The organism is Paenibacillus sp. FSL P2-0173, from assembly GCF_038008045.1.
In the GTDB taxonomy this organism is placed as follows: Bacteria; Bacillota; Bacilli; order Paenibacillales; family Paenibacillaceae; genus Paenibacillus; species Paenibacillus polymyxa_B.
This window is the reverse complement of the sequence record NZ_JBBOYK010000001.1, coordinates 1,207,527-1,265,197: the sequence shown is the minus strand read 5'-3', so window position 1 is coordinate 1,265,197 and position 57,671 is coordinate 1,207,527. Positions and strand designations below refer to the sequence as shown.

Annotated in this window: 51 protein-coding genes and 1 other annotated feature (2 of these 52 cut by a window edge); of the genes, 49 read left to right on the top strand and 2 right to left on the bottom strand. The window is 46.8% G+C overall.

Annotated elements, in window-relative coordinates; all coding sequences use genetic code 11:
- The 3 genes from typA to MKX30_RS05550 form a co-directional block, all read left to right on the top strand.
- Positions 1-422 carry the final stretch of a translational GTPase TypA gene (typA, locus tag MKX30_RS05560; RefSeq protein ID WP_013311112.1) on the top strand. It extends 1,420 nt beyond the left edge of the window, so 422 of the gene's 1,842 nt are visible here — the last part of the coding sequence; its start codon lies beyond the left edge, outside the window; its stop codon occupies positions 420-422.
- Positions 423-547: 125 nt separating this feature from the next.
- Positions 548-1,609, top strand: a complete 1,062-nt coding sequence (locus MKX30_RS05555) for an LCP family protein (protein WP_023989463.1) — start codon at positions 548-550, stop codon at positions 1,607-1,609.
- Between the two features lie 299 nt (positions 1,610-1,908).
- Positions 1,909-3,240: a PhoH family protein gene (locus MKX30_RS05550; protein WP_339200521.1), complete on the top strand. Its 1,332-nt coding sequence runs from the start codon at positions 1,909-1,911 to the stop codon at positions 3,238-3,240.
- 100 nt (positions 3,241-3,340) lie between these two features.
- Here MKX30_RS05550 and MKX30_RS05545 read toward each other — a convergent pair whose 3' ends face one another.
- Positions 3,341-4,426: a hypothetical protein gene (locus MKX30_RS05545; protein ID WP_068942352.1), complete on the bottom strand. Its 1,086-nt coding sequence runs from the start codon at positions 4,424-4,426 to the stop codon at positions 3,341-3,343.
- 297 nt (positions 4,427-4,723) lie between these two features.
- On the opposite strand from MKX30_RS05545, the gene MKX30_RS05540 reads away from it, so the two are divergent.
- From MKX30_RS05540 to MKX30_RS05360, 37 genes are all read left to right on the top strand, one after another.
- Positions 4,724-5,374 (top strand): RsfA family transcriptional regulator, encoded by a 651-nt coding sequence (locus MKX30_RS05540; RefSeq protein ID WP_013311108.1) that lies wholly within the window; start codon positions 4,724-4,726, stop codon positions 5,372-5,374.
- 126 nt (positions 5,375-5,500) lie between these two features.
- Entirely contained in the window at positions 5,501-6,460 is a 960-nt protein-coding gene (locus MKX30_RS05535) for a ketopantoate reductase family protein (protein ID WP_023989460.1), read from the top strand.
- Positions 6,461-6,464: 4 nt separating this feature from the next.
- Positions 6,465-6,854, top strand: a complete 390-nt coding sequence (locus MKX30_RS05530; protein WP_013311106.1) for a DUF3397 domain-containing protein — start codon at positions 6,465-6,467, stop codon at positions 6,852-6,854.
- 153 nt (positions 6,855-7,007) lie between these two features.
- Positions 7,008-8,708, top strand: coding sequence for a peptide ABC transporter substrate-binding protein (locus MKX30_RS05525; protein WP_023989459.1), 1,701 nt, complete (start codon positions 7,008-7,010; stop codon positions 8,706-8,708).
- Between the two features lie 197 nt (positions 8,709-8,905).
- Complete coding sequence (locus MKX30_RS05520; RefSeq protein WP_023989458.1) at positions 8,906-9,838, top strand: ABC transporter permease; 933 nt, start codon at positions 8,906-8,908, stop codon at positions 9,836-9,838.
- A gap of 4 nt (positions 9,839-9,842) precedes the next feature.
- A complete protein-coding gene (locus tag MKX30_RS05515; protein WP_013311103.1) occupies positions 9,843-10,793 on the top strand; it encodes an ABC transporter permease in 951 nt (316 codons plus the stop codon).
- A gap of 11 nt (positions 10,794-10,804) precedes the next feature.
- Complete coding sequence (locus tag MKX30_RS05510; RefSeq protein ID WP_013311102.1) at positions 10,805-11,743, top strand: ABC transporter ATP-binding protein; 939 nt, start codon at positions 10,805-10,807, stop codon at positions 11,741-11,743.
- Between the two features lie 122 nt (positions 11,744-11,865).
- Positions 11,866-13,497 carry a bacillithiol biosynthesis cysteine-adding enzyme BshC gene (gene bshC, locus MKX30_RS05505; RefSeq protein WP_341062566.1) on the top strand — a complete coding sequence of 544 codons (1,632 nt, stop codon included), beginning with the start codon at positions 11,866-11,868 and terminating at the stop codon, positions 13,495-13,497.
- 64 nt (positions 13,498-13,561) lie between these two features.
- Positions 13,562-14,827 carry an adenosylhomocysteinase gene (locus tag MKX30_RS05500; RefSeq protein WP_013311100.1) on the top strand — a complete coding sequence of 422 codons (1,266 nt, stop codon included), beginning with the start codon at positions 13,562-13,564 and terminating at the stop codon, positions 14,825-14,827.
- 332 nt (positions 14,828-15,159) lie between these two features.
- A complete protein-coding gene (gene mraZ / locus MKX30_RS05495; RefSeq protein WP_013311099.1) occupies positions 15,160-15,597 on the top strand; it encodes a division/cell wall cluster transcriptional repressor MraZ in 438 nt (145 codons plus the stop codon).
- Positions 15,598-15,614: 17 nt separating this feature from the next.
- Positions 15,615-16,565: a 16S rRNA (cytosine(1402)-N(4))-methyltransferase RsmH gene (rsmH, locus tag MKX30_RS05490; protein ID WP_023989455.1), complete on the top strand. Its 951-nt coding sequence runs from the start codon at positions 15,615-15,617 to the stop codon at positions 16,563-16,565.
- A gap of 24 nt (positions 16,566-16,589) precedes the next feature.
- Positions 16,590-16,970 (top strand): hypothetical protein, encoded by a 381-nt coding sequence (locus MKX30_RS05485; RefSeq protein ID WP_028540475.1) that lies wholly within the window; start codon positions 16,590-16,592, stop codon positions 16,968-16,970.
- A 60-nt stretch (positions 16,971-17,030) separates the two neighbouring features.
- Complete coding sequence (locus tag MKX30_RS05480; RefSeq protein WP_069080391.1) at positions 17,031-19,385, top strand: penicillin-binding transpeptidase domain-containing protein; 2,355 nt, start codon at positions 17,031-17,033, stop codon at positions 19,383-19,385.
- An 81-nt stretch (positions 19,386-19,466) separates the two neighbouring features.
- Complete coding sequence (locus MKX30_RS05475) at positions 19,467-21,383, top strand: stage V sporulation protein D (protein ID WP_028540477.1); 1,917 nt, start codon at positions 19,467-19,469, stop codon at positions 21,381-21,383.
- Between the two features lie 55 nt (positions 21,384-21,438).
- Positions 21,439-22,926, top strand: a complete 1,488-nt coding sequence (locus tag MKX30_RS05470; RefSeq protein ID WP_341062565.1) for a UDP-N-acetylmuramoyl-L-alanyl-D-glutamate--2,6-diaminopimelate ligase — start codon at positions 21,439-21,441, stop codon at positions 22,924-22,926.
- Complete coding sequence (locus tag MKX30_RS05465; protein ID WP_339202352.1) at positions 22,926-24,329, top strand: UDP-N-acetylmuramoyl-tripeptide--D-alanyl-D-alanine ligase; 1,404 nt, start codon at positions 22,926-22,928, stop codon at positions 24,327-24,329. The genes MKX30_RS05470 and MKX30_RS05465 overlap by 1 nt, the downstream gene beginning before the upstream one ends.
- A 22-nt stretch (positions 24,330-24,351) precedes the next feature.
- Positions 24,352-25,320, top strand: coding sequence for a phospho-N-acetylmuramoyl-pentapeptide-transferase (gene mraY / locus MKX30_RS05460; protein WP_013311092.1), 969 nt, complete (start codon positions 24,352-24,354; stop codon positions 25,318-25,320).
- A gap of 4 nt (positions 25,321-25,324) precedes the next feature.
- Positions 25,325-26,746 carry a UDP-N-acetylmuramoyl-L-alanine--D-glutamate ligase gene (gene murD / locus MKX30_RS05455; protein ID WP_028540480.1) on the top strand — a complete coding sequence of 474 codons (1,422 nt, stop codon included), beginning with the start codon at positions 25,325-25,327 and terminating at the stop codon, positions 26,744-26,746.
- Between the two features lie 49 nt (positions 26,747-26,795).
- Complete coding sequence (gene spoVE, locus MKX30_RS05450) at positions 26,796-27,893, top strand: stage V sporulation protein E (RefSeq protein ID WP_068942342.1); 1,098 nt, start codon at positions 26,796-26,798, stop codon at positions 27,891-27,893.
- 6 nt (positions 27,894-27,899) lie between these two features.
- Entirely contained in the window at positions 27,900-29,009 is a 1,110-nt protein-coding gene (gene murG, locus MKX30_RS05445; protein WP_069080394.1) for an undecaprenyldiphospho-muramoylpentapeptide beta-N-acetylglucosaminyltransferase, read from the top strand.
- Between the two features lie 146 nt (positions 29,010-29,155).
- Entirely contained in the window at positions 29,156-30,061 is a 906-nt protein-coding gene (gene murB / locus MKX30_RS05440) for a UDP-N-acetylmuramate dehydrogenase (protein ID WP_069080395.1), read from the top strand.
- Positions 30,051-31,361 carry a UDP-N-acetylglucosamine 1-carboxyvinyltransferase gene (murA, locus tag MKX30_RS05435; protein ID WP_179085382.1) on the top strand — a complete coding sequence of 437 codons (1,311 nt, stop codon included), beginning with the start codon at positions 30,051-30,053 and terminating at the stop codon, positions 31,359-31,361. The genes murB and murA overlap by 11 nt, the downstream gene beginning before the upstream one ends.
- Positions 31,362-31,417: 56 nt before the next feature.
- Positions 31,418-32,182, top strand: a complete 765-nt coding sequence (locus tag MKX30_RS05430; protein ID WP_023989444.1) for a cell division protein FtsQ/DivIB — start codon at positions 31,418-31,420, stop codon at positions 32,180-32,182.
- Between the two features lie 199 nt (positions 32,183-32,381).
- Positions 32,382-33,653, top strand: a complete 1,272-nt coding sequence (gene ftsA / locus MKX30_RS05425; protein WP_013311085.1) for a cell division protein FtsA — start codon at positions 32,382-32,384, stop codon at positions 33,651-33,653.
- 67 nt (positions 33,654-33,720) lie between these two features.
- Entirely contained in the window at positions 33,721-34,845 is a 1,125-nt protein-coding gene (gene ftsZ / locus MKX30_RS05420; protein WP_013311084.1) for a cell division protein FtsZ, read from the top strand.
- A gap of 188 nt (positions 34,846-35,033) precedes the next feature.
- Positions 35,034-36,020 (top strand): sigma-E processing peptidase SpoIIGA, encoded by a 987-nt coding sequence (spoIIGA, locus tag MKX30_RS05415; RefSeq protein WP_023989442.1) that lies wholly within the window; start codon positions 35,034-35,036, stop codon positions 36,018-36,020.
- Positions 36,021-36,125: 105 nt separating this feature from the next.
- Entirely contained in the window at positions 36,126-36,866 is a 741-nt protein-coding gene (gene sigE, locus MKX30_RS05410; RefSeq protein ID WP_175405300.1) for an RNA polymerase sporulation sigma factor SigE, read from the top strand.
- Between the two features lie 96 nt (positions 36,867-36,962).
- Positions 36,963-37,745, top strand: a complete 783-nt coding sequence (sigG, locus tag MKX30_RS05405) for an RNA polymerase sporulation sigma factor SigG (protein WP_007431182.1) — start codon at positions 36,963-36,965, stop codon at positions 37,743-37,745.
- A gap of 111 nt (positions 37,746-37,856) precedes the next feature.
- Positions 37,857-38,201 (top strand): YlmC/YmxH family sporulation protein, encoded by a 345-nt coding sequence (locus MKX30_RS05400; protein WP_023989440.1) that lies wholly within the window; start codon positions 37,857-37,859, stop codon positions 38,199-38,201.
- A gap of 82 nt (positions 38,202-38,283) precedes the next feature.
- Positions 38,284-39,168 (top strand): peptidoglycan editing factor PgeF, encoded by an 885-nt coding sequence (gene pgeF, locus MKX30_RS05395; protein ID WP_341062562.1) that lies wholly within the window; start codon positions 38,284-38,286, stop codon positions 39,166-39,168.
- A gap of 8 nt (positions 39,169-39,176) precedes the next feature.
- Complete coding sequence (locus MKX30_RS05390; RefSeq protein WP_025718637.1) at positions 39,177-39,878, top strand: YggS family pyridoxal phosphate-dependent enzyme; 702 nt, start codon at positions 39,177-39,179, stop codon at positions 39,876-39,878.
- Positions 39,869-40,321 carry a cell division protein SepF gene (locus MKX30_RS05385; protein ID WP_023989437.1) on the top strand — a complete coding sequence of 151 codons (453 nt, stop codon included), beginning with the start codon at positions 39,869-39,871 and terminating at the stop codon, positions 40,319-40,321. The genes MKX30_RS05390 and MKX30_RS05385 overlap by 10 nt, the downstream gene beginning before the upstream one ends.
- A 7-nt stretch (positions 40,322-40,328) precedes the next feature.
- A complete protein-coding gene (locus MKX30_RS05380) occupies positions 40,329-40,586 on the top strand; it encodes a YggT family protein (protein ID WP_023989436.1) in 258 nt (85 codons plus the stop codon).
- 8 nt (positions 40,587-40,594) lie between these two features.
- Positions 40,595-41,377, top strand: a complete 783-nt coding sequence (locus MKX30_RS05375) for a YlmH family RNA-binding protein (RefSeq protein WP_028540488.1) — start codon at positions 40,595-40,597, stop codon at positions 41,375-41,377.
- Positions 41,378-41,549: 172 nt separating this feature from the next.
- Positions 41,550-42,059 (top strand): DivIVA domain-containing protein, encoded by a 510-nt coding sequence (locus MKX30_RS05370; RefSeq protein ID WP_023989434.1) that lies wholly within the window; start codon positions 41,550-41,552, stop codon positions 42,057-42,059.
- A 168-nt stretch (positions 42,060-42,227) separates the two neighbouring features.
- Positions 42,228-42,512: a binding site (T-box leader), on the top strand.
- A gap of 80 nt (positions 42,513-42,592) precedes the next feature.
- Complete coding sequence (ileS, locus tag MKX30_RS05365; protein WP_341062561.1) at positions 42,593-45,682, top strand: isoleucine--tRNA ligase; 3,090 nt, start codon at positions 42,593-42,595, stop codon at positions 45,680-45,682.
- A 140-nt stretch (positions 45,683-45,822) separates the two neighbouring features.
- Entirely contained in the window at positions 45,823-46,215 is a 393-nt protein-coding gene (locus tag MKX30_RS05360; RefSeq protein WP_230486204.1) for a DUF5665 domain-containing protein, read from the top strand.
- A gap of 22 nt (positions 46,216-46,237) precedes the next feature.
- Here MKX30_RS05360 and MKX30_RS05355 read toward each other — a convergent pair whose 3' ends face one another.
- Entirely contained in the window at positions 46,238-46,972 is a 735-nt protein-coding gene (locus tag MKX30_RS05355; protein WP_053325763.1) for a TraR/DksA C4-type zinc finger protein, read from the bottom strand.
- A 236-nt stretch (positions 46,973-47,208) separates the two neighbouring features.
- Between MKX30_RS05355 and lspA the strand changes: the two genes are divergently transcribed.
- The 9 genes from lspA to pyrE all read left to right on the top strand — a co-directional run.
- Complete coding sequence (gene lspA, locus MKX30_RS05350) at positions 47,209-47,700, top strand: signal peptidase II (RefSeq protein ID WP_023989430.1); 492 nt, start codon at positions 47,209-47,211, stop codon at positions 47,698-47,700.
- Position 47,701: 1 nt separating this feature from the next.
- Positions 47,702-48,673 (top strand): RluA family pseudouridine synthase, encoded by a 972-nt coding sequence (locus MKX30_RS05345; protein ID WP_341062559.1) that lies wholly within the window; start codon positions 47,702-47,704, stop codon positions 48,671-48,673.
- Positions 48,674-49,177: 504 nt separating this feature from the next.
- Positions 49,178-49,744, top strand: coding sequence for a bifunctional pyr operon transcriptional regulator/uracil phosphoribosyltransferase PyrR (gene pyrR, locus MKX30_RS05340; protein WP_023989428.1), 567 nt, complete (start codon positions 49,178-49,180; stop codon positions 49,742-49,744).
- Positions 49,741-50,655 (top strand): aspartate carbamoyltransferase catalytic subunit, encoded by a 915-nt coding sequence (locus MKX30_RS05335; RefSeq protein ID WP_023989427.1) that lies wholly within the window; start codon positions 49,741-49,743, stop codon positions 50,653-50,655. The genes pyrR and MKX30_RS05335 overlap by 4 nt, the downstream gene beginning before the upstream one ends.
- Before the next feature lie 59 nt (positions 50,656-50,714).
- Positions 50,715-52,037: a dihydroorotase gene (locus tag MKX30_RS05330; RefSeq protein ID WP_028540490.1), complete on the top strand. Its 1,323-nt coding sequence runs from the start codon at positions 50,715-50,717 to the stop codon at positions 52,035-52,037.
- A gap of 61 nt (positions 52,038-52,098) precedes the next feature.
- A complete protein-coding gene (gene carA, locus MKX30_RS05325; RefSeq protein WP_076158552.1) occupies positions 52,099-53,235 on the top strand; it encodes a glutamine-hydrolyzing carbamoyl-phosphate synthase small subunit in 1,137 nt (378 codons plus the stop codon).
- Between the two features lies 1 nt (position 53,236).
- A complete protein-coding gene (gene carB / locus MKX30_RS05320; protein ID WP_023989424.1) occupies positions 53,237-56,452 on the top strand; it encodes a carbamoyl-phosphate synthase large subunit in 3,216 nt (1,071 codons plus the stop codon).
- Positions 56,453-56,519: 67 nt separating this feature from the next.
- Positions 56,520-57,314 carry an orotidine-5'-phosphate decarboxylase gene (pyrF, locus tag MKX30_RS05315; RefSeq protein ID WP_081047489.1) on the top strand — a complete coding sequence of 265 codons (795 nt, stop codon included), beginning with the start codon at positions 56,520-56,522 and terminating at the stop codon, positions 57,312-57,314.
- A protein-coding gene (gene pyrE / locus MKX30_RS05310; RefSeq protein ID WP_279834780.1) for an orotate phosphoribosyltransferase crosses the window boundary here: on the top strand, positions 57,311-57,671 show its 5' portion. It continues 281 nt past the right edge of the window; the window shows 361 of its 642 coding nt (coding positions 1-361); it begins with the start codon at positions 57,311-57,313; its stop codon lies off the right edge, out of view. Before pyrF ends, pyrE begins: the two co-directional genes overlap by 4 nt.

The window sequence follows — 57,671 nt, the reverse complement described above, 5'->3', positions numbered from 1 at the left end:
ATGGACCATTTGTTGGCGGTCAAGTAGGTGGACGTCATCAGGGTGTTCTCGTGTCAACGGAAAACGGCAGTTCTACATTTTATGGTATGCTGGGCGTAGAAGATCGCGGTATTTTGTTCCTGGAGCCAGGTACTGAAATCTATGAGGGCATGATCGTTGGGGAGCACACACGTGATAACGACATCGTCGTTAACATTTGTAAAGAAAAACAATTGACAAACGTTCGTTCAGCAACAAAAGACGATACAGTTAAACTGAAAACACCTGTTATCTTCTCTCTGGAGCAGGCGCTCGAATATCTGAATGATGATGAGTATTGCGAAATTACACCTAATGCCATCCGTTTGCGTAAAAAGATCTTGAACAAAGGTGAACGCGAGCGTGCGGAGAAACAACGTAAAACAGCACAAGCAAATACGTAATTGATTGGATTGGTCTTTGGCCACAGCGGCGACGCCCGGGAACGGGATGCGCCGCTGTATGTGTTTTAGGATTGTAAACTTGGAGAAAGCGATATTTCTCAAAACGCAGGAAAAGGTGTTGAAGCATGAGTAATCTTTCGAACGGATTGCCTCCCCGGACACAAAGCGGGAAAAAATCCGCCAAACCGAAAAAAACGAAAAAGAAAAAAAGCTTTTTCAGATCGTTTATGAAGTTTGTCTTGTTTTTGCTCATTATAGGTATTTTGGCAGTAGGTGGTTATACCTACTATATTTACAATCAGGTAGAGGAAGTTTTGGATACGGGGATCAACAAGGAAGTACCCAAAACACAATTGGCTGAAGCTAAGCCTTTGACTATCTTATTGCTGGGAACCGATTACCGCCCTGATCATCCGACTTATTTGTCAGACGTTATTATGGTAGCTACATTAAACCCCAATACCAAATCGTCTACCATCGTGTCTTTACCGCGCGATACGCGTCTAGAAATGGATGGATATAAACCACGCAAGTTGAATGAGTATTATCCGGTGTTTAAGGCTAGAGAGAAAGAATCTGGTGAAGTTGCTGAAGAACAAATGAAGAAGATGATCGGCAAATATTTAAACATTGATATCGATTATGTGACGGTTATTAACTTCCAGGGCTTTAGAGATGTAGTAGATAATTTGGGTGGCGTAGATGTGACGGTTGATAAAAACATGTGTTATCGTGACCGTGCAGATGGTACCGATATTAACCTGACAGCCGGAGCCAAGCATTTGAACGGTGATCAGGCTCTTGATTTTGTTCGCTACCGCAAATCGAATTGTCGTCCAAGAACAGCTGAATCTGACGATTTTGATCGCAATCGTCGACAAAATCAGGTGCTTCATTCCCTAATTGACCAAATGCAATCCTTTAACGCTTTGACCAAGTTTAGCGCAATTATTAAATCGGTTGATAAGAATATGATGACAGATATCGAGTCACAGCAAATGAAAAATATCGTACAAACCTATTGGAATATTTCCAAGCAAAATGTGAAATACAATCCGGTGGCAGGAACGTGGCGTAGCCCGTATGTGTACATTGATGAGCAACAGCTCGATTTGGCCAAACAAGCGCTACAAGAGGAATTAGCTAAAAAAGCAAGCGACACTACTGCAGCTTCTTCCAATTCCTGAGTATGTATCTTTCTCCTCTCTTATGTTATACTCGCAGCGAGTAAAGCTCTTATATAACATAAGGGGGTTGAGGTATGTCTAAAGTTATAGTGAACCAAGTCTAGGTCCAGTGAGCAATCACTGGGCCTTTTGTGTCTAATTTTAAAAATGTACAGGCTCAGAGCTATCTTCACTACAACTTTTCGTTGCTTTATCTGCTTTGGGGTTCTTTTTTCAGGGAATCAGCAAGTATTGGGTACCCGGTGAATAGGTATAGGTATGAAACACGAGATTGTCCACGCCGCTTTGGAGGGGATTTAATGAAGAAAATTTTTGTGCTGGATACGAATGTGCTGCTGCATGATCCGAAAGCCATTTTTACCTTCAAAGAACATGAAGTTGTCATTCCAGCTGTTGTTCTGGAAGAAATCGACTCCAAAAAACGCAACGCGGATGAGATTGGACGGAATGCCCGCAATGTATCGCGATTGTTGGACGGGTTAAGAGAAGTAGGTCATCTGCACAGTGGCGTTGCACTTCCCCAAGGTGGGAGGCTTAAGGTTGAGTTAAACCACCGAAGTTTTTTGAAAGTTCAGGAGATGTTCGGGGAGGTTTCGAACGATAACCGGATTTTGGCGGTCGCCTTGAATTATCATCTGGAAGAGCAGGAGCAGCCTGAACCACGTTCGGTCGTTTTGGTCAGTAAAGACGTGCTGGTCAGGATCAAGGCAGATGTACTGGGACTGCTGACCGAAGACTACCTCTCCGATAGAACAGGCGATCTAAGTGAGCTATATCCCGGATACTCGGCAATACAGGTGCACCCGTCCATCATAGATGAATTTTACTCTAACCGTTTTTTACCAATCAAGCCACTGGAACTACCTTATACGCTGTATCCGCATGAATTTGTTATTCTGAAAGATGAAATGGGAACTGGAAAATCAGCTTTGCTGAAAGTGAATCAGGAGGCAGAGCGATTAGAGCCGCTGTACTTAAGTAACGAATCGGTGTGGGGAATCAGCGCGCGTAATGCTCAACAGCGGATGGCATTGGAGCTTTTGCTTAATGACGATATCCCCCTCGTGACCATTACAGGAAAAGCGGGTACGGGCAAAACGCTGCTGGCGCTGGCGGCAGGTTTACTTAAGGTAGAGGATGAACATCGCTTCAAGAAACTGCTGATTGCTCGGCCTGTTGTTCCTATGGGTAAGGATATTGGTTATTTACCGGGAGAAAAGGATGAAAAGCTTCGCCCGTGGATGCAACCCATCTACGACAATCTAGAGTATCTGTTTGATGCCAAAAAATCAGGTGATATCGACAAAATTTTGATGGGCTTGGGCAGTATTCAGGTGGAGGCACTTACTTATATTCGCGGGCGTTCGATACCTGGGCAATTTATTATAGTCGATGAGGCGCAAAACTTATCCCGACATGAGATCAAAACGATTGTGTCCCGGGTGGGTGAGGGGAGCAAGATCATTTTGATGGGAGATCCAGAGCAGATTGATCACCCTTATCTGGATGCAGCCAGTAACGGTCTAACCTATGTGGTGGAGCGGTTTAAGCAAGAAGGGATTAGCGGGCATATTATGTTGGAAAAAGGAGAACGCTCCAAGCTCGCGCAGTTGGCAGCCGATCTACTATAAAATCCCTACCGTTATTACAATAATAGAGACCTCGGGAATCTCCCGGGGTCTCTTGTTTTATACACGTAAAAATTCAGAACAATGAAAGGTGAGCAAAATTTTACTTAAAGTTTAATTCGAGCTTAACTTCAAGCATTCCTGCTAAAGTGCGTACTTCTGTGGCTTTGACATATGAAATAAGCTGCTGTGGGTAGAAACCCAGATCAAAATCCTTTTCCAGCTTGTTGCGGGTCGTATCAGGTAGCTCCAGACCATTAAATACCAATCGATCCACATGAAATAAAATTGCATTTTTCGGCTCATTCTCTAGCGTGTAGTGACCTTCTACCCTTAATTTCATCGTTCCCTGCTGACCTTCTACCACAATTCGATCCTGCGCAAATGTAAAGTTGAAGTGATTAAACAATTCATTTTCTGACTTTAAAAAACGGTTAAAGTCCTCTTCACGAATGCTTATCGTAATGACTTTTCCATTTGTAACCATGGCACCTTGTTGTTGTTGAATGAATTGTGGTAAATTCTGCATAGCTTGAGCTAATGCTTTAAAGTGCTTATTTACCTCGTAGACACCTACATTCTCCCAATAAGCTGTCATTTCGCCAATTAGCTTGCGTAGGGTATCCGGGTCATTACTGGCGTTAACGCCGTCATTTACACGCGACTGAAGCAGAGCAATGCGTTTACGTTGTGCCAGTAAGTTTGTTTTGACAGTCTCCAGTTCCATTGAGGCTTGGGTGACTTGTTGTTCTGTTTTTCGCATAGATTGATAATTGGATTCATATTCTTGAAGCACATCCTGATCGTGATTAATCAATAATAAGTAGTAATCGTACAGAGAGAGAAGTTGCCTTATACTTTTCGCCCCTAGCACCACACTCAACAGTTTGTCCCTTTCCCCCATATAATAAGATCGCAGCACAGAACCTGCACGCTTCCGTTGTATGGTCATTTGCTCTTGCTGAACGGTGAGATTACTTCGCAGTTCCTGCTGACGCTGCAAAAGGGTATGCTGCTCCTGACTGATTCGCTCAATTTCATGGTCTATCTCTACAATCGACAGGCTATCTTGTAAAATCTGACTTTCTTCATGGGAGGGAGCGGCCAGGGTAGGACGTACATATATGAAAGTTAGCAACATAATGGTGGTCAGCAGGGTGCTGATTGTGATTTTTATTCGTTTGTTCATTTGGTTTCCCCTTTTATGTATTCCCGAAAAAAACTAATGGTAATGTATATGATCCTTTCTGTTTCTTTAACCATTCATTTTATTGTACAGCAGTCTGAGCATGCTTGAAACCCGAAACTGTTTACGTTCACGTATGAGTTCTTGCAGAAATGGAAATACAATTTAGTATCAAATAGATTCTATGAACTCTACGAGAGGCATAGGAATGAATAAACAGCTTTTATACCCTATTCAAATACCGGCAAGATCGGTTCATGAAGACGGTTATTTCAGGATGTTGTTAGGAGGGCTAGAGGCATGACTGCAATAAGACAAGATGCATGGAGTGTGGAAGATGACTTGATATTGGCGGAGGTGACATTGCGGCATATCCGTGAAGGTGGAACGCAGCTCGCTGCGTTTGAGGAGGTTGGACAAAAAATAGGAAGAACCTCTGCAGCATGTGGGTTTCGTTGGAATAGCTGCGTGCGCAAACGTTACGATGAAGCGATTAGTATTGCCAAAGCACAGCGCCAGAAGCGCAGTTATATCCGTAAGCAGAACCCGGTGGGTGTATCACAGGTTGCGGCTTTTGCCTCGCTTGATACAGTCGAAGGTGGATACAGAACGGATGGTGCGAGTGAGGATACATTATCTATTGATGCAGTAATTCGCTTCTTGCGCCAATGGAAGGGATCCGTCCAGGAAACGAATCGGCAGATTAAGATGCTGGAGAAAGATTTACGGGAAAAGGAAGAAGAATTGAATCAGCTTCGCTCCATTAATGACCGGCTGTCCAAAGAAGTGAATGATGTACAAACCGACTATCGTGTTGTGAATGATGATTATAAAGCTCTGATTCAGATTATGGACCGAGCTCGGCGCTTGGCTTTAATCACTGAAGATGAGGAAGAGCTTAAATCCAGATTCAAAATGGACGCCAATGGGAATCTGGAGCGCATTGAGTAACAAGATTACTTCTGCAATATTGAAATAAAACGTCAACTAGCGCTTTGCCGTAGTTGGCGTTTTTTGTATTTCTTTAGAGTGCATATGATATAGTAGAAAAAAAGATGGAAGCGAGACGATACAAAGGTGATTGATATTATTGGAGCGGGTTCGCTGGGATTGTTGTTTGCCGGGAGGTTGTCTGCTTCGGGTACAAAAGTAAGGCTGTGGACGCGTACACTTGAGCAGGCACGCGTCATTGCTCGTGAAGGGATTACTGTGTTTGATAAGGAGGGACAGACGGCAGTACATGTTTCCGGGGATAAATTGAAGGTAGCGCCATTGGCAGATTGGCAACGGTTAAATTCACAGGCTCCAGCACGATGGATAATGCTTATGACCAAACAGGGGGCGATTGAGGAAGTATTAGAACAGATCCAGCCTGCAGCTCAAATGGATAGAGATACAGGAATTGTTTGCTTGCAGAATGGAATCGGCCATATAGAACGCATTAGACAGGCTTGGCCTGAAGCTGTGGTATACCCTGCTGTGACGACTGAAGGAGCCAAGAGGCAGGGAGTAGCATCTATTGTACATGCAGGATCGGGTGTTACTGAAATTGGTAGTTCGGAGGAAGGGGAGGAGGCGAAGAACAATAATTTTAATCAATGTGTGCTAAATCGGCTGCTTGCAGCAGGATTTGACGTTTGCTTGTCGAAAGAAATCGAGAACGGTATGTATCGCAAGTTGTTGATCAATGCTGTGATCAATCCGCTGACAGCGGTATGGCGAGTTCGTAATGGCGAGCTGCTTTCGGACCCTATTCGAATACATATGATGCGCAGGCTGTACGATGAAGGCATTCAAGTGTATGAAGCTCATGGTATCCACTGGGAAAACGCATGGTGGGAGCAAATTATGAATGTATGCCGGGCAACGGCAGAAAATCACTCGTCCATGCTAGCTGATGTACTTGCACAGTCCATGACGGAAGTTGCTTCAATTAACGGACAACTGGTGCAGATGGCAGATCGGGCTGGAGTTACTGCACCAACTCATGAGGTATTGTGGCAATTAATTGAAGGCATGCGGCTAAAAGAGGGGTGATCAGTTGAGTCTTATACAAGGTACTATTATCACTTTCAGTATTCTTCCCTTTTTTCCGTTTTTGATCGTGTTTGCGGTTTGTCGCTACATTCTTAAAATGGAAAAAAAGAAATCGTTACTTACTTCTATGGATATTACCACGTTTTTTCTGATATTTTCCGTCGCAGCACTCTTTAACGTCATTTTTACATCTCGATTCGGTTTTTATTTGATTCTACTGCTCCTATTACTGGCCTTGGGTTTAATTGGAGGAGCTCAAAATCGAATAAAAGGGAAGGTTGATGGTAAAAGATTATGTAGAGCGGTCTGGAGATTAACTTTTATAGCGATGACATTGGCGTATATTTTGTTGACTGTTGTTGGTATATTTAAGAATATATTCAACATCATGTGATATAAGGTGACATGAAAAGGTGAAAAAATATGAATTAATCATGTTTTTTTGAAAAAAAAGCTCAATTTGAAGAAATGTAATGTAGATTTTTTTGACCGCTGGTTGTATAATCTATAAACATATACCACTTTAGAACTAGGGGGAAAACGCTAGATGAAAAGGAAAAGCTTTTTAGTCCTTTTGACACTCATTCTTGCAGTTGGTGCACTGCTCGCAGGTTGTGGCTCCAGCAAGAACGATAATGGTAAGGGCGCACAAGAAAACACCTCGACTACGCCGGCTCCGGCCGACAAGCAAATTTTGCGCATTAACCTTGCTTCCGAGCCGCCAACCTTCGATCCGGCACAAGCTCAGGATAGTCAAACTAACACGGTTCTGAAAACTTTGTATGAAGGTCTCGTACGTATGGGTCCTGACGGCAAAGAAATCCCTGGCGTAGCTGAATCTTGGAAAATTTCCGATGACGGCAAAACCTATACGTTCAAGCTTCGTGATACTGCAAAATGGAGTAATGGCGACCCAGTCAAAGCAAGCGATTTCGTATTTGCTTGGCAACGTGTATTGGATCCTTCCACGGCTCCTGCACCTCCATATGCTTACCAATTGTACTATATCAAAAATGCTGAGGGTTACAACCTGAGCACTTCGAAATCTTTTAAAGGCACTAAAGTTACAGACTTTAAAGATGTAGGTGTTAAAGCTGTTGACGACCATACATTGCAAGTAGAGCTGGAGCACCCAACTCCTTACTTCTTGGGATTGACTTCTTTCTACACTTTTTACCCTGTAAATCCTTCCGTTAAAGGTAATGATAAGTGGGCTGTTAAGAAAGATAGCATGATCACTAACGGACCTTACACATTAACGACTTGGGACAGCGGTCAAAAGATCGAAGTAACCAAAAGTGAAAACTATTGGGGTAAAGATGATATCAAGCTGAATAAAATTACGATGTCCCTTGTAAATAGCGGTGCAACAGAGCTGGCTTCTTATAGAAGTGGACAACTCGATTACGCAGGTATGCCAAACGGTGAAATTCCTACCGACCAAATTCCGGCTGTGAAAAAAGAACTGCCTAACGAATTTAAGGCAAAAGGGATTGCAAGTACGTACTACTATCTGTTTAATGTAACTGAAAAACCATTTAACAATGTTAAAATCCGTAAAGCGTTTGCGATGGCTATTGAACGCCAACCAATCGTTGAAAGAGTAACATTGGGCGGTCAAATTCCTGCATACGGCTTTGTACCTCCAGGTATCAAAGGAGTATCTCAAGAATTCCGTACTGAGAATAAAGATGATTACTTCAAAGAAGACTTCACTGAAGCGAAAAAATTGCTTCAAGAAGGTATGAAGGAAGAAGGCGTAACTACACTTCCTCCGGTAACATTGCTGTATAACTCCAGCGAGAGTCACCAAAAGATTGCTTTGGCAGTTGCTGATATGTGGAAGAAAAACCTTGGTGTTGACATCAAAACTCAAAACCAAGAGTGGGGCGTATTTATCCAAACACGTAACAAGCTGAATTTCCAAATCGCTCGTGGTGGATGGTCTGCTGACTATAATGATCCAATGACATTCCTGGATATGTGGACAACAGGCAATGGCAACAACAATGCAGGTTATGCTAACCCAGCATATGATGCTTTGATTGAAGCAGCTAAGAAAGAAACTGATCCAGCAAAACGCATGGAAGATTTTGCGAAAGCGGAGAAAATTCTGGTTCAAGACGATATGGTAATGCTTCCGATCTACTACTACTCAAATGTTTCTTTAACGAAACCGAATGTAAAAGACATTGGGCTTGACTTTAGTGGAGCAGTTGATTTCACAAGAGCGTATATTACACAGTAACTGAAGCTCGATTCTGAAGTTTGATAGTTACTTCGGGATATATATGTGGATAGAACCATATATATCCCGTTTTTTTTGTGTGTCATGGTCTTTTCCATCATCATGTAACCATGCAAATAAGTAGATTGGACAGTCCAATTCTATTTCGATAAAATCGAATGGTGTCGAAAAAAATTTATGGGGGGTGTAAACGGGCAATGACGCGTTATTTGATCAGTAAATTTTTCTATATGCTGCTATCTTTGTTCATTCTGATCTCTGCGACGTTTTTTCTCATGAAAGCAATTCCGGGTAACCCCTTCATGAGTGAAAAAGCGACTTCTCCTGAGATTCAAGCCCGGTTAATGGAACAATATGGGCTGGATAAGCCTGTATATGTCCAATATTTTAAATACTTAGGTGATATTGCTTCAGGTGATTTTGGTATTTCTATGAAAAAGCTGAATCAAAGTGTAACTGACATTATCGGACAAACTTTTACGGTTTCCCTCAAACTAGGTTTTGTTGCCATAATCGTGTCGATAATTGTCGGTCTCTTGCTAGGTATGCTGGCAGCTTTGTATCATCGTAGGCTAATAGATAACGTTGCAATGGTATTAGCTATCATGGGGATTGCGGTTCCCAGCTTCGTTCTAGCATCGTTGATTCAATTTTTCTTCGCTCAACAGTTAGGTTGGTTTAATGTTATGGGCTTTGACGGTCCGATGGACTACGTTCTGCCTGTTGCAGCTTTATCTGCTTCCCCAATTGCGTTTATCGCTCGACTAACGCGTTCCAGCATGCTGGAAGTGCTTCATGCGGATTACATTAAGACTGCCAAAGCTAAAGGCTTGAAATCCATTACAATTATGTTCAAACACGTTGTACGTAATGCTATTTTGCCGGTTGTTACCTATGTGGGACCCATGACGGCCAATATTATTACGGGTTCAGTTGTTATTGAACGTATCTTCGGGATTGGCGGTATTGGTAAGGTATTCGTAGATAGTATTACAACCCGCGATTATACCATGATTATGGGAGTTACTATTTTTTACGGTATTTTGCTGATGGTGGCGCGTTTTATTACAGATATTGCATATGGATTTATTGATCCGCGGATTAAGCTTACTGGCGGGAAGGAGGGATAACTTTATGTCTGTTAAAGATAATGCTGTGAACTTGGATAAGCTTCAGGTAAAACCGGAAGATTTCCAGAAGGTCGGGGCGGATGAAAAGCAGTCTGAAGTTATTCAGCGCGAAAGCTTGTCCGCTTGGCGAGATGCTTGGGAACGACTTCGTAAAAATAAACTGGCAATGACGAGCTTGAGTGTGTTGGTTCTCATTGTGCTTGCTTCAATTGTTGGGCCGATGCTGTCCCCATACGATGACCGCACCAATGATTTGTTGAGCACCAATCTTCCTCCTTCGGCGGAACATTGGTTCGGAACAGATGATCTGGGACGTGATATGTTTGTACGTACTTGGATGGGCGCTCGGATTTCCTTGATTATTGGTTTGGCTGCTGCAATGATTGACTTGATGATTGGAGTTATTTATGGTGGAATTATGGGTTACTTTGGTGGCCGCGTTGATGAAATCATGAATAAATTTTCTGAAATCTTGTACTCCATTCCTTACTTGCTTGTTACGATCCTGTTGCTGGTTGTACTGGAGCCAAGTATCACTACAATTATTATTGCGCTCTGTGTAACGGGGTGGATTAACATGTCGTGGATTGTACGTGGTGAGATGTTACAACTTAAAAACCGAGAATTCGTACTTGCTTCCCGTTCAATGGGTGCTGGTGCAGGTCGTTTGCTGTTCCGTCACTTGTTGCCTAATGCGGTAGGACCAATCATTGTCACACTGACTTTGACAGTTCCAAGTGCTATTTTCTCTGAGGCATTCCTGAGCTTCCTTGGATTAGGGGTACAGGCTCCTCAGGCGTCGCTGGGTTCAATGATTGAATCGGCTCTGACCGGGTGGATGTATTACCCGTGGCGGATGCTTTTCCCAGCAGGTTTGATCAGTTTGATTATGCTTGCGTTCAACCTTTTTGGCGACGGCTTGCGTGATGCGCTTGATCCGAAGTTGAAGAAATAGGAGGTGAGATCATGGTGAGTAGCAACAATTTAATTGAGGTTGAAGGTCTTAAAAAGTATTTTAATGTTGGCAAAAACCGTGTGCTCAAAGCGGTGGACAACCTGAATTTCTATATTCGCGAGGGTGAAACGCTGGGTATGGTTGGCGAATCCGGCTGTGGTAAGTCTACAGCGGGTCGTACGATTTTGCGCTTGTATGAACCTACAGCAGGTAGCGTGCGTTTTAACGGTACGGATATTTACAAATTATCACCAAGTAAAATGAAAGCAATGCGCCGTGATATGCAGATGATCTTTCAAGATCCGTATGCATCATTGAACCCGCGTTTTACCGTTTCTGATATTATTGGTGAGGCACTGGATATTCACAACATGGCGGGTAGCCGTGCAGAACGTAAGAAACGGATTGAAGAGTTACTTGATCTGGTTGGTTTGAACCCTGACCATGCAACACGCTATCCGCATGAGTTTTCTGGTGGTCAACGTCAACGGATCGGCATTGCACGCGCACTAGCGGTTAATCCTAAATTCATCATTTGTGATGAGCCGATTTCAGCTCTTGACGTATCTATTCAGGCTCAGGTTGTCAACCTGTTAAAAGAGCTTCAAGAACGTTTGGGTCTGACATACCTGTTCATTGCGCATGATCTGTCGATGGTCAAGCACATCAGTGATCGGGTAGCTGTAATGTATATGGGTAGAATGGTCGAGCTTGCAGAAAGTGCTGAATTGTATGCAAATCCGATCCATCCTTATACGAAAATGCTTTTGTCGGCGATCCCACTTCCTGATCCAGAAGTAGAAGCCAACAAAAAACGGATTATTATGCCAGGCGACCAAGCAGGCCCGATTCATGATGCATCTGGCAGCAAGACAGGGGCTTATAACCTGGAAAATGCCACGCTCATCGAAGTGTCTAAAGGACATTTTGTAGCTGAGCCTTACGCCTGATCTTGTTTTATGCACCAACCGCCGAGTTATTCGGCGGTTTTTTTTGTAGGAAGCTTTGACGTGGACATGGGCTTTCGGTACAATCAAGCAGTAAGGTTTTGGTGGAGACAGGAGGCAGACCCATGAAGATAATTCCGGAAACGCTTCGCGGAGGGTCGGCTTTGGCAGAAGATTATATACAGGGTACAGGACGCGCAAGCGACTTGTATGAATATAATGTGCTGCACGCCGATGCTTATGCCCAACGGGCGAAGTGGCTGGATAAGACGGGGCATCTGCGATTAAACCGTAAGGATATCGTAGCATGTCTTCGTATATACAATGAGAAATACAATTCGTATGAGGCGGTTCGTGCTTCATTGGACCGTCTGGAAAGTCCAGATGCCTTAGTAGTAGCTGGCGGGCAGCAAAGCGGATTGTTCACAGGTCCGATGCTGGTCATTTACAAAGCTGCTACTCTAATTAAGGCGGCGAGAGAAGCTGAGGAACGGCTTGGACGTCCGGTTATTCCCGTCTTCTGGATTGCTGGCGAAGATCATGACTGGGACGAGGTCAATCATACATACGTAATGGCAAATGACCCACAAGCCGTCAAAATCAAGCTGAATAAGCAACCTGAACGCCGTTCTTCGGTTAGTGCCATTAAAGTTGAGGCTGTTGAGTGGAAGCAAGCGATAGCGGATATAGAGCAAAGCTTGCCAGATTCAGAACATAAGGCTGAAATAATGCGCATGATTGAGAACGGGCTAACGGATTCATATGGACTGAGTGAAGCCTTTGCCAAGTTGCTGGGCCTTTTGTTCGGCACCTATGGATTAGTACTCTTGGATTCAGCAGATCCTTCGCTACGCAAGCTGGAAGCATCCGTTTTTAAGCAACTGGTTCAGCACAATGATGAGTTGGAGCAGGCTTACCGGACGACTGCTGCGCGGATCGTAGATTATGGATATCATTTACAAGCGGATGTGCATGAAGGTGGCGCGAATCTCTTTTATATCCATGAAGATGAACGCTTGCTGCTTTTCAAAAAAGCTGGACTATTCACGGATCGACACGGTCTGGTGGTGTTTACTGTGGATGAACTGCTTGAAGAGATAGATAGACATCCCGAACGTTTTAGTAACAATGTGCTAACTCGTCCTCTAATGCAGGATTCACTGTTTCCGGTGTTGGCATCTGTGCTGGGTCTAGGAGAGATTGCTTACTGGGCGATTACACGGGATGCTTTCGGGGTGTTGGAGATGCAGATGCCGATACTGCTGCCACGAATGTCTTTTACGTTGGTAGAGCCAGGCGTGGAGAAGCATATGCTTAAGTATGAATTGAGTTTTGGTCAAGTTAGAGACGGACTTGAGGAACGGAAAAAGCAATGGATCGCCACTCAAGATCAGCTTGGAATGCAGGATCAGTTTTCCGGGGCTAAGGAAGCTTTTGTCCGCATGTACGAACCGCTTGTGCAGCAGACAGGTTTGATTGAAAAAGGTTTGCTACCGCTCGGAGAAACCAACCGCGATAAGATTCTGGCACAGATCGCCTATCTGGAGGCAAAAGTTCAGGAAGCGTTGCTTCGGCAAAATGAAACAGCACTTCGCCAGTGGGATCGTATTGAGTGGTCGCTTTTTCCATTTGGACAGCCGCAGGAGCGGGCGTATACGATCTATCATTTTCTGAACCGTCATGGTCTCAGCCTGATTGATATGATTATGAGTGTACCATTGGATCTGACGGGTACGCATCGCGCTATTTATGTATGATTTATTATTTTATATAGGATTTATCATGGTTCAAATTTAACCAATATGAAGGAGGAAACAAAGTATGACTTCCCATTCTCTGCAAAATAGCATAGTTCACGATCTTAAATTGGCCCCTGAAGGTCATTTGAAAATTGATTGGGTAGAAGCCCATATGCCAGTATTGAACCGTATACGTCAACAATTCGAGCAAGAGCAGCCTTTTGCTGGTCTGAAGGTAACCATCTGTCTACATCTGGAGGCCAAAACGGCTTATCTGGCTAAAGTGGTACAAGCAGGTGGAGCGCAGGTAACTATTACGGGGAGTAATCCATTGTCCACACAAGATGATGTTTGCGCCGCATTAGTTGAAGATGGCGTTACAGTATTAGCTAAATACAATCCGGACCCGGAAGAATTCAAAAATTTGCAAATCAAGGCACTGGAAACAAAGCCGGATCTCATTATAGATGATGGTGGTGACTTGGTTACTCTGTTGCAATCCGAACGGCCTGATCTGATTTCTACGATCCGTGGGGGAGCAGAGGAGACAACTACTGGCATTATTCGTTTGAAGGCTTTGGAAAAAGAAGGGCAACTTCACTTTCCGATGGTGGCTGTTAATGATGCTTACTGCAAATATTTGTTTGATAACCGCTATGGTACAGGACAGTCAGCTTTCGACGGCATTATTCGTACGACTAATCTGGTTGTAGCCGGAAGTACAGTGGTTGTGGTAGGTTATGGCTGGTGTGGCAAAGGGGTTGCAATGCGTGCGAAAGGGCTGGGAGCCAACGTTGTTGTAACCGAAGTTGATCCAATCAAGGCAGTAGAAGCCCATATGGATGGGTTCCATGTGTTGCCGATGGTAGAAGCTGCCAAACTGGGCGACTTCTTTATTACAGTAACTGGAAACAAGGCTGTAATTACAGGAGAACACTTTGATGTGATGAAGGATGGAGCTGTGCTGTGTAACGCAGGGCATTTTGATGTGGAGGTTAGTAAGCCTGAGCTTGCTAAACGTTCCGAATCCATTCGTACGGTGCGTCGCAATATCGAGGAATATCGCTTTAAAGATGGACGTAAAATGTATTTGCTGGCAGAAGGACGCCTCGTGAATCTGGCTGCTGCTGATGGTCATCCTGCGGAAATTATGGATACGACATTTGCGCTTCAGGCGCTTGGCTTGAAATATGTGAATGATCGTTACAATGAGCTAGGCAAAGCTGTTATTAATGTACCTTATGAAATTGATGAACAGGTAGCTCGATTCAAACTTGATAGTCTGGGAATCCAAATTGACACGTTAACTGAAGACCAAAAGATCTATTTGGACAGCTGGAACGCGTAATCGGATTATTTAATCACGATTTTCGCTGCAAAAGTGTTGCGTTTTTAATGCAAGTGTTTGTTTAGGTTGGCATAATGGACAGAGAGTAAGCCCTTTATTCCGTGTTGTTTCGAAACCTGATGCATATTGTCGGGGGCCGGCTTCATGGGGTAAGGGGCTTTTTTGCATCTTGTGACGCAGGGCTACAATAACAGACATAAGGGTATGGATCCGGCTTCTATCACTTTTTGGTAATGAAAAAGAGGTCTTTGATTTTTTAAAGCGAATCTATTATGCTTAGGTGGTGGAAAGTGGGCCAAAGTGGGAGAATGGGGTAAGGGGTGACGAAACCAATGTTTATGGGGGAGTTCCAACATAGCATTGATGAGAAGGGTCGGCTTACTGTACCGGCCAAGTTTCGTGAACTTCTCGGTGCCTCGTTCGTGGTTACCCGCGGGCTGGACCAATGCCTCTTCGTGTATCCCATGGATGAGTGGGCTGTCATGGAGAAAAAACTTAAAGCACTGCCTCTGATGAAGGCCGATGCGCGGGCGTTTACCCGTTTTTTTTTCTCGGGGGCGACTGAATGCGAATTGGACAAACAGGGCAGGGTAAATTTACCGGGGAATTTGTGCGAATACGCCAAGCTTACTAAAGAGTGCGTCGTATTGGGAGTGTCCACCCGTGTAGAGATTTGGAGCAAGCATACTTGGGAGCAATATTTCAACCAATCAGAAGAAGCATTTAACGACATTGCTGAGAAATTGGTTGATTTCAACTTTGAATTGTAATTTAGGAGGTCAGCCGTTTGTTTCACCACATTACCGTACTCAAAGAAGAAGCAACACAGGCACTAAACATCAGGCAGGACGGGATTTATGTGGACTGCACGTTGGGAGGGGCAGGACACAGTTCCGTCATTGCATCACAGCTTGGCCCTGAGGGAAGGCTCATTGCCTTTGATCAGGACGACTGGGCATTGAACAATGCGCGAGAGAAGCTGTCAGCCTATGAAGGAAAGATTTCCTTAGTGAAATCCAACTTCCGCCACTTGCAGGACAAGCTGACCGAGCTGGGATTGCCCGAAAAAGACGGCGTCCCGCAAGTCCAGGGTATTTTGTTCGATCTGGGTGTATCCTCGCCCCAGTTCGATGAGGGGGAACGGGGATTTAGCTACAATCATGATGCACCGCTTGATATGCGGATGGATCAGAGTAGCTCGCTTACGGCTTACGAAATTGTCAATGAATGGTCGGAAGCAGAGATTGCGCGTATTTTGTTTCATTACGGAGAAGAGAAGTTTTCACGGCGGATCGCAAAGATCATGATTGAACGTCGATTGAACAAGCCTATTCACACAACAGGGGAACTTGTCGATATTATCAAAGAAGGAATTCCGGCTGCGGCACGCAGAACCGGGGGACATCCGGCTAAACGCAGTTTCCAGGCTTTGCGGATTGCTGTGAATGATGAGTTGGGTGCACTGGAAGATACTTTGCATCAGGCAATAAGATGTCTGGCTCCAGGAGGCAGAATTTCGGTCATTACATTCCATTCTCTGGAGGATCGGATATGCAAGCATATTTTCAAGGAGTATTTGGCGAAAAGTATCTATCCATCTGATTTGCCTATTTTGGAGGACAAAATGATAGGCGATCTGAAGCTGGTGAACCGTAAGCCGATTGTGGCGTCAGAGCAGGAATTGGAGCTTAATCCACGGTCCCGGTCAGCGAAGCTGAGAGTTGCCGAAAAATTGTAAATTTAATGGAGAAGGAGAGGCGACATGGCTTATACACGCGGTAATTTGGCTGTAAAAGAAAGAGCCCGTCAGGAACAGGTTCAGCAACAACGGTATCGTGAGACCACCAAAGTCGTTACACGCCGCAGAGAGCTGCCGATTCGAGAAAAGCTGCTGTATCTATTGACACTTGTAGCGTGCATTGTCATTGCTGGTATGTTGATTAGCAGGTACGCTCACATTTATCAAATCAATTATTCGATTAATACGGCAAGCAAGGACATTTCCAAATTACAGACCAATATCGCCCAACTGAAGATTCAAAAGGAGCGTCTGGAAAATCAGATCGTGCCGACTGCAAAGGAACAGGGATATATCGAACCAACAAGAGAGCCCATTCGTGTGGAAAAGCAGGCTGCCAAATAGTTAAGGGCATAGCATCAAGCTATGCTCTGACGTACATTTTTTTGCAGAGAGGTTTGAGCTATGGTCAAAAGAATAAAGCTTCGCACACTGCTAATAGGGGGATGTATTACCCTCTTTTTTCTTGTTCTGCTACTTAAGGTATTTTGGATTCAAGTTGTGAGTGGGGAGTACTGGCATAACCTGGTAGTTAATCAAGTAGAAAGAGATCAGGTGATTCAACCCAAGCGTGGAACCATTACGGACCGTAAAGGAAACGTATTGGCTACGGATGCACCGGCTTATACGGTAGTTGTCAATCCTAGCATCATTCAGGAGTATGATTTGGAGAATGAGGTTGTAGCTAAGCTGCACCAGTTACTCAAAACGCCTGAGGATGAGCTGAGAGGACATCTTTCTGCAAAGGATAAAAAGGGGAACTACTTAAAAAATCGCGAGATTCGTAATGGGGGCTGGAAGGTAGATCCTGAGGTCAAGGCACAAGTGGATACGTTCAAAGAGTATTTGAAGGATAAGTATGAAGTAATTGGAGCTGTGGACACCGTTCAAGAATCCAAACGCTATTATCCGGAAAATAAGCTGGCTTCCCATGTTCTTGGCTATCAAAGAAAAGATGGCACAGCAGGTATGGGGTTGGAAGCTTATTATAATAAAGAGCTCTCGGGGACGGCTGGAAAGCTTCTGTATCAGCGGGATCGGAAGGGAGTTCCTCTTCAAGGATCGGAAAGTGTCTATGAGCCGGCACAAAATGGTAAAAATTTAAAGCTGACGATTGACGATACGATTCAGTATTATATAGAGGATGCCATGCAGGAAGCTATTGCAAAATACAACCCGAAAACGATGACTGTAGTAGCTGCTGATCCCCAAACGATGGATGTTCTCGGTATGGCGACTTACCCGAATTTTAATCCCAATACATATGGGAGTACACCCTTGGAATATTTCCGTAATAATGCTACTCAATCTATCTACGAGCCTGGCTCCACGTTTAAGATTGTCACCTTGGCAGCTGCGGTTCAAGAAAAGGTGTTCAATCCAAATGAATCCTACCAATCTGGTATGATTCGGGTCGGAGGCTGGGATATTCGTGACGTAAGCCGTAACTGGGGAACGTTAACCTATCTTCAGGGGGTCAAGCGTTCAAGTAACGTCGGTTTCGTCCATCTGGGATTGGATAAGTTGGGTGGCGAAAGGCTGAAGAAATATATTAATAACTTTGGATTCGGCGTGAAAACAGGCATTGATCTTCCGAGTGAGTCTACCGGAGCTATTACTTTCCATACCCAGTACAAATCCGAGGTGGCAACGGCTTCGTATGGACACGGACGTGTTCAGGTAACGCCAATCCAGCAGGTAGCTGCAATCTCGGCAATTGCTAACGGGGGGAAGCTGATGCAACCTCATCTGGTGAAAGAAATCATGAACCCAGATACAGGCGAAGTTCAGACGATTCAACCGAAGGAAGTCCGCCAAGTGATTACTCGGGAATCGGCAGTCCAGACAAGCAGCTATCTGGAGCAGGTCGTATCTGACCAAGAAATTGGTACGGGACGCCTTGCTTATATTGACGGATATCGTGTAGCTGGTAAAACAGGTACAGCGACGAAGGTCGTCGGAAAAGTATATGACCATTCGAAGGATGTCGTGTCCTTTATAGGTTTTGCACCAGTAAATGATCCGAAAATAGCTGTTTTGGTTGTTATGGATGAACCTAACAAATCAGTAGGCGGCGGTACAGCAGCAGCGCCTGTATTTAAAAAAATCGTATCTCAATCGTTGCAATATATGGGGGTTCCAAAAACAGGAACTAAAACGAATAAATCAGGTGGCGCTGTTGTAAAAACAGTGAATTTGCCAACGGTACCAACATTAACTGGTCAGGTGAAGAAAGATGCGCAAAATGCATTGCTCAAACAGGGAATTGCCTATGAAACGGTAGGCAAAGGCTCCAAAATTGTTCGCCAATATCCTGAAGCAGGCGTCAAAATGAAACCCGGACAACGCATTTACTTGCTGACTGAGGATAGTGCCAACATGACTATTCCTGATTTTACAGGTGTTTCGTTGCGTGACACACTTCAAGTTCTGACCCTTATGAAGGTTGGTGTGCAGGTAAGCGGCGAAGGTTATGTTGTCTCTCAAAAGGCGCAAATGGTAAATGGAAAGCGGATCGTCAGCGTGACGCTTCAGCCGGCCAAAGAAACGGTGACCGGAGTGAAACCGGAGGAAACACAGGACTCGACCAATGGAGTTGCAGCTAACCAGACCGGCAGCGCAACAAAAACGGAGGCCGATACTAAAACCGAATCCAGTACTACTGCTGATGCTGGAACAGACGCGGGAGCTCCTAAGGGAGGAATATCTGCTGTTGCAGATGAGAAAAGTGCTGCTGCGATTAAAGGCGAGGATAACTGATAGCTTGTTCTAATGTCCGTTCTTTTGAATATTCATGAGGTAAGACATGTCATGAGTATTTGAGGAACGGAGGGAGCGCGTTTGAAAAAATCTAACGTGACCATGCGGCGGAGGCTGGTATGGGGGCTAATGGGATTATTTGTACTGTTTGCGGCCTTGTCGATCCGGCTCGCCTATGTTCAATTGGGTAAAGGAGGCGAGCTCTCGGCCAAGGCTGAGGATTCGTGGCGCCGCAATATTCCATTTGCCGCCAAGCGCGGCGAAATTTTGGATCGGCAGGGTACGGCGCTGACCTACAATGTCAGTTCGCCGACAGTCATGGCGATACCAGTGCAAATTAAGAAGCCGGAAGAAACGGCACGCAGGCTGGCGCCCTTGCTGGATATGAGTGAGGATAAAGTGCTCAAGCTGATTACCAAACGAACAGCAAGCCAAAAACTTCAGCCCGGCGGACGAAAAATTACGATGGAGAAAGCGCAGCAAATTCGTGATTTGAAGCTGCCGGGTATCGTTGTTGCTGAAGACAACAAACGTTATTATCCTTATGGTGATCTAGCGGCTCATATTCTTGGGTTTACAGGAATTGATAATCAAGGGCTGACAGGCGTAGAGAAGCAGCAAAACAGTAAGCTTCGGGGAATCGACGGAAGCATTGCGTATTTATCAGATGCAGGTGGTCGTCTGATGCCTGGTTCTTCTGAAAAATACATTGAACCGAAGGATGGACTGAATTTACAATTAACCATTGATAAGTCTGTGCAGTCCATTATGGAACGGGAGCTTGACCAAGCCATGGTCAAATTTCAGGCGAAGTCCGCGTTGTCTATTGCTATGAACCCCAAGACGGGTGAAATATTAGGCATGGCTGGACGACCAAGCTATGAGCCAGCACTATACAAGCAATATGCGCCTGAAATCTATAATCGAAATCTGCCTATCTGGATGACATATGAACCTGGGTCTACTTTCAAAATTATTACACTGGCGGCTGCCTTGGAAGAAAAGAAGGTCAATCTCAAAAATGACCGTTTTTTTGATCCGGGATATATTGAAGTCGGTGGAGCACGCCTGCGTTGCTGGAAGAAAGGCGGACATGGAAGCCAAACGTTCCTTCAAGTGGTGGAGAATTCTTGCAACCCCGGTTTTGTAACATTGGGGCAGCGGTTAGGTAAAGAAGCACTTTTCAAGTACATTCGGAATTTCGGCTTCGGCAGCAAAACGGGAATCGACATGATTGGTGAGGGCAACGGCATTTTGTTCAAGCTACCTCAGGTCGGTCCTGTAGAACTGGCGACAACCGCTTTTGGTCAAGGGGTGTCTGTCACTCCGATCCAGCAGGTAACGGCAGTATCAGCGGCAATCAATGGCGGTAATCTTTATAAGCCTCACATTACAAAAGGTTGGGTTCAGCCGGGAACCGGAAAAGTGCTGGAAAAAGTAGAACCAGAACTAGTACGTAGGGTCATTTCAGAGGAGACCTCCCGACAGGTAAGAGAAGCGCTGGAGAGCGTCGTTGCTAAAGGTACAGGTCGTCCTGCTTTCATTGAAGGCTACCGGGTGGGAGGTAAAACGGGGACAGCACAAAAGGTCATTAACGGACGTTATTCTTCCTCGGAGCATATTGTATCCTTTATTGGTTTTGCGCCGGCGGATGATCCGCAAATCGTCGTCTATACCGCTGTCGATAACCCGAAGGGCATTCAATTCGGCGGGGTGGTTGCTGCGCCAATCGTGCAAAATATTTTAAAGGACGCGCTGATTGCCTTGAAAATACCGCCTCGCACCAATCAAATTGCCAAAGAGTACAAGTATGGAGAAAATCCGATCGAAACGGTACCTGATCTGGTAGGTGCTACTGCAGCTGATTTGTACGAAGATATGAATATGAACTTTATGCTCGTGAAATCTGGGTCAGGCAAGACGGTCGTGAGTCAGGCGCCGAAGCCGGGCTCCAGATTGGAGCGAGGATCAACGATCCGTATTTACATGGGGGATTGATAGGTTCATTTTATACCATACTATGAATAACGAGAGAGCAATGGAGGAATGAAAGATGCAGCTTCAACAATTGGCTTCACTGCTGGCCGTCTCCCGTGTGGTGGGTGACGGTACAGTGGATTGCCGAGGAATCGGGGCGGATTCACGTCGAGTGCAACCGGGAGATTTATTTCTGTGTTTGCCAGGTTTTACAGTGGACGGACATGACTATGCTGAGCAGGCAATTGCGTCCGGGGCGGTAGCTTTGGTCGTTGAACGTGAACTGGATGTACCTGTTCCGCAGCTTGTAGTTAAGGATGCACGACATGCCATGGCGGTTTTGGCAGATTATATGTTTGATTCACCGAGCCGACGCATGCGCATGATCGGAATAACCGGAACCAACGGTAAAACAACGATAACTTATCTGATTGAAAAGATCATGAAGGATGCGGGGGTGAACACCGGACTGATTGGTACGATTCAAATGCGTTACGGTGGTCAGTCTTACCCAATGTCTGGCACTACGCCCGAAGCGGTGGAACTGCAACGTTATCTTGGAAATATGGCAGAGCAGGGGGTTCAATGCTGTGTCATGGAAGTATCCTCACATGCGTTGGAGCAGGGCCGCGTCAAAGGAACTGATTTTCGCACCGCTATATTTACAAACCTGACGCAGGACCACCTGGACTACCACAACACAATGGAGGAGTACCGTGCTGCAAAAGGACTTTTATTCTCTAGGTTGGGAAATGCTTTCTCGCGGGATGCATCAGATAGCAAATATGCTGTTCTGAATGCAGACGATCCGGCTTCTTCCTATTTGCAGACTCAAACTGCGGCCCAAGTGATTACATACGGCGTGGAAAAGGAGTCTGATGTGCAGGCATCTCGTATCACTATAGGTTCCAAGGGAACCTCCTTCCATGTGTCTACTTTTAAAGGAGATACCGATATTGAGCTTCGAATGGTTGGCAAGTTCAATGTGTACAACGCACTGGCGGCCATTACCGCTGCTTTGCTGGAAGGAATCTCGCTGGTGGATATCAAGCGCAGTCTAGAGTCTATCGCAGGCGTAGATGGGCGGGTAGAGCCTGTAGATGCGGGTCAGCCCTTTGCTGTTATTGTAGATTATGCCCATACACCGGACGGATTGGAAAATGTCCTTCGCACCGTAAAGGAATTTGCGGTTGGTAAAGTATGGTGTGTATTTGGATGCGGCGGCGACCGAGATCGTACGAAACGCCCATTGATGGGGAAAATTGCTGCGCGTTACAGCGATCACTCATTTATTACTTCCGACAATCCGCGAACAGAGGACCCGAAAGTGATTTTGAAAGACATCGAACAAGGGTTGATCGACGAAGGTGTACCCGCAGAACGATACGAATTGATCGTGGATCGCAGAACTGCAATTCATAAAGCTGTTGAAATGGCAAGCCCTGACGATGTAGTATTGATTGCGGGAAAAGGTCATGAGACTTACCAATTGATCGGAAAAACGGTGCATGAATTCGATGACCGCATCGTAGCCAAAGAAGCGATAAGGGGTTTATCCAAGTGATGAAAAGAACAATCGGTCAGATTGCATCTATGTGTGGAGGAATACTTCACGGAGAAGCGGACACCGAACAGATGGTCGAAGGCGTTTTTACAGATTCTCGCAGGGCGCAGAGCCAAGGGTTGTTTGTTCCACTCGTGGGTGAACGGTTTGATGGGCATAATTATGTGCAGCAGATCGTAAGCGAGGCAGGTGCAGCTGCATTTTTATGGCAAAAGGATCATGGAGCACCTCCGGCTGAGAACGCTATTGAGGTAGAGGATACGTTAGAAGCCCTTCAGCATCTAGCAGCTGCATACTTACGCGAAACCGGCGTTTCTGTCGTTGGGATCACGGGAAGCAACGGCAAGACGACAACGAAAGACATCGTAAACGCTCTGCTGGGCACGACTTTTAAAGTACACAAAACCGAAGGGAATTATAACAATCATATCGGTTTGCCTTTAACGGTACTGTCCATGCCGCAGGATACAGATATTCTCATTCTGGAGATGGGCATGAGTGGACGTGGAGAGATTCGTCTGCTGGCTAATATTGCCCAACCAGATGTAGCTATCATAACGAACATAGGCGAATCGCACTTGCTGCAGCTTGGTTCTCGTACGGAAATCGCTCGTGCAAAGTTGGAGATCACAAGTGGCCTTAAGGCTGGTGGTTTGCTGATCTACAACGGAGATGAACCACTGCTTTCACAAGTGTTGGCGGAGTCTGAAACGGTCAAGCCTGAAGGTTTAAAATTGTTTACGTTCGGGCTAGTTGCAGGCAACGATGACTATCCAACTGAAATCACTTCCGATGGAGAAGGCAGCTTATTTATAACAGCCCAATCTGGAAAAGAGGCTTTCCGGCTTCCCTTGCTTGGACAGCACAATGTTGTAAATGGTTTGGCAGCACTGGCGGTAGCGCGTCATTTCAATGTCGATGCAGACCATATACGTAAAGGGTTGTCGTCTTTAAAGCTGACGGGCATGCGCATTGAGGTCGTGAACTGTCCTAATGGATTTACCGTGCTAAACGACGCTTATAATGCCAGTCCGGCTTCAATGAAGGCTGCAATTCAGACGTTGTCTGCGTATAAAACGGACGGACGTAAAATCGCCGTGCTTGGTGACATGCTGGAGCTGGGACCTGAGGAAAGGCAATTCCATGAGGAAATTGGAATTTTCGCGGCAAAGCATGACGTAGAAGTACTGTTTACCTACGGTGCGTTAGGCACTTCGATTGCGCAGGGTGCGCAAGGGTTGATGCCAACTGCTAACGTGCACGCTTATACAGATAAGCAAGAGCTGATCCAGTATTTGCTGGTTCATCTACACGCCAATGATATTGTGCTGGTTAAGGCATCCAGAGGGATGCGACTAGAAGAAATTGTGGATGCGCTGAAAAACGGTCCGCTACAGAACTGATGTTGACGAGAGGGAGACTCCCATGGATATTCAATTATTACTGCTGACGATCGTCGTATCGTTTATATTGGCGGTCATTGCCGCTCCACTGCTCATTCCGCTGCTGCGGCGAATGAAATTCGGCCAGCAGGTCCGGGATGACGGGCCACAAAGCCATCTTAAAAAAATAGGTACGCCTACAATGGGCGGTATCGTGATTCTGGTGGCTTTTACGCTGACCTTTCTTAAGTTTTCAGCTATCAAAAATACGGACTTTTACGTTCTGCTGGTTGCTACGCTGGGTTTTGGGCTGATCGGCTTTTTGGACGACTATATCAAGATTGTATTCAAACGCTCGTTAGGTCTGACGGCGCGTCAAAAGCTGTTTGGGCAATTATTGTTTGGCGCGATCATGTGCTGGCTTCTGCTTAGTAATGATCATAGTACTGCGATCGGCATCCCTGGAACGTCATGGTCTTTTGATTGGGGCGGCTGGTTTTATTATCCGTTCATCATTATCATGATGCTGGCGATTAGCAATGCTGTCAATTTCACGGATGGGCTGGACGGGCTGCTGTCCGGTACAAGTGCCATTGCCTTTGCTGCTTATGCCATTGTCGCGATTCAGGCGACCTCGCTTCCGGCAGCAGTATGCTCAGCGGCTATGATTGGCGCTGTACTCGGATTTCTCGTGTATAATGCTCATCCTGCCAAGGTGTTTATGGGTGACACAGGCTCGCTGGGAATCGGCGGCGCCATAGGTGCCATTGCCATCGTTACGAAAAGCGAAATTTTGTTCCTCATTATCGGTGGTGTATTCGTAATTGAAATGCTGTCCGTGGTCTTGCAAGTAGCTTCTTTTAAAACACGTGGCAAGCGTATTTTCAAAATGAGCCCGATTCATCATCATTTCGAGCTGTCCGGCTGGTCCGAATGGCGCGTAGTTATTACATTCTGGGCTGTAGGACTGTTGTTGGCAGGACTCGGACTTTATCTCAACAAGGGGTTGTAGACAAATGAACCATCCAGACGCATACAGAGATCAGGAAGTCGTCATTATCGGGCTGGCCAAAAGCGGCGTGCAAGTTGCCAAGGTGCTGCACCAGGCCGGAGCCAAGCTGACAGTAAATGATAAAAAAGATAGGGAACAATGTCCCGAAGCTTCTGAATTAGAGGCTTTGGGAATTTCCGTTTTATGCGGGGGTCACCCAGAGGGGCTAATTCATCCTGGAGTGAAGCTGGTTGTCAAAAATCCAGGGATTCCTTATACGGCTCCTCCCGTACAGAAAGCTGTCGAGCTCGGCATTGAGGTCGTGACCGAGGTTGAGGTCGCCTACCATCTATGTAAAGCTCCGATCATCGGAATTACTGGCTCCAACGGAAAGACGACCACGACCACTTGGGTAGGCAAGCTGTTGGAGGCATCCGGCATGAATCCAATCGTGGCTGGTAATATCGGTACGCCCTTATGTGAGGCGGCTGTGGACGCCAAGTCGGACGAGTGGATGGTTGTGGAGCTGAGCAGCTTTCAGTTAAAAGGAACAAAGGATTTCAAGCCCGCTGTGGCCTGCCTGCTCAATGTAGCTGAGACCCATTTGGACTACCACGGAGGCATGGAGGACTACGTTGCATCCAAGGCGCGTCTATTTGCCAATCAAACGGCGGCGGATACTGCGGTGGTGAACTGGGATGACCCCGTCTGCCGGGAGCTCGTACCCTATATAAAAGCGAAGCTGCTTCCGTTCTCTATGACAGAACGTTTGCAGGAAGGGTTGTTTGCTGACCCGCCATACATACCGGATGTGACGGACGATATTGAACGTAGCATCGTATACCGCGATGGAAATGGTGTGCTGCATCCCATTATAGGCGTAGCTGAGATTGGACTTCCGGGTCGTTTTAACGTAGAAAATGCTCTTGCTGCTTGCGCAATCGCCATTGCTGCAGGCGCAGAACCAGCGAATTTGGCGGAACCATTAAGTACTTTTCGCGGCGTCGAACATCGGCTTGAATATGTTTTAGAACACGCTGGTGTAGCTTATTACAATAATTCCAAAGCAACCAATTCGAAAGCAACAATGATGGCCTTATCTTCCTTTAAGCAACCCATTGTACTCATTGCCGGAGGATTGGATCGCGGTTCTGATTATACAGAGCTCGTACCTTCCTTGCAGGAAGGTGTGAAAGCCGTTGTGCTCTTGGGTGAGACACGGCATAAGTTGGCTGAGCGCGCCCAGCAGGCCGGAATAGAGCATGTCAAGGTCGTCGATAATGGGGAGGATGCCGCCGCTACGCTCGTGGAGGCTGTGAACAAGGCTGCTGAATTTGCTGAGACGGGAGATGTAGTATTACTCTCACCCGCCTGTGCAAGCTGGGATATGTTCCGATCCTATGAAGAGCGTGGACGTATTTTTAAAGAGGCGGCGCATAAATTGTAAGTAGGGGGGTTGGATAAGCCCCTACTTTTTTGCAAGGGGTGGCCTCCTGATGAAGCAATCTCGTCCAGCGCCGGATCTATGGCTTTTCGTTTGTATTTTAAGCTTATTAGCCATCGGCATGGTTATGGTATACAGTGCGGGCGCCGTCCTCGCTTTTCACGAGTACGGGGACTCCTACTATTTTGTAAAGCGGCAATTGCTGTTTGCAGGGCTCGGTCTTGTAGCGATGTACTTTACTGCCAGAACGGACTACCGGATCTGGCAGAAATATGCCAAGGTTGTGTTGTTGATCTGTCTAGCGTTGCTGGTTGCCGTATTAATTCCCGGCATTGGTGTAGTAAGAGGCGGGGCACGAAGCTGGCTCGGTATTAGCTCTTTCGGCATTCAGCCTTCCGAGTTTATGAAGCTGGGTATGATTCTTTTTCTCGCTCGTTGGCTCAGTCGTCCTGACTATGATATTAGCTCTTTTACGCGCGGCCTGTTGCCCCCGCTTGGACTCATGGGACTGGCTTTTGGGCTTATTATGCTCCAGCCCGATTTGGGCACTGGCACGGTAATGATGGGAGCGTCCATGCTCATCGTATTTACGGCAGGCGCGCGTATGAAGCATCTCGGTCTGCTGGCTTTGTCGGGAGCAGCAGGGTTTGCTGCACTGATTGCAGCTGCACCTTATCGGCTCCAGCGCATCACCGCTTTTCTGGACCCTTGGTCCGATCCGCTTGGCGCAGGTTATCAAATTATTCAATCGCTATATGCGATTGGTCCTGGCGGCCTAGCGGGCTTGGGGCTTGGCATGAGTCGACAAAAATATAGCTACGTTCCTGAGCCGCAGACTGATTTTATTTTTTCCATTTTGGCGGAGGAACTTGGCTTTATCGGTGGAATGGCGGTGCTGGGGCTCTTTTTGGTTCTCGTGTGGAGAGGAATGCGTGTTGCTATAACCATTCCGGATACCTATGGTAGTTTGCTTGCGGTGGGTATTGTCGCAATGGTTGCCGTACAGGTCGTCATTAATATTGGGGTCGTTATCGGTTTAATGCCGGTGACAGGAATAACACTGCCCTTAATCAGCTATGGAGGTTCTTCTCTGACCTTAATGCTAACTGCTCTGGGCATTTTACTAAATTTATCACGTTATGCGAGGTGAACGTTTATGCGCGTCGTGTTGAGCGGCGGCGGCACCGGAGGGCATATTTATCCGGCGCTGGCCGTAGCCAGACAGTGCGAAGAGATTGATCCGGACGCTGAATTTTTATACATTGGCGGTCAACGAGGACTCGAAAGCAAGTTGGTTCCTCAGGAAAAAATTCCATTTGAGGCTATTGATATCACAGGATTTCGTCGCAGCTTGTCTGTGGAAAATATAAAAACGATCATGCGCTTTTTCAAAGGGGTTCGCAGATCCAAAGCATTATTAAAGAAATTTAAGCCAGATGTCGTTATTGGCACGGGGGGATATGTATGCGGTCCCGTCGTTTATGCAGCTTCCAAGTTGGGAATTCCCAGCATTATTCATGAGCAAAATGCAATTCCAGGGCTGACTAATACATTTCTGAGTCGCTATGTGGATACAGTGGCTGTTAGCTTTGAAGGCTCAGAAGGAGCTTTCCCCAAAGCTAAAAATGTACTGTACACCGGGAACCCGCGTGCTACAACAGTTCGTTTGGCTAACCGGGATCGGGGATTTGCTACTATTGGGGTTCCGATGAACAGCTCGGTCGTCCTTGTGGTCGGTGGCAGCAGGGGAGCGAAGGCCATTAATGACGCCATGATTGCAATGGCTCCGCAACTTTCGCAACTGAAAGACGTCCATTTTGTATATGTAACCGGTGAATCTTATTATGAGCAAACGCTGGATAGCATACGGAATCAGATCGGCTCATTGCCCAATCATCTACACGTGCTTCCCTATATTCACAATATGCCAGAGGTGCTGGCTTGTACCTCATTAATTGTTAATCGCGCAGGTGCGTCCTTCTTGGCAGAGATCACATCGTTGGGCATTCCGTCCATTCTGATCCCATCACCTAATGTGACGAATAACCATCAGGAGGCTAATGCTCGTACACTTGAAAAGGCAGGCGCATCCGTCATGATTGTAGAAAAGGAACTGAGTGGCCCGGCCCTGTTTCAATCTATAGCGGGAATTATGAAGGATGAGGCATGGCGGAGTCGTATGGCAGAGTCGGCGTCTGCGCTTGGCAAGCCTGACTCAGCAGATATTTTAGTAAAAGAAATGGAACGTCTTGCCCATAAAAGGTAGTCTGCAGCGCAGAATTGGGCGGTTGTCACACACCGGATGGTATTTACATAGGATACCCTATAGATTGTGACCATCACTCAGGCTGCCGGTTGTCAGGTGAGAGCCTTATAACCATGCGGGGCAAGCAACAAGGAGGTTTCAGTACAATGCAGCAATGGATGCCATTATTAGCGGAGCATGATATCGGAAAAGTGCTGGAGCATGAGCCGCTGTCCAAATATACGACATGGAGGATTGGAGGCCCTGCGGATGCACTTGTTATCCCGGATACCAAAGAGCAGCTGGCAAGAGTATTGAAGCTGGCTAGCGAGCACGGAATTCCCTGGATGCAGTTGGGTCGGGGCTCCAACATGCTCATCTCTGACAAAGGGATACGGGGACTTGTGATCAAGCTGGGGCCAGGATTTGATTATGTTCATTTTGAAGATGAACAGATCGTTGCTGGAGGAGGCGTTTCACTGGTCAAACTGTGCGTTATGGCCAGCAAGCAGGGCCTGTCCGGCCTTGAATTTGCTGGTGGTATCCCAGGATCAGTCGGTGGGGCTGTCTACATGAACGCCGGTGCCCATGGGTCTGATGTGTCACAAATATTCCAGTCCGCTGAGATTGTGCTGGATACAGGGGAATTGGTTGTGTACGATGCCGAGAATATGCATTTCAGCTATCGTCACTCCGTGTTGCATGAGCAACGCGGAATGGTGACAGAGGCAGTGTTTCGGATGAAGCGGGGCGACCGCGAGGAAATTTCAGCAGCACTTGCGGCTTTTAAAGACCGCCGCCGGCTGACCCAGCCGTTACAGTTAGCTTGTGCAGGAAGCGTATTCCGTAATCCTCCAGGAGACTATGCTGCTCGTCTTATTGAGAGCGCAGGTCTCAAGGGCTTGAAGGCGGGAGGCGCAGAGGTATCTGTACAGCATGCCAATTTCATTGTAAATACCGGTCAAGCGACAGCAGAGGACGTGCTTACCCTAATGAAGCATATTCAAAGTACAATATCATCTCAAACCGGCATCAAGCTAGTTCCGGAGGTTTTCGTAGTGGGTGAGCGGTAAACTCGGAGGTGATACATTGGACAAATTGGTGATTGAGGGAGGCCGTCCCCTGTCAGGCACCATACGTATCCATGGGGCAAAAAATGCGGCACTACCTATTCTTGCAGCGAGCTTACTAGCACAAGGTAAGGTAGAAATTCGGAATGTGCCCCATCTTTTAGACATTAAGGTCATGCTGCACATCCTTGAAAGACTCGGCTGTACATGCCGACATGAAGAGGAAACGGTATACGTGGATACGTCGTCCGTCCGAACGTTCCAAATTCCAGAAGATTTGATGAAGCAAATGCGCTCATCTATCTTTCTGATGGGACCGCTGCTCGCCAGATATGGAGAAGTTTCCATTTACCAGCCCGGAGGCTGCGCCATAGGCGAGCGCAAAATTGATCTTCACCTAGAGGGCTTAAAAGCTCTTGGCGCAGAGATAGAGGAAAAAGACGAGCAAATTACATTTCGAGCCCACAAGCTAATCGGCTCGGACATCCACATGGATTTCCCGAGTGTAGGTGCAACGGAAAATATTATGATGGCCGCTGCGTTGGCTGAAGGACGAACAACGATCACCAATGCAGCGAGGGAACCGGAAATTCAGGATCTACAAAACTTCTTGAATGCCATGGGAGCCCACATTATCGGTGCTGGAACCGACACGATTACAATTACGGGGGTCAGTCGCCTCAATCCGTGTACGTATGAGGTCATTCCTGACCGCATAGTAGCTGGAACGGTTATGATTGCAGCTGCAGCTACACGAGGAAGTGTGTCGCTGACCCACTGCAATCCATCCCATTTGTCTGCTCTGATTCACGTCCTCAGGCGGGCTGGTGTTCAAATCGGCATCTTGAATGATATAATGACCGTAAGTTGTATGAGTCGTCCCAAAGCAGTGGAGAGGATCGTTACCTCCCCTTACCCGTCTTTTCCGACGGATTTGCAATCTCAGGTCATGGTTCTGCTTTCCTTGGCGGACGGATTCAGTGTCATGAAAGAGACCGTCTTCGAAAGCCGATTCAAACATGTAGATGAACTAAATGTAATGGGTGCTGATATTACGGTTGATGCAAATGCTGCTTTTATAAGAGGAGTTTCTCGTCTGTACGGGGCTACGGTAGAGGCTACCGATCTGCGGGCAGGGGCTGCGCTGGTCATAGCGGGTCTAGCGGCTCAAGGACGTACCATTGTCGAGCAGGTTCATCATATTGACAGAGGGTATGACCGAATCGAACGTCTTTTCCAGGGACTGGGTGCCCGAATGAGCCGTCAGTCTCCGGTGCCGGAGCAGCTGGATTTCGTAAATTAATGCCTGTAATGTCCCTCCGTTAACGGGGGGACAAAAGGCTTTTGTGGAGAGAAGCTATGCCAAATGCTCAAATACCTGTTCTTAAAAAGAACAGAACGAAAAAAAGTACAAGCCGGAAGATTGCTATTCTTCTCATTTTGTTGTTTATCGTACTGCTCGCTGTTCTCTTTTTCCGTTCTTCGTTGAGTCGGGTTTCTGAAATTCGTTTTGATGGTAATGTATTTTCGACCCGAGATCAGCTTCTTAATCGAAGCGGTCTGGCTGTTGGAGATCAGTATTTCGGAGTCAGTTCATCCGACATCTCTGAGAAACTGCGGGAAATTCAATCGATACAGCAAGTCACAGTGGACAAGCAGTTTCCGGGGATTATTGCTATTCACATTAAAGAGTTTGCTACGGTCGCTTACGAGTTGCAGAGTGACGGGAGCCTTCGTGCTATTCTAGCGAACGGGACAAGCGTGGGCGTGGGGAGTAGCGGAATAGCCGTTGAGAAGCCTATTTTGACCAAATGGAAATCTGATGATCCGTACAAAGCGAAGCTGTGTGATGCTTTATCACGCATTCCGGGGGAATGGACAGCCGATATTTCGGAAATTATTCCCGCGCCGATTCCTTCTTTTCCGGACCGCATCAAAATGTACACACGTTCCCAGTTTGAGGTTATTACAACCGTTTCTCTACTGAATTCTAAAATCAGCTATTTGAACCAGGTGCTAGAAACAGAAGATCCAGGTTTGATCACCATGTTGGAGGCGGATTCCTACGTTCCGTTCAAACCGGATACGAGTGAAGAGGGCCAAGAAAAAGATACTACTCAGTGATGTGAAAAAATGCTAGAATTGATTTTATGGGTAATAGACTTGCCTCCTTCTTTTTTCTTCAAATTTTTATGTGACTGCAACCATAAATTGGCTTCTAAAAAATTTGTAGAAAAAAGAGGGAAAGCATGGAGTTTGTTGAATATGTACAGAGTGTGTTTAAAGAACGAAATTCATTTTGGAGTCAGGAGGTGCCACAGACTTGAGCAACAATGACATCATTGTTAGTTTGGACATCGGTACATCCAAAGTTCGGGCTATTATTGGGGAAATGAATAATGGAACCTTTAATATTATTGGAGTTGGATCTGCCGACTCGGAAGGGATTCGCAAAGGTGCAATTGTAGACATTGATCAAACCGTGCAATCAATCCGTAACGCCGTGGATCACGCAGAACGCATGGTTGGTATTCAAATAACAGAAGTGTATGTGGGGATTTCAGGCAATCATATTGGCCTGCAAAATAGTCATGGCGTAGTAGCCGTGTCCAACGAGGACCGTGAAATCGGTGAGGAGGACATTGAGCGTGTACTGAAGGCAGCTGAGGTTATTGCCGTACCACCGGAGAGAGAAATTATTGACGTGGTAGCCAAGCAGTATGTCGTGGATGGCCTTGAAGGCATTCAGGACCCTCGCGGTATGATTGGAGTTCGTCTCGAAGTAGAGGCTACGATTGTTACTGGAGGCAAGACCCCGATACATAATCTGTTGCGCTGCGTTGAGAAAGCCGGCTTGAGGATTAAAGATCTGGTCTTGCTGCCTCTTGGAGCCGGACAATTGTCTCTTTCGAAGGATGAAAAGGTGATGGGTTCGGTGCTGGTGGATATTGGTGCAGGTTCTACGAATGTTGCCATTTTCCAGGAAGGAACGATTGTTGCCACATCTACACTTCCGATTGGTGGAGAATTTGTAACCAATGATATTGCCTACGGACTGAGAACCCTTACCGATCAAGCCGAAAAAGTAAAGCTTAAGTACGGCTGCGCATGGTATGATGATGCGGCAGCCGATGTCGTCTTTAAAGTGACGCGTATCGGCAGTAACGTGGATAAGGAGTTCAACCAGCAGGATTTGGCTGCTATTATTGAGCCGAGAGTGCAGGAAATTTTTCAACTCATTCAGGCGGAAGTTAAGCGCTTGGGTTACACAGAGCTTCCGGGAGGTTATATACTTACCGGAGGCACCGTCTCCATGCCTGGTGTACTTCAGGTGGCACAAAGCGAACTGGCCGCTTCCGTAAGGATCGCCGTACCTGATTTTATCGGTGTAAGGGATCCGGGTTACACGAGCGGAGTTGGAATCTTGCATAATGCTATTCGTTACTATCGCGGAAGATCGACTAGCGTTAGCAACAGTGGCGGAAGTACCAAGAAGCCGACTAACCGAACCAAAAGCAGTAGTCCCGCTGCGGAAGGCGAGCAAAAGCAGGGGTTGATTGAACGCTTAAAAAATATGTTCAGTGAATTTATATAACGTTCATTGCTAATTATGCCAATCATGGACGGGCCATCCATGCACATTGAGGGGGAGATGGAATAGTATGTTGGAATTTGATTTTGAAATGGAGAGCTTGGCTCAAATTAAAGTGATCGGCGTCGGAGGCGGCGGCAGCAATGCGGTTAACCGAATGATCGAAAATGGTGTTCAGGGTGTGGAGTTCATCACAGTCAATACAGATGCCCAGGCACTTCATTTAGCGAAGTCTGAGCATAAGCTTCAAATTGGGGATAAGCTGACCCGCGGTCTGGGTGCCGGCGCTAACCCGGATGTGGGTAAAAAAGCGGCTGAAGAATCGCGTGAGCTCATTATGAATACGCTCAAAGGTGCGGATATGGTATTCGTAACGGCGGGAATGGGTGGCGGTACTGGAACCGGAGCGGCTCCTGTCATTGCTGAAATTGCCAAGGAATGCGGCGCGCTGACTGTAGGCGTGGTAACCCGACCATTCACGTTTGAAGGGCGTAAGCGTTCCAATCAAGCTGAACTTGGTATTGAGGGATTAAAAGAAAAAGTAGACACTTTGATAGTAATCCCGAATGACCGTTTGCTTGAAATTGTGGACAAGAAAACCCCAATGTTGGAAGCATTCCGTGAAGCAGACAATGTTCTGCGTCAGGCGGTACAAGGTATTTCAGATTTGATCGCTGTACCGGGTCTAATCAACCTCGACTTTGCTGACGTTAAGACGATCATGACGGAGCGTGGCTCCGCTTTGATGGGGATTGGTGAAGCAACTGGTGAAAATCGTGCGGCTGAAGCAGCACGCAAGGCTATCATGAGCCCGTTGTTGGAGACATCCATTGAAGGTGCTCGTGGTGTGATTATGAACATCACTGGTGGCAACAACCTGTCTCTGTATGAGGTTAATGAGGCAGCTGAAATTGTAACATCGGCTTCCGATCCGGAAGTAAACATGATTTTCGGTGCTATCATTGACGAAGAGTTGAAAGAAGAGATCAAGGTTACCGTCATTGCCACTGGCTTTGAAGGCAAGCCAAGTCAACCGGCACCGGGACGTAAACCGGCAGCCAACCCGGCTACTTCCGAATCGGCGGAAAAAGGCTCTCCTAACTTGCGTCCATTTGGTAACACTCAAAGCAGTGACCAATTAGACATTCCTACATTCTTACGTAACCGTTCGCGCAATAATAATAACGATAACTAGTTTTAATTCAGACTGCCCGCATTCTCCTTGGAGATGCGGGCTTCTTTCTGTTTTCCGCATCCTGCAGTTCAGGCGCTTCTCCTCTTTCCGACAAAATTAGTCGGTCACCGTCCCCACCGTTAGACAGACTTTGAACAGCATGACTACTATACTTAAGCCTATCCTGCAAACGCTGGGCGGGTGAAGCCTTGGTTGTTTATATCGACTTGATTTTTTTGGCCAATTTGTTCATTGATGCTGTGCTGCTGATGGTCACCGCCTGGATGAGAAAAATTCGTCCGGTGTGGTGGAGGTTGATGGCTTCAGCTGGAATCGGCGCAATGTACGTGGTCATGATGTTTGTGCCGGAACTGTCCTTTTTATTTACGTTCCTGATCAAACTGGCATTATCGGTCATAATGCTGCTGGTGGCTTTTGGATTTGGCAGCATGCAAAAGTATCTTCGTACAATGGGTGCTTTTTACATGATCAATTTTGTAGCTGCAGGTGGCATTTTGGGGATGCATTATTTTCTCCAAAATACGGGGGAATTGTTTAATGGTATCTGGTACACCGCTTCGGGAGGAATGTCTTTTGAACTGAAAATCGCATTCTGGTTTATTTTATGCGCATTTGGCGGAGTGATGCTTTTCTTTCGTATTGTGCAGTCCTCAAAGCAGCGCACAGAAAGGATGAGTGGGTTTCTGGGACAAGTGCAGGTGTGGATTGGGCAGGATCATATTGAGTGTACAGGCTTGTTGGATACAGGTAACCAGCTCTATGATCCTTTGACCCGAACCCCGGTGATGGTCATGGAGGCGGCCTTGTGGGAATCGTATTTGCCCGCCTCCTGGCTTCGAAAATGTTCTGAGGGTAATGCTGACCAACTGGTGATGGAACTGGGGGACGAATCGTTTAGCTGGCAGGATCGTGTTCGTCTCGTCCCCTATCGTGGAATTAACCGCAGTCATTCCTTTATGCTCGCCCTCAAACCAGACCGAGTAGAGGTGGTGATGAATGGGGCTCATTTTGTACATCATCGAGTGTTGATTGGCTTGGATGGGGGAACATTGTCAGCAGAGGGTAAGTATCGTGCCATCATCCACCCGGATGTAACGGCACAAGAAGAGGGCAGTGCTGATACCAACCAGAAACGAGATGCACATTTTAGTGAGCATTTTACGGAATCAGGATGACGAGCATAAACACAAAATGATGTTTGAAGGCGACGAGAAATATCCAATGGTGAAATGGGCGGAGCACAGCTGGAATTGCACTATTTTCAAAAGGGGGAGAATGATATGTGGGAACAGATGAAATTGAAGATGAAAATTAGGCTAGCGTTGCAATTGCAATATTATCGTATTTTATTTTTATTTGGGCTGAAAAGTGAAGAAATTTATTATATTGGCGGCAGCGAGGCGCTCCCCCCACCGCTGACGAGAGACGAAGAAGAATATTTGCTGGGGAAACTTTCTTCTGGAGATGCAGCAGTACGGTCGATGCTAATCGAAAGAAATTTGCGGTTAGTCGTATATATTGCCCGTAAATTTGAGAATACGGGAATCAACATTGAGGATCTCGTATCCATTGGTGCTATTGGACTAATCAAAGCGGTTAACACTTTTGATCCAGAGAAGAAAATCAAACTTGCGACATATGCGTCTCGATGCATTGAGAATGAGATTTTGATGTATTTGCGTCGCAATAGTAAAACGAGAACGGAAGTTTCTTTTGATGAGCCTCTGAATATTGATTGGGACGGTAATGAATTATTGCTTTCCGATGTGATGGGGACGGAAAATGATACCATTTACCGTAATATTGAGGAGCAGGTGGACCGAAAATTATTGCATAAGGCACTGGATAAGTTGACGGATCGAGAGCGTTTGATTATGGAGCTGCGCTTCGGCTTACAAGACGGAGAAGAGAAGACACAGAAGGATGTTGCTGACCTGTTGGGTATCTCGCAATCGTATATTTCGCGTCTGGAAAAGCGAATTATAAAGCGCTTACGAAAAGAATTTAATAAAATGGTATAATGCATGGGTATATCCGGAAGCGATGGAAACGGCGAATAAAAAAATGCCCTCAGGAGATAATGTACATTAATGTTGCTCCTTGGGAGGTAAGACACGATGACCCGAAATAAAGTGGAAATTTGCGGTGTGGATACCGCCAAACTGCCGGTATTAACCAATGCAGAAATGCGCGAGTTGTTCACATCACTTCAGCAAAATAATGAACGATCAGCCAGAGAAAAATTGGTCAACGGCAATCTCCGACTCGTCCTGAGTGTGATTCAACGATTTAACAATCGGGGAGAGTTTGTGGACGATTTGTTCCAGGTAGGATGTATCGGCCTAATGAAGGCGATTGATAATTTTGACCTTTCGCAAAACGTAAAGTTCTCCACTTATGCGGTGCCGATGATTATCGGAGAGATCCGCCGTTATTTGCGGGATAACAATCCGATCCGTGTATCTCGTTCGTTACGGGATATTGCATATAAGGCGCTTCAGGTGCGGGACAGTCTGACGAATCTGAACTCGCGAGAACCAACGATTTTTGAAATTTCAGAGGCACTGAATGTGCCCAAAGAAGACGTTGTGTTCGCGTTGGATGCGATTCAGGATCCGGTTTCGCTGTTCGAGCCGATATATCACGACGGGGGCGACCCAATCTATGTGATGGATCAGATCAGTGATGACAGAAATAAAGACGTCTCATGGATTGAGGAAATCGCTCTGCGGGAAGCGATGCATCGCCTGGGCCAGCGTGAAAAGATGATATTGTCTATGCGTTTTTATGAAGGAAAGACGCAAATGGAGGTTGCCGACGAAATCGGTATCTCTCAAGCCCAGGTTTCAAGATTAGAGAAGTCGGCTATACAGCAAATGCAAAAACATGTAAAGTCCTAATGAAATGAATGCTTGAATGATTCAGCGATAAAAACGATCCTACCGGATCGTTTTTGCGTTTACAGGACATTTTTTGGGCTCTTCCGCTCATATAGTGAAATAAAGGATGTGATGCGTGTGAGTGCACCGGAAACGTCAGTAAGAGCAATGAAAATTTCCGAGTTTCAAACCAAGGATGTCATTAACATTGTAGATGGAAGACGTCTGGGACAAATCAGTGATTTGGAGATTGACGTGCGGCAGGGGAAAATTGAAGCCATTGTGGTTCCAGGCAGCAGTCGTTTTATGGGCTGGTTTGGAGGCGGAAGCGAGTTGGTCATTCCGTGGCGCAACATTGTGAAAATTGGTTCGGATGTTGTGCTTGTACGACTGGAAGGATTGCATGAGCCGCCGGGTGAAGGGGAGGAAAAGTTGTATATCGAACGTCAAGAGCGGAGTGACCGACGGGGCTTCTGAACTTGCAGATCTACGTATTTTAGTGTGTTGTGAAGACACGGCGGCGGCTTTTTGGTACACTGGGCAGTAGAGGTGAGAATGAATGGAACCATTTGTAGTGAACACCGAGGCTACGGGGGCTGCGCTTATGAAAGATGGCGGACGTCCCGTACCGGAGTTGTTATATATTCAATCTTGGGAGCGGCAGGTTCAGGGATTAACAGCGGGTTTTACAGGTCGTCATGGCGGTGTCAGTGAGGTGCCCTACGCTAGTCTGAACTGTGCGTTCCATGTAGGGGATGACCCCGAGCAAGTTATTCGTAACCGTCGGCTCATTGCTGAGCAGCTTGGCTTTGCTGCTGAAGCGTGGACGTGCGGTGAACAGGTTCATGGTCATCATGTTGCCGTGGTCAAGGCTGCTGATCGCGGGCGAGGCTTTATGGATCGTGCATCCGCTTTTCAGGACACAGATGGACTTTTGACGAATGTACCTGGCATTTTGCTGACGTCCTTTTATGCAGACTGTGTACCATTATATTTTTGTGATCCAGTGCGCCGTGTGATTGGGTTGGCGCATGCAGGCTGGAAGGGAACCGTTGCGGAAATCGCATTGAAAGTGGTACAGACCATGCAAAACGAATATGGATCTCAGCCGTCTGATATACTAGCAGCTATTGGTCCTTCCATTGGTTCTGAATCCTATGAGGTGGATGAGCACGTGATGAGCCAAATTCGGGTTTTGGAGTATGATTGCCCGGGTAATGATAAATGGGAAGGTTCTGTTTACTTCCCCTTAACCAACGGAAAAACACTACTTGACTTGAAACAATGCAATCGACACATTATGATGAAAGCAGGAATATTGCCGAGCCATATCGAATGTACTACCTTATGCACGAGTAGCCGTAGCGATTTGTTTTTTTCATATCGCAAAGAAGGCGGCGTCACAGGAAGAATGGCGAGTTGGATTGGTCTGGAAGAGAGGTGAGTCCTCCCGTGTCTTTGGAGGAACGAATTAAAGAAGTGAATGCCCGTGTAGAAGCGGCATGTGCCCGAAGCGGACGTTCGCGTGATGAAGTTAATGTGATCGCTGTCACGAAATATGTTTCGGCGGCGACAATGACATCGGTATTGGATAGCGACTTAGAGCATGTGGGCGAAAATCGCTGGCAGGATGCTGCGGATAAATGGAGCAAGTTGGGTGACCGGGGAACGTGGCATTTTATTGGTCATCTCCAAACGAATAAGGTTAAAGATGTGATTGGAAAATTTAAATTTATACATTCGCTTGACCGCTTATCGCTCGCTCAGGAATTGGACAAGAAGGCAGCCGCTCTGGGACTGCGAGTTAAAGCTTTTGTGCAAGTCAATATTTCTGGGGAAATATCCAAATATGGCTTGTCCTCTGAGGCGGTTGTCCCCTTTTTGGAACAAATTCGCGAGTTGGAGCATGTGGACGTGATTGGCTTGATGACGATGGCTCCTCATGAGGAAGACCCGGAAAAAACTCGGCCTGTGTTTCGGGGATTACGTGAATTACGGGATAGGTTAAATGGACAAGCCTTGACCAGAGAACCCATCGTTCACTTGTCTATGGGGATGTCCAATGATTTTGAAGTGGCGGTTGAAGAGGGAGCGACCTGGCTGCGGCTTGGTTCCGTACTGGTCGGACGAGAGGAGGATTTCCATTGGGCGTAATGAATAAGTTCATGAACTTTCTGGGGCTTCAGGAAGAAGAGGAAGTTATAGAGCGAGAGGTTATGAATACGCCGGAAGATCAAGAAATTGAAACCCCAAGCTTTGATAAACGTAAGAACCAGAAGAGCACTAATGTTGTCAGCATCCATTCACAGAAAAATGTGAAAGTTGTCCTGTATGAGCCGCGTTCTTATGATGAAGCACAGGAAATTGCCGACCATATCCGTTCCCATCGCACTGTCGTAGTTAATTTGCAACGAATTCGCAAGGATCAGGCGCTGCGCATTATTGATTTTTTGAGTGGTACTGTGTATGCACTGGGTGGTGGTATTTCCAAGGTCGGGAACAATATTTTTCTGTGTACACCAGATACGGTTGAGATTCAAGGCTCTATTACGGAAATACTGGCTGACACTGAACAAGAACTTAACAGAATGAGGTGAACTTTTCTTGATCGAGGTAATTTACTGGCTATTTCAGATTTATTCGTACATGATCATTGCATATGTTCTGCTGTCATGGCTTCCTAATGCCAGAGAGAGTGTAATTGGTGATTTACTTGCCAAGTTTGTGGAGCCGTATTTGTCTCCTTTTCGCAGGTTTATACCGCCAATCTTCGGGATGATTGATATTTCACCCATCGTTGCGCTGATTGCTCTGCGTTTTGCGTCATACGGTTTGATTTCTTTGATTGGTAATTTCGTCTAGGAGGAGTTATGCGAACTGAGATTTATGAGCATTTTCACCCGGATGAACGGGATTATGTGGATCGCGCTTCCGAATGGATCAGTCATGCGGGAGCTTATCATGAGCAGAAGCTGACTGATTTTTTGGACCCGCGCCAACAGTACATATTGGAGACACTTGCTTCGAAGGAAGACAAGGTCACGATTAGGGTAGATGGCGGATATATGGCTTCAGAACGAAAGCGGGCGCTTATTGCGCCCGATTATTCGTATTTGGACGGTGAGGAGATGGGGATTCAGGTCCTTTCCATCACATCTGACGATCATAAAATAGGTACCCTTGAGCACGGTGATTATCTAGGTGCCCTACTGGGACTTGGAATCAAACGTGGGAAAATCGGGGACATTCATGTACTTGATGATGGGTGCCATGTATTGGTAGCTTCAGAGATTGTCGATTTTATGACGATGCATTTGCAGCAGGTACATCGTGTCCATGTATGGACAGAACTGTTGCCTGTAGCGAGTCTGCGAACGAAGGAAGTTGCATTAGAGGCGCTAGATCTGACTGTCGCTTCTTTGCGACTGGACGGTATTGCCAGCGATGTGTACAAGCTAAGCCGCAGTAAAATATTAACACCGATTCGGGCGGGACGGTGCCGGGTAAATTGGAAGGTGGAGGAGAATCCATCCACTCCACTTAAAGCTGGGGACGTTATTTCCATGCAGGGTTTTGGGCGTTTCAAAGTGCTTGAAACAGACGGGATGACAAAAAAGGGAAGATTCCGTGTCAAAATTGGTAAGTTTGTATAGCTGTAGGCAGGAATCACGAGCTTTCTGTCGAAAGAATTAAGCTATAGCGAAGAACTGGAACGATTTTGCTCTGTACAGTATTCACAAAACGGGGTATGATGACCGATAGATGATAGTGAGCGTCGTGACGCGGAAAATGTATTTTTTGTCAATCTTATAGGAGGTGGACGGCATGCCATTAACGCCATTGGATATACATAACAAGGAATTTGCCCGCCGGCTTCGCGGTTATGATGAGGATCAGGTTAATGAATTTTTGGATCAGGTGATCAAAGATTACGAGGGCGTTATTCGTGAAAATAAAGAACTGAGCACCGAGTTGTTGAACGTACAGGAGAAGCTCGATCATTTCGCGACGATTGAGGATACGCTGAGTAAGACGATTATCGTGGCGCAGGAAGCGGCTGATGAAGTTCGTAACAACGCCAAGAAAGAATCCCAACTGATTGTGAAGGAAGCGGAAAAAAATGCGGACCGTATTGTGAACGAAGCATTGTCTAAATCCCGCAAGATCGCGTTGGAGGTTGAAGAACTGAAGAAGCAGGCATCAATTTACCGAGCACGGTTTCGTACACTGGTGGAAGCACAGCTTGACTTGTTAAGCCAAGACGGCTGGGAAGCCCTTGAAAACCGGGAACGCGAAGTACTGGAGCGCGAGCGTGAGATGAAAGAAATTTACTAATTTCATTTCTGACAAGCTTTTATTAGGCTTTGTTAGGGTTGACTTTTATCTTTAAACAGGCTATAACTGTAAATACTATACTGAATTCAATGATTATCCGTCCGTCGGCTGATGGTTGTTATTCAAGGCAACGATGTTGCTGATTTAATATTCGATGAATTTAACATGTTTAATTCGTTGATGGGAACGAGTACGTCATGATTTGTCCCTCAGAGAGTTGGCCTTCCGGTGCAAGCCAACGTTCAGAACATGACCGAAGATCCTCCCGGAGAAGTGAGCTGAAGCGCTTAAGATTTTTTATGGCGTGTGTAAGCAATCACCGTTTGCCATGCGTTATAATGGCGCCCTGCTGTAGTTGAGTGGGGCTCAGAGAGCCGTGATGAGACTGTATTTTTAGAATGGTCTGTTTTTACGGAATCAGGGTGGTAACGCGAGCACAGTCTCGTCCCTTTACAGGGATGGGGCTTTTTTTTGTTGCTTTTTTTAGGAAATGCTAGGGAAATCAATGATGAGCAGAGAGGGAGTATGACAGTATGAACAGAGTGGATGTTAAAGAAAAAGCACGGTCCCGTGACCTGCGCATCCTGAGCAAATGGAAACAAGAGGACACATTCCGTAAATCCATCACAAATCGTGAAGGAAAGCCAAATTTTGTATTTTATGAGGGCCCACCAACAGCTAACGGTAAACCGCATATCGGTCACGTGCTGGGACGTGTAATTAAGGATTTTGTTGGCCGCTATCAGACAATGAAGGGATACCGCGTCGTACGTAAGGCAGGCTGGGACACGCATGGCTTGCCGGTAGAATTGGGTGTACAAAAGCAACTGGGAATCTCCCACAAACCTGAAATTGAAGAATATGGCGTTGAAAAGTTTATTAAAAAATGTAAGGCAAGCGTGTTTGAGTACGAGGAACAATGGCGTGATCTAACCGAAGCGATCGGATACTGGACTGACCTCGATAACCCGTACATTACATTGGATAATAACTATATCGAGAGCGTATGGAACATTTTGGCGACAATTCATGAAAAAGATCTGCTGTATCGTGGTCATCGTGTGAGTCCGTATTGCCCGGATTGTCAGACGACGCTAAGTTCTCATGAAGTAGCGCAGGGCTACAAAGATGTGAAGGATCTGAGTGCCACGGCGAAATTCAAGTTGCATAGCAGTGGTGAATATGTACTGGCTTGGACGACAACACCTTGGACCTTGCCGAGTCACGTGGCGCTCGCCGTCAACCCTGAACTGGAATATGCACGTGTGAAGCAGGAAGACGGTGTATACATCGTTGCTAAAAATCTGGTTGAGGACGTAATTAAAGGCGATCATGAAGTGATTGGCACACTATCCGGTTCAGAACTGGTTGGCCAAACGTATACCCCGCCATTTACGTATTTTCAGGTTGAGAAGGGTAATCAGATTCTGGGTGCGAAGTTCGTAACAGACTCCAGTGGTACAGGTATCGTTCATATGGCTCCAGCGCATGGTGAGGATGATTACCGGGTATGTCGTGAAAATGGTGTTGAATTCATCAACGTAGTGGATCTCCAAGGTAACTATGTAGAGGAAATCACTGATTTTGCAGGCCGTTTTGTGAAAGACTGTGATGTAGATATTGTTAAAATGCTGTCCGAAAAAGGCTTGCTGTACAGCAAGGAAAAATACGAGCATAGCTATCCGTTCTGCTGGCGCTGCGATACTCCATTATTGTACTATGCTATGGACAGCTGGTTTATCAAAACAACTGCGATCAAGGATCAACTGATTGCCAACAACAGCGAAGTCGAATGGTACCCGGGGCATATACGTGAAGGACGTTTTGGCAAGTTTTTGGAGGAACTGGTGGATTGGAACATCAGTCGCGATCGCTATTGGGGTACACCGCTAAACATCTGGGTTTGTGAAGAAACTGGAGAACAGTTCGCTCCACATAGTATTGCTGAATTGAGGGAACGTGCGATTGGCGATGTACCAGCGGACATCGAGCTGCACAAACCATATGTAGATGATATTAAGGTTCGTAGCCAATGCGGTAAATACGAAATGACTCGTACACCGGAAGTAATCGACGTATGGTTCGATAGTGGCTCCATGCCGTTTGCACAGCATCATTATCCTTTTGAAAATAATGAAACGTTCAAGCAGCAATTTCCGGCAGATATGATCTGTGAAGGGATTGACCAGACTCGTGGCTGGTTCTATAGCTTGCTTGCGGTTTCGACTATGCTGACTGGCAAAGCTCCTTATAAAGCTGTCATGGCGACAGGCCATGTACTGGATGAGCAGGGGCAGAAAATGTCTAAATCCAAGGGTAATGTTATTGATCCGTGGGAAGTGATTGACGAGTACGGTACAGATGCTTTCCGCTGGGCATTGCTGTCTGATAGTGCACCATGGAATAGCAAACGTTTTTCCAAAGGCATTGTAGGTGAGGCTAAATCGAAGCTGGTGGATACGCTTGTAAATACACACGCTTTTCTGACCTTGTATGCGGATATCGACGGATTTGATCCGGCACAGCATCCGTTCAAACCATCGGCTCATAAGTTGGATCGTTGGATTTTGTCCCGTCTGAACAGCCTCATTTTGGTAGTGGACAAAGCGCTGGCTGTAAATGACTTCCTGAACTCATCTAAAGCAATTGAATCGTTTGTTGATGAGCTGAGCAACTGGTATATCCGTCGTTCACGCGACCGATTCTGGGGCAATGGTCTTACAGAAGATAAGCTGGATGCATACCGTACACTGACTGAGGTGCTGTTAACGACTGCCAAACTGCTTGCGCCGTTTACACCACTGCTTGCAGAGGATATTTGCCTCAACCTAAGCAACGGGGAAAGTGTTCATCTGGATGATTATCCGACTGCCAATGAGTCCTTGATCGATTTGGAACTGGAACGAGATATGGAAACGGCACGCCGTGTCGTTGAATTGGCGCGTAACGTCCGCAACGAAACGGGTTTGAAAACGCGTCAACCGTTGTCCGAGTTGATTCTGTCCATGGATCAGGACTTTGAACTGAGTGGCTATGAGGAAATCATCAAAGATGAGATTAACGTGAAGCATATTCATGTTGAGACGGACGATAGCGGCTTTGTAGATTTTACACTGAAACTGAATTTGAAAGTAGCAGGCAAGAAATACGGCAAAAATGTCGGTTTCCTACAAAACTTTTTCAAAGGAATGTCTGCTGAGGATACTCGTTCTGTTGTAGAAAAAGGAGTGTTAAACGTCGCTTCTCCAGAAGGTGAAGAGCTGCAAGTTACGGCCGAAGAACTGCTGGTGGAGAAAAAAGCGAAAGAAGGCTTCGCTTCTGCTTCCGGTTATGGCTTAACGGTAGCGTTGAACACAGACATTACGCCAGAGCTGGAGCAAGAGGGTTGGGTACGTGAAGTGGTTCGTGCGGTACAGGATTATCGTAAAAAACTGGATCTGCCGATTGAAAAGTATGTGGCGTTGACGTTGGATGTAGATAACGAGCTGCGTCAGGCCATCGAAAGCTTCGATTCTGTGTTGCGTGAGAACGTATTGGTTACTACTGTGACATTTGGTCAAGCCGAACCGGTAGAACATGTGGATGTGAACGGTAAAACCATCGGCGTTCATATTGGAGAATAATTACAAGCCCCCTGTCCCATAATACAATAACAGGCAGCATATAAAAACGAGCCTAAGCATCGGAAACGGTTTTTCTCCGTTACGTGCTTCGGCTCGTTTGCTGCGTTCAGGGCAGCCATGGGAAAAGGGGGATTGTGCATATGACGGCACGATCAAGGCGTAGACAGGGGAGAAGTCTCCGAGGGATGAACGGAGAGGGAGCTGCCGTAGCCGCAGATAAAAGCAAAACAGGTAATCAGGCAGAGCAATTAAGTCGTGTTGAAAAGCTGATACGTGCTGTGTCAGAGCAGATGGAACGGACACGTATTGCAGATTATGCTTTGCTGCTGAATAAGCCTTGGCGATTACTCTGGCTAAATCTAATATCAGGCGTTTCCCGGGGAATCGGCATCGCGCTAGGTTTTACTTTTTTTGCCGCTACCATTATTTATGTGCTGCAAGTGCTCGGAGCGTTGAATTTGCCGATTATCGGTGATTATATCGCTGATATTGTACGGATTGTACAACGACAATTGGAGCTTACTACCTATTAGGCAACGATCTCCACTTTGATGTTCACGATTCGTCTTCGTGCGTATCCGGCTCCAGTAGACCTTCGCCCTCGCCATCTTCGATATAACGCTGATAAATGGAACTACGAATAACGGAAACATTTTGTCCATAAATGTCAGTAGCAACAAAGCTTTCGTATGGTTCTACGAAGCCCATATTATCGTCGCCTGCTTCAATTTCCATATCATCATAACTGTGGATGTCTCCACTTTCGGCCATGGCTGGTGTGTTAGAGGTACCCCAATTTTCGACGATCTGCCAAGCATCTTCACCGTCGAAGCCGTTTTGATCATCACGCTCATCCAGACTCGTTCTGCCGAACGAGGGAGCGAGAAATTCTTCCTCCACTGGGCGGCGGTTAGACACTTCTGTTTCGGGACTGTACTCTTTACAGTAAATGGTATAGGGAACAGCCAGCAGGCGCTCATAGGGAATGGGTTTACCGCTGGTGGCACAAATGCCATACGTCCCCTTTTCCATGGCCATCAGAGCTGATTCGATGCGTTCTAATTGGAATTCGTCGTGTTCCAGTAAGGAAATATCCTTGGCTCGCTCGTAGGTTTCGGTAGCCAGGTCTCCTGGATGGTTATCAATAGGAGAAAGCTCGCCGGTTTGATCGCGTTGGGAATCGCCGAGTCCGTAATGGTCGTTGTCTTGCAAACGATGCTCAATTTCTTTTTTGCGTTCCAGCAGTTCGTTACGCAAGCCCTGCAATTGTTGCTCCGTCAATGGGGACATGGAATCCTCTCCTTGTTCTAGGTTTACATGCGCATGCGTTGTGTCGAGTATGCTCCTTGTAGTTTGCACCGGGAAGACCTCTTTTACATAGGAAATTCTAATCAAATGCGAAGGAGTTCATTTTATGGATGATCTGTGCTTGATAGCTTGCGGGTTTCGTGGACGATCTGAGAACGCTTATGCTACAATAAATGGGTTCAACAACGGATATAAGCGGATCGGAGTGACGAAGGACTGTGATTTATTTTGGTATTGCGCTAATTATTTTTTTGATTGATCAGGGAGTAAAATATTTGGTGGCTACGCGGATGGAATTGTACGAGCAAATACCAGTCATCGGCAATTTCTTTTTAATCACCTCCCATCGTAATCGTGGAGCCGCTTTTGGGATTTTGGAAGGTCAACGTTGGCTTTTTATCGTGATTACAATTGTAGTGGTGATCGGTATCGTCTGGTACCTGCGAAAAACAGTCAAGGCTGGACAAAAGCTACTTCCTGTTGCGCTAAGTTTGGTGCTGGGGGGAGCAGTCGGTAACTTTTTGGATCGGGCTATTTCAGGTGAAGTGGTTGATTTTGCGCAATTCAATTTTGGAAGCTATACGTTCCCGATTTTTAATGTGGCAGATTCGGCGATTGTCATCGGTGTAGCACTGATTATTTTGGATACATTGCTGGAATCGCGTCGGGAAAAAGGAAATGGCAATGATAGCATTGAAGGGAAGTCATAGCATGAGCGAAGTGAATGAAAACGGCGAAGCCGCAGGTCTGTCTTATGAAGACGAACTGGAGAGTGAATCTCTGGAATGCACAGCGGATTCCGTGGATGCCAAAACACGTATAGACAAATATATCGCCGAAGAAATGAAGGAAGTGTCTCGTTCTCAGATACAGCTGTGGATCGGAAATGGTCGGGTGTTGGTGAACGGTACGGCGATCAAGGCGAACTACAAGCTGGCTGAAGGAGATCGTATTGTATTATCGGTACCGGAGCCAGAAAGTGTAGATATTGTACCGGAAAATATTCCGTTGGATGTCGTTTACGAGGATTCGGACGTTATTGTTATTAACAAGCAACGTGGTCTGGTCGTGCATCCTGCACCGGGACACTCTTCGGGAACATTGGTTAACGCACTGATGTACCACTGCCACGATCTTTCCGGCATCAACGGGGAATTACGTCCTGGTATTGTTCACCGTATTGATAAGGATACATCAGGACTGCTAATGGCGGCTAAAAATGATCAGGCTCACGCATCACTTGCAGCACAGCTTAAGGATCATAGTGTGACTCGAAAATATATAGCCTTAGTTCACGGTCATTTGAGCCACGATCAGGGAACGGTAGATGCTCCGATTGGCCGCGATTCGGGTGATCGCAAATTGTTCACAGTGACGGAACGTAACAGCAAGCATGCAGTCACCCATTTTCTCGTCATTGAACGTTTGGGGGATTATACCCTGCTTGAACTTCAATTGGAAACAGGACGCACACACCAAATTCGTGTTCACATGAAATTTATTGGACACCCATTGGTTGGCGACCCTATGTATGGACGTAGTAAAGGGGTTCGTATGGATGGTCAGGCGCTGCATGCGGCGGTACTGGGTTTTAAGCATCCATCCACTGGAGAGTACATGGAATTCAACAGACCGATCCCTCCTGATATGGAGGATGTGTTAGCATCCTTGCGTAGTCGCTAAAACAATGACAATTTGCATTCCTATTCACAAACCTGAATAAATTATTAAGTTAAACCGCCTAAATGGCGGTTTTTTTATTGTGGGATAAGGTATGGGTAAAAACAACTATGGATAATTATACAATGAAGTTGTATAATTATTAGAGTGCTTCCGGTGGTTCCGGTTGAACGGGTGTTGACACACGATTTTCAATCTGTCATACTTCTTGTAGTTGCGATGAACTTTGTCCAAGAGATGGCTAACCATCTCACACTATGAGAAGCAGGACAAAGGAAATCCTGAATAGCACCTTTAAATCAGTCCCGTGAGGCTGGCAAGGTAACGTGAATGGATCACTGATCAGTGCATCCGCTGCGGCGGTATGTCTTCAGTGTGTCCGAGAGATCGGAGAACAGTAGAAGACTGTTCACACGAGACTCCTTGCCAAACTTGGGCAAGGAGTCTTTTTTGTATCCGAACACGGGACCAGGTCTGAAGGGAACATCACCTGAGGAGGCTGGAAGCATGAGTCATGAAACACATGTACTGATGGATGAAATTGCGATTCGTCGGGCATTGACACGGATTGCACATGAAATTTTGGAGAAAAACAAAGGTATTGACGATTGTGTGCTAGTAGGTATTCGAACACGCGGAGTTCATTTGGCGCAACGTCTGGCTGAAAAAATTGCTGAGATTGAAGGCGCACCAATTCCATGGGGAGAGCTGGATGTTACAGCCTACCGGGATGACCGGAGCAGCGTAGCCGAAGCTAAAGGAAATGGAAAAGAGCTTTTGATGAATCCTGCTGACGTATCGGTTCATGATAAGAAAGTCATTCTCTTTGACGATGTGCTGTATACAGGCCGCACCATCCGCGCGGCGATGGATGCATTGATGCACTGCGGACGACCGCAAATGATTCAGCTGGCAGTGCTAGCGGATCGCGGACACCGTGAGCTTCCGATTCGTCCGGATTACATCGGCAAGAACATCCCGACCTCCAAATCTGAGGAAATCGTAGTAGCCCTTCAAGAGACGGACGGTAAGGACGAAGTGACAATCATTCAGAACCGGGGGGAACAGCTATGATCACAACAGCCAGTCAACTTAAAGAACGTAGCCTGCTCGGGTTAAAGGAACTTAGCCGAAATGAAATCGAGTCCATTCTGGATCGCGCTCATTATTGGGAGTCTCAACCAGAAAAACTGGTTCCAGTACTGCAATCACGCTTTGCGGCCAACATGTTTTTTGAAAACAGCACTCGCACCCGCTTTTCTTTTGAAATGGCAGAGAAGCGGCTGGGCGCTCAGGTTTTGAACTTTTCCGCTGCGGCTTCCAGTGTGGAAAAAGGGGAGTCCATTTACGATACAGTACGTACGCTCGAATCCATGGGCATTGATGCAGGAGTCATTCGGTTAAAGCCAGCCGGTGTGCTGCAAGAGCTCGCCGAGAAGGTCAGTGTCCCACTGGTTAATGCGGGGGACGGCAACAATGAGCATCCAACGCAGGCTCTGCTGGACCTGTACACCATGCGCAAAACTTTCGGTGAACTTAAAGGCTTGAGAGTATCCATCATAGGAGACATTCTGCACAGCCGTGTCGCTCGCTCGAATCTGTGGGCCTTGCAAAAATTCGGAGCCAAGGTTAGCTTCTGCGCTCCTGATAATATGCAAGCACCTGATCTTGCGGCGTACGCGCCTTATGTTCCGATGCAAGAGGCACTACAGGCGGACGTGGTCATGATGCTTCGGGTACAGCTGGAACGGCATGCTGAAGGGATGTTGCGCTCAGCGGATGAGTACCGAGAGCAGTACGGTTTGACAGAAAAAAGAGCAGCGAACCTGAAGCCCGGAACGATTATCATGCATCCAGCTCCAGTGAATCGGAATGTGGAAATTGATAGTGCAGTTGTGGAAAGCGAACAATCGCGAATTTTTCCGCAAATGGCAAACGGGGTTCCGATCCGCATGGCGGTTATGGAACGGGCAATGAAGCTGTAGAAGCTGTCAGTAGAATCGTAGGAAAAAGTTGCAGAAAACTGAGCGGAGGAATATTTCAGATGAAACAATTAATAATGAATGCAAGCGTATTGAACGAGCAGGGCGAGGCTGAATTGAAATCCATCCTAATCGCCGACGGAAAAATTTTGGCTATCGCAAATGCAGATGCTGGAGTCAGCCTACTTATAGAAGAAGGGGCATCTGAGCAGGAGCGCGAAGTTGAAAAAATCGACGCCCAGGGAAAACTGGTCATTCCCGGTTTAATCGACATGCATGTGCATCTGAGAGAACCTGGCTTTGAATATAAAGAAACGATTGAAACAGGCAGCCGTGCGGCGGTGAAAGGCGGATTTACGACGATTGCCTGCATGCCAAACACACGTCCAGTGACTGACAATGTGGACACAGTCCAGCTGGTATTGAAAAAGGGACAGGAAGCCGGGCTTGCCAAGGTTCTTCCTTACGCAGCCATTACGAAAAACGAACTGGGGCGTGAGCTGACAGATTTTGAAGCGCTCAAAGCAGCGGGTGCAATCGGCTTTACTGACGATGGTGTCGGGGTGCAAAGCGCGCAAATGATGAAGGACGCCATGGCGCGGGCCAAGGCACTGGATATGCCGGTTATTGCACACTGTGAAGATAACACGCTTGTTGAAGGAGCGGCAGTGACGGACGGCGAATTTGCCAAGCGCCACGGACTTAAAGGCATTCCGAACGAATCCGAAGCCATTCATGTCGGACGAGACATTTTGTTATCCGAGGCAACCGGGGCACACTATCATGTATGCCATGTCAGCACTGAGCAGTCAGTGCGGTTAATCCGCCACGCGAAATCTTTTGGCATCAAGGTAACGGCTGAGGTATGCCCACACCACTTGGTATTGTCAGATGAGGACATCCCTGGGCTGGATGCGAACTGGAAAATGAATCCTCCGCTCCGCTCCCCACGTGATGTGCAGGCATGCATCGAGGGACTGGAAGACGGTACGATTGACATCGTCGTAACCGACCATGCAGCGCACAGTGAGGAAGAGAAGGCAAGAGGTATGGAGCTGGCGCCATTTGGAATCGTTGGATTCGAGACGGCCTTCCCGCTGTTGTACACAAAATTCGTAGCTACCGGACAGTGGACGCTGGACTTTCTAGTGCGTCGTATGACTGCTGATCCAGCGCGTGTCTTCCGCCTTGATACGGGACGCCTGGAAGAAGGGGCTCCAGCTGACCTGACCATGATTGATCTGGAGCAGGAGCAGGCAGTTGATCCGCAAACGTTTGCCAGCAAAGGACGCAACACTCCTTTTACAGGCTGGAAGCTCAAAGGCTGGCCTGTGAAAACTTGGGTAGATGGCAAACTGGTATGGTCTGCTGACGAAGCAAAATAAATAGAAATCACTAAATAAATAGAACCTAATAGCAGGAAACAATATAGAGGAGTGAGACGGGATGCAGGCAAGATTGTTACTTCAGGACGGCACGCTGTTTACAGGCACATCATTTGGTGCGGAAGGTGATAAAACAGGCGAGGTCGTTTTCAACACAGGGATTACAGGCTATCAAGAGGTGCTGACTGATCCCTCTTACTGCGGACAAATCGTAACGATGACTTACCCGCTGATTGGCAATTACGGAATTACTCGGGATGACTTTGAATCGGTACGGCCTTATGTCCACGGCTTTGCTGTTCGACATTACGAGCCGGCGCCAAGCAACTGGCGTGCTCAATACAGCGTGGGCGATTTGCTGAAGGAATATGGCATCATTGGCATTAGCGACATCGACACCCGCATGCTTACCCGGATTATTCGCCATCACGGCACGATGAAGGGCATTTTGACGACTGGTTCCCAGCCGCTGGAAGAACTGAAAGAAATGATGTCTGACCTCACCATTGAAGAATTGCGTAATCAGGTTCCTATGACTTCCACACCTCATCCGTACAGCAGTCCTGGCAACGGAGAGCGGATCGTATTGATTGACTACGGTGCAAAAAGCGGCATTTTGCGCGAACTGAACAAACGGGACTGCGATGTAGTTGTCGTTCCACATGATACGACGGCTGAGGAAATTCGTCGCTTGGACCCGGACGGTATCCAGCTGTCTAACGGCCCTGGAGATCCAAAAGACGTACCCCATGCCGTTCGTACGGTAGCTGAACTGTTAGGGGAATATCCGATTTTCGGAATTTGCTTGGGACACCAGTTGTTCGCTTTAGCTTCGGGAGCGGATACGGAAAAGCTGAAATTCGGACATCGCGGTGGTAACCATCCGGTGAAAGAACTGGAGAGCGGACGCTGCTTTATCACATCACAAAATCACGGCTACACGGTGAATGAGAATTCGATCCAAGGAACTGAGCTTGAAGTGACGCATATTAATAACAACGATAAAACGATTGAAGGTCTTAAACATACCAAGTATCCCGCGTTTTCGGTTCAATATCATCCAGAGGCTGCACCAGGACCTTACGATAATGGCTACCTGTTTGACCGTTTTCTGGACATGATCCGTGAGCACAAAAGAAATCATCCAAAGCAACCGCGTCAGGCTGCTATCGCCGCCGCAGTGAGAGGAGAGCGCTAATATGCCGAAAAATACAGAACTTAAAAAAATACTTGTGATCGGTTCCGGTCCGATCGTCATTGGTCAGGCAGCAGAATTTGATTACGCTGGTACACAAGCTTGTCAAGCGCTCAAAGAAGAAGGCGTCGAGGTAGTACTGATCAACAGTAATCCGGCAACCATCATGACAGACACCAACATGGCAGACAAAGTATACATCGAGCCGATCACACTTGATTTTGTAACACAGATTATCCGTCAAGAGCGTCCAGATGGTCTGCTTCCTACGCTGGGAGGACAGACAGGTCTGAATATGGCAGTGGAACTGGCTCGCGCCGGAGTGCTGGAGCGTGAAAACGTCAAGCTGCTGGGAACTCAACTGAATTCGATAGAACAAGCCGAAGATCGTGATCTGTTCCGTGATTTGATGCGCGAGTTGGAACAGCCTGTACCAGAGAGTGTAATTGTAACAACCTTAGAGGAATCGTTAGAATTTGCTAACGAAATCGGTTATCCAATTATCGTTCGCCCTGCTTATACGCTAGGGGGAACAGGCGGTGGTATCTGCTCTACAGAAGAAGAACTGCGTGAAACCGTCAGCTCTGGCTTGAGATACAGTCCAATCGGACAATGTTTGGTGGAAAAAAGTATCGCAGGTATGAAGGAAGTCGAGTATGAGGTCATGCGTGACGGCAATGATAACTGCATCGTTGTTTGTAATATGGAGAACTTTGATCCAGTCGGCGTGCATACTGGTGACAGTATCGTCGTAGCTCCGAGTCAGACGCTGTCAGATCGCGAATACCAGATGCTGCGCTCCGCTTCTCTGAAAATTATCCGCGCCCTCAATATCGAAGGCGGCTGCAATGTACAGTTTGCGCTTGATCCGCACAGCTATCAATACTATGTAATTGAAGTAAATCCGCGCGTAAGCCGCTCCTCGGCACTGGCTTCCAAGGCAACTGGATATCCGATTGCTAAAATGGCTGCCAAAATTGCACTGGGCTACACGTTGGATGAAATTGTGAATCCGGTAACGGGACAAACGTATGCTTGCTTTGAGCCAACACTGGATTACATCGTGAGCAAAATACCACGCTGGCCATTTGACAAATTCATTTCTGCCAACCGCAAGCTGGGCACGCAAATGAAAGCAACGGGTGAAGTCATGGCCATCGGACGCACATTCGAAGAGTCCATCCATAAAGCGGTACGGTCGTTGGAAATCGGTGTAAACCGTCTGCATCTTAAGGGAGCCGAACAGCTGTCTGATGACGTGCTCAAGGATCGCCTGATTAAAGCAGATGATGAGCGTTTGTTCTTGGTAGCCGAGGCGTTCCGTCGCGGCTGGCAGCAGCAGGAGATTCAAGATTTGACGAAAATTGACTGGTGGTTCCTCGATAAGGTAGAGGGAATCGTCAAGTTCGAAGCCATCATCGCTGGAGAGTCTGAGCTGACCTACGAAACACTCTATCAGGCCAAACGTAAAGGTTTTACCGACCGCTCTATCGCCGAGATTCGCAGTATGGGCCAAAACGACAGTATGACAACCGAGCGTGAGGTACGTGAATTCCGTCTAGCTCAAAACCTGCGTCCGGTCTACAAAATGGTAGATACGTGCGCAGCCGAGTTTGAAGCCACAACTCCGTACTACTACTCCTCTTACGAGGTGGAAAATGAAGTTATTCCATCTAACAAAGAGAAAGTTATCGTACTCGGCTCCGGACCGATTCGGATCGGGCAAGGGATTGAATTTGATTACTCCACCGTACATGCGGTATGGGCTATTCAAAAAGCAGGCTACGAAGCAGTGATTATCAATAACAACCCGGAGACGGTATCTACGGACTTTAACACATCCGATCGCCTCTACTTTGAACCGCTCTTCTTCGAAGATGTAATGAATGTCATCGAGCAGGAAAAACCGATTGGGGTTATCGTCCAGTTCGGTGGTCAAACGGCCATTAATCTCGCAGCTCCGCTGAGTGCGGCAGGCGTGAATATTTTGGGTACGAGTCTGGAAAGTATCGATGAAGCGGAAGACCGGAAAAAGTTCGAGCAACTTTTGTCTCGTCTGGCTATCGCACAGCCTAAAGGCAACACGGTCACATCGGTAGATGAAGCAGTAGGAACCGCACAGGCGCTAGGCTATCCGGTCCTGGTACGTCCATCCTACGTTCTGGGCGGGCGCGCTATGGAAATCGTGTACTCAGATACGGAATTGCTGCGGTACATGGAAGAAGCGGTTAAAATCAATCCAGAGCATCCGGTGCTCATCGACCGTTATATGCTGGGTAAAGAAGTTGAGGTCGACGCCATCTGCGACGGCGAGACAGTATTGGTACCAGGCATTATGGAGCATGTAGAACGGGCCGGGGTTCACTCAGGTGACTCGATCGCGGTGTATCCACCACAGCACTTGTCTGCCGAGCTGAAACAAAAAATTGTGGAAATTACAATCAGTATCGCCAAAGAATTAAAAACGATCGGTCTGGTAAATATCCAGTTTGTCATTCATCAAGACCAGGTGTACGTGATCGAGGTTAATCCTCGCTCCTCGCGGACGGTTCCTTTCTTGAGTAAAGTAACGAATATCCCGATGGCGAATCTGGCTACACAGGCTATTTTGGGCGGTAAGCTTAAAGATGCAGGTTATTCAGAAGGCCTTTGGCCTGAAAGTAATTATGTCTCGGTTAAGGTTCCGGTATTCTCCTTTGCCAAACTGCGCCGTGTAGAGCCGACGCTGGGCCCAGAAATGAAATCGACAGGTGAAGTCATGGGACGCGATATTCAGTATGCCAAAGCACTGTACAAAGGACTTGTGGGGGCTGGCATGAAAATTCCATCCACTGGAGCAATCATCATTACAGTGGCAGATAAGGACAAAGAAGAAGCTGTCGAGTTGATGCAGGGCTTTTACAGACTGGGCTATAAAATTATTGCAACAGGTGGAACGGCGGCTGCTATGAAGCAGGCCAATATTCCGGTGAACACGATCAACAAGCTGAGCGAAGGTAACCCGAACATCCTGGATATGATCCGTACGGGTGAAGCCAACTTTGTCTTCAATACGCTGACCAAAGGCAAAACGCCAGAGCGTGATGGATTCCGTATCCGCCGTGAAGCGGTTGAGAATGGCATCGTCTGCATGACCTCACTGGATACAGTACGCGCTTTGCTAAGAATGCTGGAAACGATCAATTTCACATCCGAATCCATGCCGGTCCTAAGCAACTAATGCGTTACGAATAGATGTGAGGAAATAAGTAGCACAGGGAAGGACATTCATCAGCTTCGGCTGACGGATGTCCTTTATCACGGGCAAATGTACCCGAATTGACGTGAAAAGGGGATGTAGAACGGTGAATGGAGCATTTCAGCAGATGGCAGGACGGCTGATGGTTGCATTAGATTATCCCAATGCACAACAGGCTGAGCAGTTAATTCGGCAGCTAGAGGGAATTCCCTGTTATATAAAAGTAGGTATGCAACTGTTTTATAATGCAGGGCCAGCTTTTGTAGAACAGCTAAAGTCCAGAGGATACTCCGTATTTCTGGATTTGAAAATGCATGATATCCCTAACACGGTGCGGGGAGGGGCAGAGAGCATTACCCGCCTAGGTGTGGATATGTTCAACGTACATGCTGCTGGAGGCGTTAATATGATGTCAGCCGCTAAAGCTGGTGCAGAAGCAGCTATTTCCGCAGACAGTTCGCTTTCCATGCCGCTCATTATTGCAGTCACACAGCTGACTAGCACGGATCAGACGACCATGAATAAGGAGTTAGGTATTCCTGGTACGGTACAGGATGCAGTAGTTCGTTACGCACAACTGACCCGTGAGGCGGGACTGGATGGTGTGGTAGCTTCACCTTTGGAAGTGCCTGCCATTCGTGCTGTATGTGGATCAGACTTTAAGACGATAACTCCTGGCATACGCCCGGCAGGTAGTGCTGCAGGCGATCAGTCGCGTGTGCTTACACCTGGGCAAGCCATTGCCCAAGGCAGCAGCTACATTGTTGTTGGACGTCCTATCACCGCAGCAGCAGACCCACGTGCCGCAGCGGAACACATTATTGAGGAGATGATACAAGTATGACCACATTCAATAGTATCCCCGAGCAAATCGCATTCCATCTGTTACGTATTCAGGCGGTGGCATTGCGCCCGCAACAGCCTTTTACATGGACATCCGGCATTAAATCGCCAATCTACTGTGACAATCGTCTGACCATGTCCTACCCGGAGGTACGCGAGCTGATCGCAGACTCATTTGCTGCCCTCATTCGTGAGCAATATCCCGAAACCGAAGTCATTGCAGGGACAGCTACAGCAGGGATTCCTCATGCGGCCTGGGTGGCGCAAAAGCTAAATCTGCCAATGGCCTATGTGAGGGACAAAGCCAAAGGACATGGGAAAGAGAACCAAATTGAAGGCCGCATCAGCGCAGGACAAA

Excerpts from the sequence above, each read along its gene's own strand:
- MKX30_RS05550 (WP_339200521.1), top strand. The coding sequence starts at position 1,909 with ATGAAGAAAATTTTTGTGCTGGATACGAATGTGCTGCTGCATGATCCG.
- spoVE (WP_068942342.1), top strand. The coding sequence starts at position 26,796 with ATGAAGCAATCTCGTCCAGCGCCGGATCTATGGCTTTTCGTTTGTATT.
- MKX30_RS05360 (WP_230486204.1), top strand. The coding sequence starts at position 45,823 with ATGACGGCACGATCAAGGCGTAGACAGGGGAGAAGTCTCCGAGGGATG.
- carB (WP_023989424.1), top strand. The coding sequence starts at position 53,237 with ATGCCGAAAAATACAGAACTTAAAAAAATACTTGTGATCGGTTCCGGT.
- ileS (WP_341062561.1), top strand. The coding sequence starts at position 42,593 with ATGAACAGAGTGGATGTTAAAGAAAAAGCACGGTCCCGTGACCTGCGC.
- MKX30_RS05520 (WP_023989458.1), top strand. The coding sequence starts at position 8,906 with ATGACGCGTTATTTGATCAGTAAATTTTTCTATATGCTGCTATCTTTG.
- MKX30_RS05540 (WP_013311108.1), top strand. The coding sequence starts at position 4,724 with ATGACTGCAATAAGACAAGATGCATGGAGTGTGGAAGATGACTTGATA.
- MKX30_RS05525 (WP_023989459.1), top strand. The coding sequence starts at position 7,008 with ATGAAAAGGAAAAGCTTTTTAGTCCTTTTGACACTCATTCTTGCAGTT.
- MKX30_RS05555 (WP_023989463.1), top strand. The coding sequence starts at position 548 with ATGAGTAATCTTTCGAACGGATTGCCTCCCCGGACACAAAGCGGGAAA.
- MKX30_RS05330 (WP_028540490.1), top strand. The coding sequence starts at position 50,715 with ATGAAACAATTAATAATGAATGCAAGCGTATTGAACGAGCAGGGCGAG.
- MKX30_RS05465 (WP_339202352.1), top strand. The coding sequence starts at position 22,926 with ATGAAAAGAACAATCGGTCAGATTGCATCTATGTGTGGAGGAATACTT.
- MKX30_RS05345 (WP_341062559.1), top strand. The coding sequence starts at position 47,702 with ATGAGCGAAGTGAATGAAAACGGCGAAGCCGCAGGTCTGTCTTATGAA.
- pyrR (WP_023989428.1), top strand. The coding sequence starts at position 49,178 with ATGAGTCATGAAACACATGTACTGATGGATGAAATTGCGATTCGTCGG.
- pyrF (WP_081047489.1), top strand. The coding sequence starts at position 56,520 with ATGTCCTTTATCACGGGCAAATGTACCCGAATTGACGTGAAAAGGGGA.
- carA (WP_076158552.1), top strand. The coding sequence starts at position 52,099 with ATGCAGGCAAGATTGTTACTTCAGGACGGCACGCTGTTTACAGGCACA.
- MKX30_RS05335 (WP_023989427.1), top strand. The coding sequence starts at position 49,741 with ATGATCACAACAGCCAGTCAACTTAAAGAACGTAGCCTGCTCGGGTTA.
- MKX30_RS05430 (WP_023989444.1), top strand. The coding sequence starts at position 31,418 with ATGCCAAATGCTCAAATACCTGTTCTTAAAAAGAACAGAACGAAAAAA.
- murB (WP_069080395.1), top strand. The coding sequence starts at position 29,156 with ATGCAGCAATGGATGCCATTATTAGCGGAGCATGATATCGGAAAAGTG.
- MKX30_RS05470 (WP_341062565.1), top strand. The coding sequence starts at position 21,439 with ATGCAGCTTCAACAATTGGCTTCACTGCTGGCCGTCTCCCGTGTGGTG.
- mraY (WP_013311092.1), top strand. The coding sequence starts at position 24,352 with ATGGATATTCAATTATTACTGCTGACGATCGTCGTATCGTTTATATTG.
- MKX30_RS05355 (WP_053325763.1), bottom strand. The coding sequence starts at position 46,972 with ATGTCCCCATTGACGGAGCAACAATTGCAGGGCTTGCGTAACGAACTG.
- MKX30_RS05480 (WP_069080391.1), top strand. The coding sequence starts at position 17,031 with ATGGTCAAAAGAATAAAGCTTCGCACACTGCTAATAGGGGGATGTATT.
- pgeF (WP_341062562.1), top strand. The coding sequence starts at position 38,284 with ATGGAACCATTTGTAGTGAACACCGAGGCTACGGGGGCTGCGCTTATG.
- MKX30_RS05510 (WP_013311102.1), top strand. The coding sequence starts at position 10,805 with ATGGTGAGTAGCAACAATTTAATTGAGGTTGAAGGTCTTAAAAAGTAT.
- sigG (WP_007431182.1), top strand. The coding sequence starts at position 36,963 with ATGACCCGAAATAAAGTGGAAATTTGCGGTGTGGATACCGCCAAACTG.
- murG (WP_069080394.1), top strand. The coding sequence starts at position 27,900 with ATGCGCGTCGTGTTGAGCGGCGGCGGCACCGGAGGGCATATTTATCCG.
- MKX30_RS05485 (WP_028540475.1), top strand. The coding sequence starts at position 16,590 with ATGGCTTATACACGCGGTAATTTGGCTGTAAAAGAAAGAGCCCGTCAG.
- ftsZ (WP_013311084.1), top strand. The coding sequence starts at position 33,721 with ATGTTGGAATTTGATTTTGAAATGGAGAGCTTGGCTCAAATTAAAGTG.
- MKX30_RS05545 (WP_068942352.1), bottom strand. The coding sequence starts at position 4,426 with ATGAACAAACGAATAAAAATCACAATCAGCACCCTGCTGACCACCATT.
- bshC (WP_341062566.1), top strand. The coding sequence starts at position 11,866 with ATGAAGATAATTCCGGAAACGCTTCGCGGAGGGTCGGCTTTGGCAGAA.
- MKX30_RS05515 (WP_013311103.1), top strand. The coding sequence starts at position 9,843 with ATGTCTGTTAAAGATAATGCTGTGAACTTGGATAAGCTTCAGGTAAAA.
- sigE (WP_175405300.1), top strand. The coding sequence starts at position 36,126 with ATGTGGGAACAGATGAAATTGAAGATGAAAATTAGGCTAGCGTTGCAA.
- murD (WP_028540480.1), top strand. The coding sequence starts at position 25,325 with ATGAACCATCCAGACGCATACAGAGATCAGGAAGTCGTCATTATCGGG.
- MKX30_RS05500 (WP_013311100.1), top strand. The coding sequence starts at position 13,562 with ATGACTTCCCATTCTCTGCAAAATAGCATAGTTCACGATCTTAAATTG.
- MKX30_RS05400 (WP_023989440.1), top strand. The coding sequence starts at position 37,857 with ATGCGTGTGAGTGCACCGGAAACGTCAGTAAGAGCAATGAAAATTTCC.
- MKX30_RS05375 (WP_028540488.1), top strand. The coding sequence starts at position 40,595 with ATGCGAACTGAGATTTATGAGCATTTTCACCCGGATGAACGGGATTAT.
- MKX30_RS05370 (WP_023989434.1), top strand. The coding sequence starts at position 41,550 with ATGCCATTAACGCCATTGGATATACATAACAAGGAATTTGCCCGCCGG.
- mraZ (WP_013311099.1), top strand. The coding sequence starts at position 15,160 with ATGTTTATGGGGGAGTTCCAACATAGCATTGATGAGAAGGGTCGGCTT.